The 56,340-nt window shown below is 61.1% G+C and carries 52 protein-coding genes, 5 tRNA genes and 1 riboswitch (2 of these 58 cut by a window edge); of the genes, 29 read left to right on the forward strand and 28 right to left on the reverse strand.

The window, feature by feature from the left end; genetic code table 11:
* From I6L34_RS07815 to I6L34_RS07825, 3 genes are all read left to right on the forward strand, one after another.
* Positions 1–55, forward strand: partial view of a metal/formaldehyde-sensitive transcriptional repressor gene (locus tag I6L34_RS07815; RefSeq protein WP_216956424.1) — the final stretch only. It extends 221 nt beyond the left edge of the window; only the last 55 of its 276 coding nucleotides appear in the window; its start codon lies off the left edge, out of view; it ends in the stop codon at positions 53–55.
* 127 nt (positions 56–182) lie between these two features.
* Positions 183–1,379 carry an amino acid aminotransferase gene (locus I6L34_RS07820; protein WP_216956427.1) on the forward strand — a complete coding sequence of 399 codons (1,197 nt, stop codon included), beginning with the start codon at positions 183–185 and terminating at the stop codon, positions 1,377–1,379.
* A 162-nt stretch (positions 1,380–1,541) separates the two neighbouring features.
* Positions 1,542–2,474, forward strand: coding sequence for a LysR family transcriptional regulator (locus tag I6L34_RS07825; protein ID WP_139441934.1), 933 nt, complete (start codon positions 1,542–1,544; stop codon positions 2,472–2,474).
* A 63-nt stretch (positions 2,475–2,537) separates the two neighbouring features.
* Here I6L34_RS07825 and I6L34_RS07830 read toward each other — a convergent pair whose 3' ends face one another.
* The 4 genes from I6L34_RS07830 to I6L34_RS07845 form a co-directional block, all read right to left on the reverse strand.
* A complete protein-coding gene (locus tag I6L34_RS07830; protein WP_005340296.1) occupies positions 2,538–2,861 on the reverse strand; it encodes a DUF1820 family protein in 324 nt (107 codons plus the stop codon).
* 139 nt (positions 2,862–3,000) lie between these two features.
* Positions 3,001–3,888 carry a YjjW family glycine radical enzyme activase gene (locus I6L34_RS07835; RefSeq protein ID WP_216956431.1) on the reverse strand — a complete coding sequence of 296 codons (888 nt, stop codon included), beginning with the start codon at positions 3,886–3,888 and terminating at the stop codon, positions 3,001–3,003.
* A 10-nt stretch (positions 3,889–3,898) separates the two neighbouring features.
* Positions 3,899–5,425 carry a YjjI family glycine radical enzyme gene (locus tag I6L34_RS07840; protein WP_216956434.1) on the reverse strand — a complete coding sequence of 509 codons (1,527 nt, stop codon included), beginning with the start codon at positions 5,423–5,425 and terminating at the stop codon, positions 3,899–3,901.
* A gap of 164 nt (positions 5,426–5,589) precedes the next feature.
* A complete protein-coding gene (locus tag I6L34_RS07845; protein WP_031227763.1) occupies positions 5,590–6,069 on the reverse strand; it encodes a murein L,D-transpeptidase family protein in 480 nt (159 codons plus the stop codon).
* 278 nt (positions 6,070–6,347) lie between these two features.
* Here I6L34_RS07845 and I6L34_RS07850 point away from each other — a divergent pair, with 278 nt between their 5' ends.
* On the forward strand, positions 6,348–9,515 hold the full coding sequence (locus tag I6L34_RS07850; protein ID WP_216956437.1) for a S41 family peptidase: 3,168 nt from the start codon (positions 6,348–6,350) through the stop codon (positions 9,513–9,515).
* 15 nt (positions 9,516–9,530) lie between these two features.
* On the opposite strand, the gene I6L34_RS07855 is transcribed toward I6L34_RS07850, so the two are convergent.
* Positions 9,531–10,829, reverse strand: a complete 1,299-nt coding sequence (locus tag I6L34_RS07855) for a ferric reductase-like transmembrane domain-containing protein (protein WP_058058588.1) — start codon at positions 10,827–10,829, stop codon at positions 9,531–9,533.
* A gap of 307 nt (positions 10,830–11,136) precedes the next feature.
* On the opposite strand from I6L34_RS07855, the gene I6L34_RS07860 reads away from it, so the two are divergent.
* The gene (locus tag I6L34_RS07860) at positions 11,137–11,373 is read left to right on the forward strand and encodes a hypothetical protein (RefSeq protein ID WP_058058587.1); all 237 of its coding nucleotides are present in this window, start codon (positions 11,137–11,139) and stop codon (positions 11,371–11,373) included.
* A 79-nt stretch (positions 11,374–11,452) separates the two neighbouring features.
* On the opposite strand, the gene I6L34_RS07865 is transcribed toward I6L34_RS07860, so the two are convergent.
* A complete protein-coding gene (locus I6L34_RS07865; RefSeq protein ID WP_216956440.1) occupies positions 11,453–13,318 on the reverse strand; it encodes a M3 family metallopeptidase in 1,866 nt (621 codons plus the stop codon).
* Positions 13,319–13,594: 276 nt separating this feature from the next.
* On the opposite strand from I6L34_RS07865, the gene I6L34_RS07870 reads away from it, so the two are divergent.
* Both I6L34_RS07870 and gbpA read left to right on the forward strand, forming a co-directional pair.
* Positions 13,595–15,277, forward strand: coding sequence for a methyl-accepting chemotaxis protein (locus I6L34_RS07870; protein ID WP_216956443.1), 1,683 nt, complete (start codon positions 13,595–13,597; stop codon positions 15,275–15,277).
* A 264-nt stretch (positions 15,278–15,541) separates the two neighbouring features.
* Positions 15,542–15,627, forward strand: a riboswitch (cyclic di-GMP riboswitch).
* Positions 15,628–15,692: 65 nt separating this feature from the next.
* A complete protein-coding gene (gbpA, locus tag I6L34_RS07875) occupies positions 15,693–17,114 on the forward strand; it encodes an N-acetylglucosamine-binding protein GbpA (RefSeq protein WP_216956446.1) in 1,422 nt (473 codons plus the stop codon).
* A 150-nt stretch (positions 17,115–17,264) separates the two neighbouring features.
* Here gbpA and I6L34_RS07880 read toward each other — a convergent pair whose 3' ends face one another.
* From I6L34_RS07880 to I6L34_RS07930, 11 genes are all read right to left on the reverse strand, one after another.
* The gene (locus I6L34_RS07880) at positions 17,265–18,101 is read right to left on the reverse strand and encodes a transporter substrate-binding domain-containing protein (protein WP_216956449.1); all 837 of its coding nucleotides are present in this window, start codon (positions 18,099–18,101) and stop codon (positions 17,265–17,267) included.
* Positions 18,098–18,859: an amino acid ABC transporter ATP-binding protein gene (locus I6L34_RS07885; RefSeq protein WP_058056492.1), complete on the reverse strand. Its 762-nt coding sequence runs from the start codon at positions 18,857–18,859 to the stop codon at positions 18,098–18,100. Before I6L34_RS07885 ends, I6L34_RS07880 begins: the two co-directional genes overlap by 4 nt.
* The gene (locus I6L34_RS07890; protein WP_216956452.1) at positions 18,856–19,518 is read right to left on the reverse strand and encodes an amino acid ABC transporter permease; all 663 of its coding nucleotides are present in this window, start codon (positions 19,516–19,518) and stop codon (positions 18,856–18,858) included. The genes I6L34_RS07885 and I6L34_RS07890 overlap by 4 nt, the downstream gene beginning before the upstream one ends.
* Before the next feature lie 92 nt (positions 19,519–19,610).
* Positions 19,611–20,276, reverse strand: a complete 666-nt coding sequence (locus I6L34_RS07895; protein ID WP_216956455.1) for an amino acid ABC transporter permease — start codon at positions 20,274–20,276, stop codon at positions 19,611–19,613.
* Positions 20,273–21,484, reverse strand: coding sequence for a threonine synthase (locus I6L34_RS07900; protein WP_216956458.1), 1,212 nt, complete (start codon positions 21,482–21,484; stop codon positions 20,273–20,275). The genes I6L34_RS07895 and I6L34_RS07900 overlap by 4 nt, the downstream gene beginning before the upstream one ends.
* A gap of 194 nt (positions 21,485–21,678) precedes the next feature.
* The gene (cbl, locus tag I6L34_RS07905) at positions 21,679–22,626 is read right to left on the reverse strand and encodes an HTH-type transcriptional regulator Cbl (RefSeq protein WP_216956461.1); all 948 of its coding nucleotides are present in this window, start codon (positions 22,624–22,626) and stop codon (positions 21,679–21,681) included.
* Between the two features lie 123 nt (positions 22,627–22,749).
* Positions 22,750–23,817, reverse strand: coding sequence for a sulfate/molybdate ABC transporter ATP-binding protein (locus I6L34_RS07910; RefSeq protein ID WP_216956464.1), 1,068 nt, complete (start codon positions 23,815–23,817; stop codon positions 22,750–22,752).
* 22 nt (positions 23,818–23,839) lie between these two features.
* Complete coding sequence (gene cysW, locus I6L34_RS07915; RefSeq protein WP_216956467.1) at positions 23,840–24,730, reverse strand: sulfate ABC transporter permease subunit CysW; 891 nt, start codon at positions 24,728–24,730, stop codon at positions 23,840–23,842.
* Positions 24,727–25,542, reverse strand: coding sequence for a sulfate ABC transporter permease subunit CysT (gene cysT, locus I6L34_RS07920; RefSeq protein WP_254202965.1), 816 nt, complete (start codon positions 25,540–25,542; stop codon positions 24,727–24,729). Before cysT ends, cysW begins: the two co-directional genes overlap by 4 nt.
* Before the next feature lie 295 nt (positions 25,543–25,837).
* Positions 25,838–26,413 carry an alpha/beta hydrolase gene (locus I6L34_RS07925; RefSeq protein WP_216956469.1) on the reverse strand — a complete coding sequence of 192 codons (576 nt, stop codon included), beginning with the start codon at positions 26,411–26,413 and terminating at the stop codon, positions 25,838–25,840.
* 56 nt (positions 26,414–26,469) lie between these two features.
* Positions 26,470–27,471 (reverse strand): sulfate ABC transporter substrate-binding protein, encoded by a 1,002-nt coding sequence (locus I6L34_RS07930; protein WP_216956472.1) that lies wholly within the window; start codon positions 27,469–27,471, stop codon positions 26,470–26,472.
* A 217-nt stretch (positions 27,472–27,688) separates the two neighbouring features.
* On the opposite strand from I6L34_RS07930, the gene I6L34_RS07935 reads away from it, so the two are divergent.
* From I6L34_RS07935 to I6L34_RS07950, 4 genes are all read left to right on the forward strand, one after another.
* Positions 27,689–28,951, forward strand: a complete 1,263-nt coding sequence (locus I6L34_RS07935; RefSeq protein ID WP_005343059.1) for a DUF4010 domain-containing protein — start codon at positions 27,689–27,691, stop codon at positions 28,949–28,951.
* 86 nt (positions 28,952–29,037) lie between these two features.
* On the forward strand, positions 29,038–29,628 hold the full coding sequence (locus I6L34_RS07940; protein ID WP_216956474.1) for a sugar O-acetyltransferase: 591 nt from the start codon (positions 29,038–29,040) through the stop codon (positions 29,626–29,628).
* Positions 29,625–29,963, forward strand: coding sequence for a DUF1294 domain-containing protein (locus I6L34_RS07945; protein WP_216956477.1), 339 nt, complete (start codon positions 29,625–29,627; stop codon positions 29,961–29,963). The genes I6L34_RS07940 and I6L34_RS07945 overlap by 4 nt, the downstream gene beginning before the upstream one ends.
* Before the next feature lie 128 nt (positions 29,964–30,091).
* The gene (locus I6L34_RS07950) at positions 30,092–30,304 is read left to right on the forward strand and encodes a hypothetical protein (RefSeq protein ID WP_216956480.1); all 213 of its coding nucleotides are present in this window, start codon (positions 30,092–30,094) and stop codon (positions 30,302–30,304) included.
* Between the two features lie 85 nt (positions 30,305–30,389).
* Here the strand turns inward: I6L34_RS07950 and yrfG are convergent, their stop codons facing one another.
* On the reverse strand, positions 30,390–31,070 hold the full coding sequence (yrfG, locus tag I6L34_RS07955) for a GMP/IMP nucleotidase (RefSeq protein WP_216956482.1): 681 nt from the start codon (positions 31,068–31,070) through the stop codon (positions 30,390–30,392).
* A gap of 144 nt (positions 31,071–31,214) precedes the next feature.
* Between yrfG and nudE the strand changes: the two genes are divergently transcribed.
* The 3 genes from nudE (at position 31,215) to I6L34_RS07970 (ending at position 34,382) form a co-directional block, all read left to right on the forward strand.
* Complete coding sequence (gene nudE / locus I6L34_RS07960) at positions 31,215–31,823, forward strand: ADP compounds hydrolase NudE (RefSeq protein ID WP_216956485.1); 609 nt, start codon at positions 31,215–31,217, stop codon at positions 31,821–31,823.
* 37 nt (positions 31,824–31,860) lie between these two features.
* Positions 31,861–32,673 carry a 3'(2'),5'-bisphosphate nucleotidase CysQ gene (gene cysQ / locus I6L34_RS07965; protein WP_005357849.1) on the forward strand — a complete coding sequence of 271 codons (813 nt, stop codon included), beginning with the start codon at positions 31,861–31,863 and terminating at the stop codon, positions 32,671–32,673.
* 437 nt (positions 32,674–33,110) lie between these two features.
* Positions 33,111–34,382: an aromatic amino acid transport family protein gene (locus I6L34_RS07970; RefSeq protein WP_058058566.1), complete on the forward strand. Its 1,272-nt coding sequence runs from the start codon at positions 33,111–33,113 to the stop codon at positions 34,380–34,382.
* Positions 34,383–34,452: 70 nt separating this feature from the next.
* On the opposite strand, the gene I6L34_RS07975 is transcribed toward I6L34_RS07970, so the two are convergent.
* The 3 genes from I6L34_RS07975 to metJ all read right to left on the reverse strand — a co-directional run bounded on the left by I6L34_RS07975 (position 34,453) and on the right by metJ (position 35,963).
* Positions 34,453–34,791 carry a tRNA-binding protein gene (locus I6L34_RS07975; RefSeq protein ID WP_043850038.1) on the reverse strand — a complete coding sequence of 113 codons (339 nt, stop codon included), beginning with the start codon at positions 34,789–34,791 and terminating at the stop codon, positions 34,453–34,455.
* Positions 34,792–34,863: 72 nt separating this feature from the next.
* Positions 34,864–35,598 (reverse strand): AraC family transcriptional regulator, encoded by a 735-nt coding sequence (locus tag I6L34_RS07980; RefSeq protein ID WP_058056505.1) that lies wholly within the window; start codon positions 35,596–35,598, stop codon positions 34,864–34,866.
* A gap of 41 nt (positions 35,599–35,639) precedes the next feature.
* The gene (metJ, locus tag I6L34_RS07985) at positions 35,640–35,963 is read right to left on the reverse strand and encodes a met regulon transcriptional regulator MetJ (RefSeq protein ID WP_005340251.1); all 324 of its coding nucleotides are present in this window, start codon (positions 35,961–35,963) and stop codon (positions 35,640–35,642) included.
* Positions 35,964–36,168: 205 nt separating this feature from the next.
* Here metJ and metB point away from each other — a divergent pair, with 205 nt between their 5' ends.
* Together metB and I6L34_RS07995 are read left to right on the forward strand one after the other, a co-directional pair.
* Positions 36,169–37,341 carry a cystathionine gamma-synthase gene (gene metB / locus I6L34_RS07990; protein WP_058056506.1) on the forward strand — a complete coding sequence of 391 codons (1,173 nt, stop codon included), beginning with the start codon at positions 36,169–36,171 and terminating at the stop codon, positions 37,339–37,341.
* Complete coding sequence (locus I6L34_RS07995; RefSeq protein WP_058058565.1) at positions 37,341–39,797, forward strand: bifunctional aspartate kinase/homoserine dehydrogenase II; 2,457 nt, start codon at positions 37,341–37,343, stop codon at positions 39,795–39,797. Before metB ends, I6L34_RS07995 begins: the two co-directional genes overlap by 1 nt.
* A 93-nt stretch (positions 39,798–39,890) precedes the next feature.
* On the opposite strand, the gene I6L34_RS08000 is transcribed toward I6L34_RS07995, so the two are convergent.
* Entirely contained in the window at positions 39,891–41,156 is a 1,266-nt protein-coding gene (locus I6L34_RS08000) for an inorganic phosphate transporter (protein ID WP_005343043.1), read from the reverse strand.
* Between the two features lie 25 nt (positions 41,157–41,181).
* The gene (locus I6L34_RS08005; RefSeq protein ID WP_005340244.1) at positions 41,182–41,862 is read right to left on the reverse strand and encodes a TIGR00153 family protein; all 681 of its coding nucleotides are present in this window, start codon (positions 41,860–41,862) and stop codon (positions 41,182–41,184) included.
* A 169-nt stretch (positions 41,863–42,031) separates the two neighbouring features.
* On the opposite strand from I6L34_RS08005, the gene I6L34_RS08010 reads away from it, so the two are divergent.
* Positions 42,032–42,988 carry an inorganic triphosphatase gene (locus I6L34_RS08010; RefSeq protein WP_058058564.1) on the forward strand — a complete coding sequence of 319 codons (957 nt, stop codon included), beginning with the start codon at positions 42,032–42,034 and terminating at the stop codon, positions 42,986–42,988.
* Between the two features lie 78 nt (positions 42,989–43,066).
* On the opposite strand, the gene dapA is transcribed toward I6L34_RS08010, so the two are convergent.
* Positions 43,067–43,939 (reverse strand): 4-hydroxy-tetrahydrodipicolinate synthase, encoded by an 873-nt coding sequence (gene dapA / locus I6L34_RS08015; protein WP_058058563.1) that lies wholly within the window; start codon positions 43,937–43,939, stop codon positions 43,067–43,069.
* Positions 43,940–44,219: 280 nt separating this feature from the next.
* Here dapA and rsmC point away from each other — a divergent pair, with 280 nt between their 5' ends.
* From rsmC to I6L34_RS08060, 9 genes are all read left to right on the forward strand, one after another.
* Positions 44,220–45,248, forward strand: coding sequence for a 16S rRNA (guanine(1207)-N(2))-methyltransferase RsmC (gene rsmC, locus I6L34_RS08020; RefSeq protein ID WP_216956489.1), 1,029 nt, complete (start codon positions 44,220–44,222; stop codon positions 45,246–45,248).
* 151 nt (positions 45,249–45,399) lie between these two features.
* Complete coding sequence (gene glgC / locus I6L34_RS08025) at positions 45,400–46,617, forward strand: glucose-1-phosphate adenylyltransferase (protein ID WP_005357829.1); 1,218 nt, start codon at positions 45,400–45,402, stop codon at positions 46,615–46,617.
* Positions 46,607–48,067, forward strand: coding sequence for a glycogen synthase GlgA (gene glgA, locus I6L34_RS08030; RefSeq protein WP_167558241.1), 1,461 nt, complete (start codon positions 46,607–46,609; stop codon positions 48,065–48,067). The genes glgC and glgA overlap by 11 nt, the downstream gene beginning before the upstream one ends.
* Before the next feature lie 128 nt (positions 48,068–48,195).
* A tRNA-Leu gene (locus tag I6L34_RS08035) sits at positions 48,196–48,281 on the forward strand.
* Between the two features lie 53 nt (positions 48,282–48,334).
* A tRNA-Leu gene (locus I6L34_RS08040) sits at positions 48,335–48,420 on the forward strand.
* 44 nt (positions 48,421–48,464) lie between these two features.
* Positions 48,465–48,550 (forward strand) — tRNA-Leu (locus I6L34_RS08045).
* A gap of 46 nt (positions 48,551–48,596) precedes the next feature.
* Positions 48,597–48,682: transfer RNA gene (locus I6L34_RS08050), tRNA-Leu, on the forward strand.
* Positions 48,683–48,753: 71 nt separating this feature from the next.
* Positions 48,754–48,839 (forward strand) — tRNA-Leu (locus I6L34_RS08055).
* Between the two features lie 109 nt (positions 48,840–48,948).
* Positions 48,949–49,221, forward strand: a complete 273-nt coding sequence (locus tag I6L34_RS08060; RefSeq protein WP_005343036.1) for a late competence development ComFB family protein — start codon at positions 48,949–48,951, stop codon at positions 49,219–49,221.
* Here the strand turns inward: I6L34_RS08060 and I6L34_RS08065 are convergent.
* Complete coding sequence (locus I6L34_RS08065) at positions 49,216–49,425, reverse strand: hypothetical protein (protein WP_216956492.1); 210 nt, start codon at positions 49,423–49,425, stop codon at positions 49,216–49,218. The genes I6L34_RS08060 and I6L34_RS08065 overlap by 6 nt on opposite strands.
* 301 nt (positions 49,426–49,726) lie before the next feature.
* Between I6L34_RS08065 and nhaC the strand changes: the two genes are divergently transcribed.
* Positions 49,727–51,136, forward strand: a complete 1,410-nt coding sequence (nhaC, locus tag I6L34_RS08070) for a Na+/H+ antiporter NhaC (protein ID WP_005357819.1) — start codon at positions 49,727–49,729, stop codon at positions 51,134–51,136.
* Between the two features lie 137 nt (positions 51,137–51,273).
* On the opposite strand, the gene erpA is transcribed toward nhaC, so the two are convergent.
* From erpA to clcA, 3 genes are all read right to left on the reverse strand, one after another.
* On the reverse strand, positions 51,274–51,624 hold the full coding sequence (gene erpA, locus I6L34_RS08075; RefSeq protein ID WP_005340225.1) for an iron-sulfur cluster insertion protein ErpA: 351 nt from the start codon (positions 51,622–51,624) through the stop codon (positions 51,274–51,276).
* A gap of 87 nt (positions 51,625–51,711) precedes the next feature.
* Positions 51,712–52,407 (reverse strand): DUF6776 family protein, encoded by a 696-nt coding sequence (locus tag I6L34_RS08080; protein ID WP_058058560.1) that lies wholly within the window; start codon positions 52,405–52,407, stop codon positions 51,712–51,714.
* A gap of 91 nt (positions 52,408–52,498) precedes the next feature.
* Positions 52,499–53,887, reverse strand: coding sequence for a H(+)/Cl(-) exchange transporter ClcA (gene clcA / locus I6L34_RS08085; RefSeq protein WP_040067313.1), 1,389 nt, complete (start codon positions 53,885–53,887; stop codon positions 52,499–52,501).
* A gap of 244 nt (positions 53,888–54,131) precedes the next feature.
* Between clcA and hemL the strand changes: the two genes are divergently transcribed.
* Positions 54,132–55,418 carry a glutamate-1-semialdehyde 2,1-aminomutase gene (gene hemL / locus I6L34_RS08090; RefSeq protein ID WP_216956495.1) on the forward strand — a complete coding sequence of 429 codons (1,287 nt, stop codon included), beginning with the start codon at positions 54,132–54,134 and terminating at the stop codon, positions 55,416–55,418.
* A gap of 217 nt (positions 55,419–55,635) precedes the next feature.
* Positions 55,636–56,340 carry the 5' portion of a hypothetical protein gene (locus tag I6L34_RS08095; protein WP_216956498.1) on the forward strand. It continues 111 nt past the right edge of the window, so the window shows 705 of its 816 coding nt (coding positions 1–705); its start codon is at positions 55,636–55,638; the stop codon falls past the right edge of the window.

A 56,340-nucleotide genomic window follows, 5' to 3' on the forward strand; every position in this document is an offset into this window, starting at 1 on the left:
GCGGCTGGAGGATCTGGATCAGGTAGTCAGCGTCCTGCGATCCTATTTGAAGTGAGCAGGATAGCGGCTCCATCCCTTCAGGCTCGACCAGTGTCGGGCTTGAGCCACCGCCAGCTTTGCGCCATGATGTCCAGCCCGGCTGACCGCCGGTTTTACTGGACAGTCAATTTCAAGGATCCCCCATGTTTGAACACGTCGATGCCTATGCTGGCGACCCCATCCTGACGCTAGTCGAGACCTTCCACAAAGACACCCGCGAGCAGAAGGTGAACCTGGGGATCGGCCTCTATTACGACGAGCAGGGGCGCATTCCGCTGCTGCCGTCGGTGCAGCAAGCCGAAGCCCAGCGCGCCGCCGCCTCGGCCCCGCGCCCCTACCAGCCGATGGAAGGCGCCGCCAACTACCGCACCGCGGTGCAGCACCTGCTGTTTGGTGCCGACCATGAAGCGGTCAAGGCGGGACGTATCGCCACCATCCAGACCATCGGTGGCTCCGGCGCGCTGAAGATCGGGGCCGATCTGCTCAAGCGCTACTTCCCGACCTCCGAGGTGTGGGTCAGCAACCCAACCTGGGACAACCACAAGGCGATGTTCGAGGGAGCCGGCATCAAGGTGCACGACTACCCCTACTACGATGCGGCCACTGGCGGCGTGCAGTTCGATGCCATGATCGACTGCCTGAGCAGCCTGCCGGCCAAGAGCATCGTGCTGCTGCACCCCTGCTGCCACAACCCGACCGGGGTGGATCTCTCCCGCGCCCAGTGGGATCGGGTGATCGCGCTGGTGGTCGAGAAGAACCTGATCCCCTTTATGGATATCGCCTATCAGGGCTTCGGTGACGGGCTGGAAGAGGATGCCTACGCCATCCGCGCCATGGTGGCCGCCGGCGTCAGCTTCTTCGTCAGCAACTCGTTTTCCAAGAACCTCTCCTTCTACGGCGAGCGCTGTGGCGGTCTGTCGGTCATCTGCAAGGATGCCGAAGAGGCGAGCCGGGTGCTCGGCCAGATGAAGGCCACCGTGCGCCGCAACTACTCCAGCCCCCCCACCCACGGCGGTCAGATCACCGCGGCAGTGATGAGCCAGCCCGAACTGCACGCCATGTGGGTCGGTGAGGTGACCGAGATGCGCACCCGCATCAAGGGGATGCGCCAGAAGCTCTACGAGGTGTTGAGCGCCAAGGTGCCGGGCCGCGACTTCAGCTACTTCATCAACCAGCGCGGCATGTTCAGCTATACCGGCTTCACCCCGGAGCAGGTTGACAGACTGCGCGAAGAGTTCGCCGTCTATCTGGTGCGCTCCGGCCGCATGTGTGTGGCGGGCCTCAACAGCCGCAACGTCGACTATGTGGCCGACGCCATGGCGGCGGTGCTCAAGGGCTAATCCGTATCAGCCCCGCTTTGGCGGGGCTTTTTGTCTGTTGCGTTCGCGGTCACCTCTTGATGGGTCTGCTCACCCTCCCCCTGCTGTGAGAGAATGCCAGCAGGTCACGTTGAATCTTTCTGATTCCAAGCCTGTTTATCTTCATCAATTTCAGGAGCCACTATGGATCTGATCGCTCTCTCTCGGCTGGGAGGTCGCCATCTGGTCACCCTGCACCTGTTGCTCGACAACCAGAGCGTCACCCGCACCGCCGAGCGACTCTGCACCACCCCTTCCACCGTCAGCAAAACCCTCAACCAACTGCGGGATCTGCTGGGGGATCAACTGCTCTACCGCCAGGGCAACCAGCTGCTGCTCACCCCCATGGCCGAGCGACTGGCTCCCACCCTGCATCGACTACTGGGGGAGCTGAACGGCCTCACTCGCCAGAACACCTTCAACCCCCAACAGTGGCAGGGCAGCTTGCGGCTGGGATTGCGCGAGAGCGTGATGACCTGGCCGGTGGGCCCCATTCTGGGTCAGCTGATGCAGGAGGTACCGGGCATGGTGCCGGAGATCTGGAACAAGGATGAGCAGGGACTGGAGGCGCTGGCAGCGGGTAAACTCGACTTCGTGATCCTGCCCCATGACCAGAGCCAGCCATTGCCACGCCAGCCCGGGCTGGTGTGGGAGACCCTGCGGGAAGAAAAACTGGTCTGCCTGCTGCGCAAAGACCATCCCGCGCTGGCCAAGCCCTGGGATCTCGATGCCTACCTGAGCTGGCGCCATATCGCCATCCGGGATCAGGAGCTGGCCAACCCCTTCTTCGAGCAGAGCCTGGCCCAGCAGCAGGTGCGTCGCCAGATTGGCGCCACCCTGCCCGATTTTGCCAGCGCGGCGGCCCTGCTGCCCCAGACTGATCTGATCCTCACCGCCATCGGTGGCTGGGCGGCCTGCATGGCCAGTCAGCCGGATCTGATGATGCGTCCGGCACCGTTCGATTACGGCAAGGTGAGTCACAGTCTGGTCTGGTATGGTCCGGCCGGTGATGGCTCGGCCCGTCACTGGTTCCGCCAGCGGATCCTGCAACTGGGTCGCGAATTGATTGAGCCCTGAGCCGGACGACAGCGAGAAGAGATGGATGTTTCGCCACGGCGAAACATCCACGGCAATGAGGGATCAGGGACGCTTGGTATAAATGGGACTGGGGAAGGAGGCGACATTGCTGCCCAGATCCGTGATGCGGGCAGCCCCCTGCTTTTTCACCTGATCGATGCGCAGCACCTGATGCATGGGAATAAGAGTCTGGCGCACATCGGCAAATTCGCTCTTGAGCTTCTCGTGACTGGGATCGACGATAAGCGCCGTGTGGTTGTCCCAGACAAAGTCGGCAATTTCGATGAAACCGAACAGCTGGCCCTGATTGACTTCGCGCACATACACTTCGTAGCGCTCGCTGTGGCAAATAAACTGAACCCGATATAACGCCTTGCTTTCACTCATGATTATCTGTCACTGAGGGGTTAAGAAGATGGCCATTATTCTAGCCGCCGTTCTCGCCCCCACCAATAGACAGAAATCACAGTTGCGGCCTTTCCATGCCGCACCTCACACCATGACGGTCACCGGATGACGCAACCACTCAGCCCATCAAGGCAGGCAGTGAGACCGCCCCCAATCCCGCTGCACGCAAACGGCTGGCCAGCTGTTCCAGCTCGGTTTGGTGAGCCTCTGGCCATTGCGCCGCCTCTCCCCGTACCCCATGGTGGCGAAAGCCGTTGAGGCGAATGGGCACAGGCCCAAGCTGCTGCAAGAAGGCGGCAAGATCCTCGTCCAGCTCACCACTCGCATCCAGAAAATCGCTCTTGCCCGGCACATGGAGCAGCCGCAGTTCGGCCAGCTTGCCGTGGCGTGCCAGCAGTTGCAGCGATGCCAGCACCCGCTCGCGACCATAACCGGTCAGAGTGTGATGCACCGAGTCACGCCACCCCTTGAGATCGAGCATGGCGCCGTCGAGCACCGGCAGCAGCCGCTGCCAGCCAGTTTCGGCCAGAGAACCGTTGCTGTCGAGCAGGCAAGTGAGATGGGTCAGATCCGGCGCGCCCTTGATGGCGGCAAACAGCGCAACCACAAAGGGGAGCTGGGTGGTCGCCTCGCCGCCGGAGACGGTAATCCCGCTCAGCAGTGGGCCGTAGCGGCGCAACAGGGCCAGCACGTCGTCCACCGTCATGGTTGTGGTCTTGGGATTGGCACTACGGGGGCAGACATCCAGACAGGCATCGCAATCGGTACAGAGCGCCTCCTGCCAATGAACCTTGCCCTCGCTCATGGTGAGGGCGCCGCTCGGGCAGACCGCAAGGCAGTCACCGCAATCGTCGCACAGCCCTATGGTGTGCGGGTTGTGGCAGCCGGGGCAGCGAAAGTTGCAACCCTGCAGAAACAGCACCAGCCGGTTACCCGGCCCGTCGACACAGGAGAACGGCAGCACCCTGCTTACCAAGGCGCTGCGTGTTGGCAATACATCAGCCATCGGTGCGAACTCAATACTCGCCGATGGTCGATTCGTGGGCGACCACTCGCGGCGCCCTCTGACGAATGGCGGTCACTTCACTCGCCTCGGCACCGAGACAGGTGGTCTGCAAGCGCGACCCCTCCTCTGCGAAGCGGGCCACGTCGCTCTTGCGGATCATATAGCCGGTCACCCGCACCAGATCGCTGTCGGCCACGTTGGCGGTGAACTCGCGCATACCGATAGCGAGCGCCCCTTTGCAGAGCTGCAGCAGTGCCTGCGGGTTCTGACGGATGGTGGGATCCAGCGTCAGGATCTCGCTGATCCCCGAATGGTAATAAGTGTGGTGCGGCGCCAGCGCCAGCACATGGCGGGTCGGATCCGGCTCATGCCCGTAGGGAATGCGCACCCCGGGGGTAACAGCCACATCGATGCTGAGGCCACCTTGCGAATGCAACAAAGCGCGGCCACCCCAGGCATGGGTCTGCGGGGTCGTGGTCACATAGGCGGAGAGCTGGGCCGAGATGCGATAGCCAAGCTGGTTCGCCTCCTCGCCATGGCCGTAGCGATCCGGCAGATTCTCTTTATCCATCAGGATATTGACCGCTTCCGCCATGCCGTAGATGCCAAACATGGGAACGAAACGATCCTCATCCAGCAGCCCCTCCTTGACCAGGAAGCTGTCGAAGAAGCCGGACTCCTTATGCAAGAAAGCAGCCCGCGCTTCGATCAGCTGAGAAGCCAGACGGCAGTAGTGGGGCAGCAGGCAGCCGAGGAAGTCATCGATCCCCTGACACTGCTCGGCGACCCGCTTGAGGGAGATGCGCACCAGGGTATTGGCGCCACCGGCCTGCGGCAGGGCGTTGTAGCAGCTGACGATACCAAAACCACGAGTGTCGAAGGTGTCGCGGTGGATCGGGTAGTTGGCGATGTGCGGCTTGCTGCACTCGGCGATGTTCTTCACCGCCTGCAGCAGCAGGCTGTCCGGGGTCTGCTCCGGATCGTGGAAGAAGGTAAGGTTCGGCGCCACCTGCTTGAGGTCGTTGTCGATGCGCAGGATCAGGCGGCAGATACGGTTGTCATCCGGCCCGATGTTGACGTGCATGAAGGCGTCCGGCAGCACCCGATCCAGATAGACCCAGAACCCCTTCAGCTTGCGATAGAGGGTCTCGTCATCCAGTTCGCCGACAAACGGCAGCAGCAGATGGTCGAGCCGACCCAGCCAGACCGGCATGCCGGTGACGGAGGGGACATGGTGATAGAGGATGCGCAGTGCGTTGAGCGCCTCGTCGAAATCCTGCGGCGCCGCCAGCTCCAGCCAGGCAGAGCCCTGAGTCAGGAATTTTTCATAGTCCGGCAGCACATAACGCGGCTTGTAGGGGGCGTGCCCTTCGAACATGTCGCAGATAAATCCCTGCTCCATCGCCTCGGCGACTGCGGCAGGCAGGTCGGGGTAGGGCAACGCATTCTCGGCGGCCAGCGCCAGCGCGTGGCTCTTCTGGGCGGCGGAGAGATGGGGATCGCGCACGATGCGCTGACAGGCTTCGATCAAAGACATGGGACACTCCTTCACGGACAGAGCCCATATCCTCACCATTTGCAGGCTTTTTTTGAAGTGACATTCACAACAATACGAATGTCTCAAAAAGACATCCGTGAGAGAGGATCACACCCCAAACAGAACGGGGGCCTTGTCTGCCGACAAGACCCCCGTTGTGCGGATCAGGGCTCGATGACGATGGGCGTACCCGGGTCAACGGCGTCCCACACCTCATCCAGCTCGTGGTTGAGCATGGCGATGCAGCCGTTGGTCCAGTTGGAGGGCTGAACCCTGCGGTTGCCAATGCTGTTGCGCTGGCCGTGGATCATGATCATGCCACCCGGACGAACACCCAGCTCATTGGCGCGCTTGATGTCATCCAGGTTCGGATAGTTGATATGGATGGCTTTGTAGTAGCCGGAATTGGTCTTCTTGTAGTCGAGGGTGTAGCGCCCTTCCGGCGTACGCTGATCCCCTTCCTGCTGCTTGTGCCCCTTGGGCGCCGGGCCCAGAGCAATCCAGTAGCGCTTCAGTTCTTTGCCATCCTTCATCAGGGTCAGGCTATAGGTCGACTTCTTGACCACCACCAAATCGGCTTTTTCGGTCAAGGCAAAACTCAATGCGGGCCAAAGCCCCAACAAACACAGTAATACGGCTCTCATTCCATCCCTCGACAAGCCTCTGGTGCGGGCTTTTCTTGTTACCAGATCATCTGAACGATGCCCGCCGAGCGGCGAGCGAGCGCCATGATATTGGATCGCCATCAATACTCAATATGCTCGGCAAAACATATCTTGCCGCAGCCAGGCCATCTTCCTTGAACGCCGTCATTTGGCATTGGTAATTAACAGTTAAAACAACAAGATACAAAAATTATCGCGCTGGCACCCGGGGCAATGATCGGCGAAGATAACACTCCACTCCCCGACAGGATCATGCCATGCGCTCTTCGTGCCGCCTCGCCACCCTGCTGTTCTCGCCACTTCTGCTCTGGCTGCCCGCCAGTGTCGCCGCCGATGCACTCTGGCTGCGCGAGCCCGCCCTCTCCCCCGATGGCAAGCAGCTTGCTTTCACCTGGCAGGGGCGCATTTTTGTCGCCAGTGCCGAGGGTGGCCCCGCTACGGCGCTCACCGGCAGCGACTACCTGAGCCAGCGGCCAATCTGGTCACCGGATGGCAAAAAGATCGCCTTTGCCGCCAATCTCTACGGCAACGAGGATGTGTTCGTGGTACCCGCCAACGGCGGCGAGATGGTGCGCCTCACTCGCGATTCGCGCACCGATCTGCCGCAAGCCTTCAGCGCCGATGGCAAACGGCTGCTGCTGAGCAGCCAGCGCTTGGGGGCGCCCGATGCCGATCATTTTGTCGCGGAAGGCTACCAATGGGGCGAGCTCTACTGGACCCCGATCACCGGCGGCACCTTGCAGGCCGATCTGCCGCTGCCTGCAACTCTCGCCCGCCCCCACGGGGAGCGGCTCGTCTACCAGATGCCCGCGGCGGATCAACCCTTTCGCAAGCATCAGCACTCGTTCGCGGTGCCCCGTCTCTGGCTGTTTGATGGCAAGCAGCACAAGCAGCTGACCGAAGATCGGGTGGCGGCCACCGATCCGGTCTGGAGCGACAAGGGAGATACCCTCTTTTACCTGAGCGAGCGCAGCGGCGATTTCAACGTCTGGCGCCGGGATCTCGCCAGCGGCAAGGAGCAACAGCTAACCCACTATCAGGGCCATCCGGTGAGGGGGCTCAGCGCCTCTCGCAATGGTGATCTGGTCTGGTCATGGCTGGGTGAACTCTATCGCCTTGATGCCGGTAGCAGCGAGCCACGCAAGCTGACCCTCACCCCACAAGTGGCGAGCGCGCCGGATGAGGCGAGCGAGGCCCTGACCCTGGCCGACGAAGCGCTGGTCAGCGAAGAGGCGGACGAGCTGATCCTGGTGAGCGAGGGCAACCTGTTTGCCGTCGACCCCGAGCGGGAGCGGGTGCGCCAGCTGACCCGAGATCCGAGCGAGCAGTCCAGCCCCCTCTTCGCCGAGCAGGGCCGTGCCCTCATCTATCTGTCGGAGCAGCAGGGGCACGCTGCCCTCTATCGCCTGCGCAAGGGGGATCCGGATCTGCTGTTCAGCGATCCCGGCACTCTGACCGAGAGTCTGCTGCTGGCCATTCCCGACAAGGGGATCAGCCGTCCGGTGCTCTCCCCCGATGGCAAGCAGCTCGCCTTCGTGGTGGATGGCCAGGCCATCCACCTGCTCGATCTGGCGAGCAACAAGCAGCGGGAGCTGGTGCCTGCCAGCTTCAACCCGTCGCGCCACGAGGTACATCTCGACTTTGCCCCCGACTCACGCCATCTGGCGCTCACTTTCCGCCCCGATGCGGCAGAGCAGGAGATCGCGGTGATCGACACGGCCAACCTCAAGGCCAAACCGGTCAATGTCAGCCTCAACGGCTATCAGGATGGGCAACCGGGCTGGAGTCAGGATGGCGCCATCCTCTACTGGCAATCGACCCGGTTTGGCGCACTGGGGCCCGATGGCGAGCCCCTCGTCACCAACCTGCTCGGCATTTACAGCAGCCGCGCCGCCAGAGCCGATGCGATTGCCGAACTGGAGCCGCCGAAAGGGGGATACGGCTTTGAGAGCGATCGTCTCAACCATCGAGAAGCGCTGCTGCTGCAACCCACCGGCACCCTGCTCGCCAGCCGCATCATCGGCGACCAAGTGATCTATCTGGTGGAAGAGATGGGGGTCAACAGCGAGAGCGAGATCAAGGGCTACAGCCAGGATCTGCGCAAAGGCAAAACCAGCGAACTGTTTGGCGATCAGCCCGGCCCAGCGCTGGCAAGCCTCAACCAGCAGGGCACCCTGGCTACCCTGGTGCGGGATGGGGAAATAACCCGGATCCACCTCGACTCCGGCGAAGCCACCAGCGCCCCCTTCGCCTTGCAGCCCACCAGCCTCTGGCAGGAACGCATGACCGCCGCCTTCGATCAGATCGCCCGGCTCACCCGGGACGAGTTCTATCTGGACGATATGAACGGGGTGAACTGGGATAGCTATGTCGCCGCTTACCGCCGCCTGCTGCCGGGCATCGGCAACCCGCGGGACTTTGGCAACCTGCTGGCGGAGCTGGCTGGCGAGCTCAATGTCTCCCACACCTGGGGCAGCGGCCCCGCCCCCTTCCCGCGCATGGCGGACGAGACCGCCAGCCTTGGCGGCTACTGGCAGGATAGCGAACAAGGGGTGATGCTCACCGCCCTGCTCTATGGCGGCCCGCTGGATCAGGAGAGCGATATCGCCCCGGGCGCCCGCCTGCTCGCCATCAACGGCGTCCCGATTGCCAATCTGGCCGAGCTGGATCGAGCCCTTAACCATCAGGCCGGTGCCCGGCTTGCCCTCACCTTCCAGCAGGAGGGCAACAAGCAAACTGACGAGGTGGTGCTCACCGCCATCGACAAGCAGCAGGAGTACCAGCTGCAACAGGATCGCTGGATTGAGAAACGGCGGGAGCTGGTGGCCAGCCTGAGCGGAGGACGGGTCGGCTATGTCTATCTGCCGGCAATGAATAGCGAGGTCTACGATGCGGTGGTGGCGGATGCCCTCGGCAGACAGCGCAATCGCGATGCGCTGATCGTCGATGTCCGCTTCAACAGCGGCGGCTATCTCGCCAATACCCTGGTGGAGTTTTTGACCGGCAGCGGCAGCACCAAGGGGATGGCCAGCAGTTGGCCCCGTCAGGGCAAGGGTGAAACCGATGCCGCCACTCGCCAGTGGACCAAGCCCTCGGTGGTGCTGGTCAACGCTGGCAGCTACTCGGAAGGCTCCGCCTTCCCCGAGTATTACCGCGCCCTCAAGGTCGGCCCCATCGTCGGCGATCCGGTGCCCGGCACCGGCACCATGGTCTACAGCCACGACTCCCGGCTGATCCCGGGGCTCTCCTACGGCATTCCAACCCTGGGGCTGCGCAAACCGGACGGCACCTTCTACGAGAATCAGGAGCTGATCCCGGATCTGCAGGTGCCCCTCACTCCCGCCGACATGGTGGCCGGGCGCGACCCGCAACTGGAAGCCGCAGTACAAGCCGCCCTCAAGCAGTTGCCAGCCAGCGCCAAATAACGGCGCCCATCGAGCTCAACGAAAGCGAAACAGCTCGCGATGCAGATGCCCGTCCGGCAACAGCCGGGTCAGGGCATCTGCCATCCCCTCCGGCCCGCAAAACCACACATGCTCGGGTGCATCCTGCGCGATGCGGGCCAGATCCAGCCGCCCGGCCGCCTTGTCCAAATGCAGCTGATAGCACACACCGGTGCGATGACAGAGCTCGGCTAACCGCTGGTGGTAGACGGCGCCCGCCAGATCCGGCGCACACTGGATCAGAGTGATCCCCTCGCCGCGCTCGCCACGGGCAGCCATCCCCTCCAGCCAGGCCACAAACGGCGTGATACCGATCCCGGCCCCCAGCCAGAGGGCTCGCCCTCCCCCTTGCGGGGCGATAAAAGCGCCATAGGGGCCGGTCACCACCACCTCATCCCCGATGCGCGCTTCTGCCACCAGCTGACGGGTATGATCCCCGAGCGCCCGTACCGCGATCACCAGCTGGCGCCGATCCGCCGACACCCGTACCAGAGTAAAGGGGTGCGGCCCCTCTTTGGCGTCAAATTCGAAGAAGGCAAACTGACCCGGGCGGTAATGGGCGAGCGGCCGCTCCAGCTGCATGGTCAGCTCGCAGGTGTGATCCGCCAGCGTCCGCACCGCAACGACCCGGCCCGGATGGCGATCCCGTGCTCCCACTTGTCCCAACAGAGAGTAGAGGGCCCCGATAGCTCCCAGCCCACCGATCAACCAGATCGATACCCCCACCGGGGTCATGGCCCCAATCTGAGGCAGCAGGCAGAGACCGTGCCCCCACCCCGCCAGATAGATGAGCGGCGCCAGCCGGTGGATCAGCCGAAAACGGCCATAACTCACCAGCGCCAGCAAGCTCACTACCACCAACGCGATCAGTAGATAGAAACTCCACTCACCCAGGGTATTGCCAAGGTCATGGAGCGAGATGTCATTACCTGCGCTAGCACCCACTCCGGCACCGCTGGCCCCACGCCGGGCGGGACGACTCAGCAAACCTGCCGAGACCGCCCACTTGGGCGCTTCTACCAACAGCCAGTGGGCGGTCAGCGCCAATGCACCGCCGATGGCCATCTGGCGGTGCAATCGCAACATCCGGTCCAGACCGCCACACCACACCTCCAGCTGCGGCAGACGCAATGCCAGCAACAGCGAAATGGCCATATAGGTCATCCCCAGCAGGCCGGTCAGTAACAACATCTCATGGCGCCAGGGCCACACCCCGTTGGCATCCCCCGCATAACCCAGCCACCAGACTCCGACCGCCAACAGTGGCAACAGCCACCACATCCATTTGTTCGTCATAACATGCTCCCTGGTTCCATCGCTGCAGGACCTCATCTCCCTGCTGATGGCACCATTACACACCCGTCCGGTCACAAGACTTTGCCAGAGGGGGAAGCTTGTGTGGCAATGTGTGACAAACGGAAACAAAAGAGGGCCAAGTGGCCCCTCGCGATCTCGCTTGTTGGCTTGCCTCTCTTCATAGGAGATGGCGCACAATCAACCTCCGCTGTGATTGACGACCCGCCAGAAAAAGGAATCAAATGGGGACGTTGCATATCTGAGGCGGAAAACCTGCTGCCCACTCTTCCGGACAAGGAGATCCCCCTTGCTTTCATCCACCGAACAACGCTACTGCCCGAGTTGTCAGCGCGAGACCAACCATGTCGTGGTGCTGGTTGACAAATCCTATGGAAAAGAGGTGAAACCAGAACAAAATCGCACTGCATTTATCAAAGACTTCATTACCGGCTGGGCCGCCGGCCCCTTTCTGGCCAACATGGATCGCTTTGAACGCCACACCATCTGTGAAAATTGCGGAAATAAAGTCATTGATGAATCGTGAATAATGAAAAAAGAATGGCAGGAAGGTCGCCCCTCCTGCCAATTGCCTATTCATAACAAGCCTGCCTTCATCACATCACTTACTGCACGCAGCTCAGCTCCTCTCTGACATCTCCAGCAAAGTAGCGCCGGGTAATCCACGCCTCGAAGTCGGCCAGCATGCGGGTTTCCGACTCGCTGTTGTCGGCGATAAGCTCGGCGCCGTGTACCACGCGGATATGGGCATCGAGCGGGGACCCCTCACCCGTAGCCGGACGCTGCTGGGCGGCAGCCATGCAGACCTGAGCCTGTTGCCAAGCTTCGACGGAGCTCAGGTTGCATGCCTCGGCCAGCGGCACGGCACTGAATCCCTCGCCAGTCAGGCTGCGCAGGGTCTCATCGTGACTCATGCCGTTGCCAGGCCCCCAGTAGTGGGCGGCCAGATCCGGCCCGATACGCGGGTTGTCGGTGAGGTAGCCATCACGCTTGAGGAAATAGGCGCGGGTCTGCTCCACCGCCATCAGCGCCAGCAGGTAGCCGTGATAGGCGCAGGCCGACTCCTGATTAAGGAGGTGCGGAATGGCCAGCAGCGGGCGCGGGCTCTCCACTCCGACAATCTTGCGCTCCCACTGACGGGCCAGCGCCAGCACCGCCTCGGGGCTACGTTCGGCCTCATCCATGGCGTAGAGATCCCGCTCGAAGTAGGCCACCAGCGCGATCTGGCGTTCATTAAACGCGCGAAACGGCTGACGCGCTTCAATCATCTCCTTGATAAGAGCGTCGGGAACAGCCTCTCCCGCCGCATTTCTGGCGTAGCGCTTGAGCCAGTCGGCATCGTCCAGCAGGCTGTCGCAGAACATCGACTGGGTCTCGGCATAGGCCATTGAGGTGGGCGGGAACTCCTGTGAGAAGCAGGGGGCGTTGCCGGTGACATTGGCAAAATGCGCGGCGTGGCCACCCTCGTGGAACAGGGTGTTGAGGCCACTCCAGCCGCTGCCCACCTGCGCCGGATCGGCCAGGCTGGTGAAGTTGACCACCGCCGGCACCCACTCCCCCTGTTGGAAGAAGCTCGGCACTGGGCCGTGGCAGAAGCCGTTCTCGTATTTCCCCTCCCGGGTCAGCAAATCCAGCGTCAGGGTAGCCCCGCGATACTGGATGCCGAGCCGGCGGAAGCTCTCGACCCAATCTCGCAGCGCCCGCGAGAAGGGCACGTAAGGATCTAGCTGGCGGGTCACATCGCCGCTCACGCTGTAACGCAGGTTGTGAGGCAGCAGTGCCGCCTCCCCCTGGGCAACCTTCAGCTCTTCCAGACTCTGCTGCAACCGGGCGTCGGTGCGGGCGATAAAGTCGTCGAGGATGGCAAACAGCTGATCCGGGCTCATCTGCTCATTCTTGCGCACCTTGTAGTCGAAGTAGTCGCGATAGCCCATGGCGCGGGCAAAGCGGTTGCGGATCGCCACCACTTCGAGAAAACCGTTGCCGACCACCCAGTGCTCCAGGGTGTGGAACATGGCGAGCGCGCTCTGGCGCACCGCCTCGTTCGGGCTTGCGGCAAGGGAGGTGCTGGCGGCGGGCAGGCTGCCTGCGACCTGCTGACCCTGCTCATCCAGCAGGGTCAGTTTCAGCCCCTTGCGGCGGGCGAACAGCGCAGCCTCGGCAGCCACCAGCTCATCCATCAGGGCGGCCGCAGCGGGATCTTCAATCACATTGCACTCGAAGAAGGCGATCCAGCCTTGCAGACCGCGTTTGAGATCATCCTCGTCGGCCTGCGCCAATATCTCCCGCAATTCGGGCAGACGGGCCGGATTGGTACAAAAGGCCTTATAGGCCTGCTCGGCCGCGGTGAAACCGGCCTGATCGTCGCTGGTGCCCATATAGGTGGACCAGAAGAGATCCTCCTTGCGCCTGTGAACCTGCAGGTAGTCGGCGTTGAGCTGGTTGAAGTAATTCCTGGCAATGGAACTCATAAATTCCCTCTTGTTATGGGGTCACCCGCAGCGGGGCCCACTCCTTTTTTTAGTGAAATGCCAAATGATTCACACTCTTTGGCAAAAATTGCGCAGGGATGCGCCTGAACACGCTACCAAAAAGTGGGGGTTGCTGTCTGCTGACTATACTGATGTTAAAACGCTCATTTGAGAAAGCTCGGCAAGAGACTGAAAGTAAATGAGTTGTTAACTCTTACGAACTGGCTGCCGCAGTACAGAGCCACATAAAATCAACAGGGAAATGAGGGTTTAGTCATGTTCAAGCTCGGTGATATTACCGTGAGCCGCAAATTGATTTTGCTGCTCGCACTGGCGTTTGTCGGTTTTGTCTCGCTGCTGCTTATCTCGGCCAACGCGCTCCAGCGCAATCTGATGAGTGAGCGAGAGGCGCGGCTCAATGCGGTACTGGAGCAGGCCATGAGCCAGATCCAGTTTCTGGCCAGCACCCTGCCAGCAGAGCAGGCCCAGCAGGAGGCGCGCAAGCTGCTGACCAACACCCGCTTTGATGGCAACAACTACCTGTTCGTCATCGACGAGAACCGCACCATGGTGGTTCACCCCATCCGTCCCGAACTGGTCGGCCAGAAGATGGGTGAAGGGGGCGCCGCCACCGCAGGGCAGTTCTGGTATCAGATGGTGGATATCGCCAAAGGGGGCAAACAGGGCACCCTGCAATATGTCTGGACAGGCCCATCGGGGGAAACCGCTGACAAGCTATCCATGGTCTCTGGCTATCAACCCTGGGGCTGGATCCTCGGCACCGGTATGCTGCTGCAGGACATCCACCAGACCATCTGGGCCCAATACATGAAGATGGGCAGCGCCACCGCCATCGTCATTGTGCTGATGGGACTGCTGGGCTGGCGCATCACCCACTCCATCGTCTCCCCGCTCAACCAGATCAACCACGCCATGCAGCGGGTCGCCAGGGGCGATCTGGTAGTCACTATTCCGGTGCAGGGCAAGGATGAGCTGGGCATGGTGGCACGCTGTACCAACCAGAGTCTCGATGCCATCCGCCACGCGCTGCTGGAGGCAAGTCAGGGGGCCCGCAACGTGGCCGATGCCGCCCTGCGCATCGCCGCCTCCGCCGAGCAGACCAATCAGGCGGTCACCAGCCAGCGGGATCAGCTGGCCCAACTCGCTACCGCCATGAACGAGATGAGTACCACCATCTCTGACGTCGCGGGTCATGCCGAGAACACTGCGCGCGACACCCAGGAGGCGACCGGCGAGGCTGGCCTCGGCAACCGGGATGTGCACGCCAGCGTGAACGGCATCAAGGCGCTGGCCACCGAGGTGGAGCAGGCCACCCAGCAGGTCAACCAGCTTAAAGAGGGAGTGATGCAGATCAGCGAAGTGACCGCCGTCATCAGCGCCATTTCGGAGCAGACCAACCTGCTGGCCCTCAACGCCGCCATCGAGGCAGCCCGTGCCGGTGAGCAGGGCCGCGGCTTTGCCGTGGTGGCCGACGAGGTGCGCCAGCTGGCCAGCCGCACTCGCCAATCCACCGAAGAGATCCAGAGTACCATTGCCCAACTGCAGCAACGGGCCGTCACCGCCGCCAACGCCATGGATACCAGCCGCAAACTGGCAGAGAGCAGCGTCAACCAGTCCCAGCAGGCGGGGCAGGATCTCACCCTGATCGTCAACCACATCCAGCATGTAAGCGACATGGCCACCCAGATCGCCACCGCCGCCGAGCAGCAGAGCATGGTGGCCGAGGATATGAACCGCAACGTCAGCGGCATCAACGACTCGGCGCTGGAGATGTCACAGTCCGCCTCGCAACTGGCGCAGGAGAGCGAGCTGCTGGCCGGTCTCTCCCGCAGCCTGGATGAGCGACTTGCGGTGTTCAAACTGGGCAAGGAGTCCGCCCCGGCGCCGATGATGGCGCCCCTGTCTCTCCCCTCCGGCGAACAGCGCGCCCGTCATTGATGGCGTCAACCTGTGTCGCCTTGTCACCCGACCTGCCAGCCAAGCTGGCAGGTTTTTTTACGCCGCCAACACGCAATCAGCATGCATCTTATCGGCATATTCAACGGCATTCGACGCCATGCACAGATAAGAGAACAATTTAAAAACAGTCAGTTAGAATGAGCAATGTGCCGTTGAACGGTGCATTTAAACATTTAACTTCAAATAATTAATCAATGCAGTGCACAATGCTGATGGCCGAACATTTGGCCCATCACTAACCATCTAGTCATTTGGCAAACTGACCGAAAGGTCGGGACGCAAAGCCTCCGGTCTACAGACGTTTTGTCCAGGATAGCGGGGTTGCCACACGCAAGTGTGCATCGGGGAACTCCCCGGCCAACTGACTGCCCACATCTATCGAACAGAGGAATGTATGGCAGCAAAAATCCAACTCAATCACATCGCAACGGTACTGGCCCTGCTGGCCAGCGGTAGCGCCCTGGCTCATGGCTACATCAGCCAGCCCGAGAGCCGCAACTACCTGTGCAAAACCGGTGGCAACAGCCAGTGTGGCGGCGTGCAGTGGGAGCCCCAGAGCGTGGAGGGCCCATCAGGCTTCCCGCAGAGCGGCCCGCAGGATGGTCAAATCGCCTCGGCGGGCAGCCCGCGCTGGAGCGAGCTGAACATCCAGACCAGCGACCGCTGGACCAAGCGTGAAGTACAGCCCGGCCCCTTCGCCATCAGCTGGACCTTCACTGCCAACCACGTCACCCGCAACTGGCGCTACTACCTCACCAAGCAGGACTGGAACCCCAACCAGCCGCTCACCCGCGCCTCGTTCGACCTGACCCCCTTCTGCGTCATCGACGGCAACATGGTGCAGCCGCCCAAGCAGGTGACCCACAACTGTGTCCTGCCGGAGCGCACCGGTTATCAGGTGATCCTCGGCGTGTGGGAAGTGGGCGACACCAGCAACAGCTTCTACAACATCATCGATGCCAAGTTCAAAGATGGTAGCCAACCACCGCTGGAGTGGAGCCAGGCAGGCACCATCTACCCCTCCATCGACCTCGCGGCAGGTGACAAGGCGATGACTCGGGTATTCGATGCCAACGGCGAGCGCCCCGATCTGCAGACCGTGCTGACCATCACCACCGCCGAGCAGGGCCAGAAGAACAGCTGGGCTCATGCCCTCGCCAGCAAGATCAACGCCGAGCAGAGCCTGATCCGCGCCGGTCAGCAAGGAGCCGATGGCCAGTTCAATCCGGTCTATGGCATGAACCCCATTTATCTGAAGCGAAACAGCAAACTGGAGCGAGTCGAGATTGACCTGCAACAGCTGCAGCCACCGGTAGTGGACAGCATCAGCGTCAGCGGTCTGGCCAGCGACTATGTGCTGGACAACGGCAAGGCAACCCTCGATTTCACCGTCACCGCACAGGGCGATCTGGCCGTCACCAACACCCTCTATGACCACGGCGGCGTCGCCAAGGGTGAAAGCAGTGCCGACATCAAGGACAGCAGCCACACCTTCACCATGGCGCTGGAAGGTCTCAAGGCTGGTCACCACCAGCTGGTGATCAAGGCCACCCCGAAAGCGGGCGGCGAGACCATCCAGCAGACCATGGATCTGATGTTCAAGGAGCAGAGCAGCGGCGAATACGACTTCGTCTTCCCGAACTCGCTCAAATCCTATGCCGCCGGCACCAAGGTGCAGCAGCCGAAAAATGGCAAGGTCTATCAGTGCAAGCCCTTCCCCTACAGCGGCTACTGCCAGCAGTGGACCACCACCGCCACCCAGTACGAACCGGGCATCGGCTCCCACTGGCAGATGGCCTGGGATGAAGTGCACTAACCCACGCTTGGGCACATAAAAAAGGGCGTCCTCTCTAGCAGGGGACGCCCGGAAAAATCAAACCTTGCGGTTTGCATACCAACGGAACCAAGACCTCACTCTTCACTTACTTCACACACTCAACACACTCTTCAAAACAGGGTTTGTCCATTAACCCTGCCATTTTCCTCCTTCGACGATCACATCATTCGGATCGGTATCAGGGCTCAGCTTGTCACGCACATACTGGTCATAGAGTTTCAGCAGGTACTTCTCCTCACCCAGCTTGGCGAGACGGTCATTGACCCAGTCACGCAGCTCGATATTGCCCTTCTTCACCGCCGGGGCAATGGGATCTTCCGAGCCCAGTTTTTCGGGCAATACCCGATAGCCCGGATTCTCCTTGGCCCAGCTGAACAGTACCAGGTTGTCCTGGGCGTAGGCATCACCACGGCCCTGCGCCAGCGCCTGCAAAGATTCGGTGTTCTTCTCGAACTTGAGCACCTTCCACTCCGGGTGGTTGCGGGTCAGCCAGATGTCGGCCGTGGTGCCGGTGGTCACGATCAGGGTCTTGCTGGCCAGATCGTCGAGCTTCTTGGCTGGGCTCCCCTCCGGCACCAGCACCTGTACCGCCACTCGCAGGTTCGGGTTGGTGAAATCCACCACCTCGCGCCGCTCCGGGGTCACCGTCATATTGGCGAGGATCAGATCCACCTTGTCGCTCTGCAGGAAGGGGATGCGGCTGGCAGGCTCCACCGCCACGAACTCGATCTTGTTCTCGTCCCCCAGCAGATCCTTGGCGAAGCGGCGGCCGAGGTCGGTATCAAAACCGACGTAGTTGCCCTTCTCGTCCACGTAGCCAAACGGCGGCTTGTCGGTGAATACGCCGATGATGAGCTTGTCCCGCGCCTTGATCTTGTCGAGGGAACCGTCCGCCGCATGGACAGCGCCGCTGGCGATACCCAGTCCCAATAAGGCACTAAGCAGAACCGAGGTGATTTTTTTCATGCTGACTCCTTTCGTTTGATGACATTTGTATAAGAAAACTTGGCGAGGAACTGGCGCGCACGCTGGCTCCTGGGATTGTCGAAAAATTGGTGGGGTGCGGCCTGTTCCAGAATGTGGCCGCCATCCATGAAGACGATGCGATCCGCCACCGCCCGGGCGAAGGCCAGCTCGTGGGTGACGATAAGCAGGGTCATGCCGCTGCCGGCGAGATCGCGAATCACCTCCAGCACCTCCTGCACCATCTCGGGATCCAGCGCAGCGGTCACCTCGTCAAACAGCATCACCTGCGGGTTCATGCACAGCGCCCGCACGATGGCGATGCGCTGCTGCTGGCCGCCGGAGAGCTGGCGCGGATAGTCATGGCGCCGCTCCCACAGGCCGATGCGGGTCAGCAGCTGCTCGGCTTGCAGCAGCGCCTCTGCCCGCTCCCGCTTTTGCACCTGCAGGGGGCCGAGCAGCACGTTCTCCAGCACCGTCAGGTTGGGGAAGAGGTGATAGCTCTGGAACACCATGCCGATCCGCTGGCGCACCCGCTGCCAGTCGGTAGAGCCGTCCAGCAACACACCATCGAAGCGGATCTCGCCCCCCTGAATGGGCTCGAGCCCGTTGAGAGTGCGCAGCAAGGTGCTCTTGCCACAACCACTTGGCCCCAGGATGACGATCACCTCCCCGGCGCGCACGCTGAGGCTGATCCGATCCAGCACCAGATTCGGGCCGAACTGTTTACTGACAGAACCGAGTTCAAGCAGAGGTGTCATACCGCATTACCCCATTGTTGCTCCAGCCGGCGCGAGGCGAGCGAGAGCGGATAGCAGGCCAGAAAAAAGAACAGAAACAGCAGACCGTAAATAAGCAGCGAGCCATAGGTGCGCTCGATGATCTGCTGGCCCACCTTGATCACCTCCACCACCCCGATCAGCACCGCCAGCGAACTGGTCTTGATGATGCGGGTGTAGATGTTGATGGTCGGCGGTGTCAGCCGCTGCAACGCCTGCGGCAGCAACACATGGCGATAGAGCTGCCAGGTCGAGAGCCCGAGCGCCAACCCGGCCTCCTGCTGACCACGGGCGAGGGAGTTGAGGCCACCGCGCACCACCTCTCCCACCTCGCTGGCGCCCCAGAGGGCGAGTACCAGCACGGCGCACCAGAAGGCCGGAATATCGAGGCCGAAAAAGATCGGCAACCCGAAGAAAAAGAGATAGAGCCACACCAGCACCGGCACTACCCGAAACAGCTCGAGATAAAGCCGCAGCAGACCCCGCACCAACCGGCCGCCCTGTTGTGCCAACACGCCGTAAGCGACACCGCCGAGGGTGGCAAACAGGATGGCCAGCAACGAGATAGCGAGGGTCTGACCCGCGCCCACCGCCAGCAGTGGCAGCGCCTGCGTCAGCTGCTCAGAGATCGAACTGGCCATATTGAGCCCTCCTTTCCTGCGTCTCGGTGGCGAGAGACGGTGGCAGCTGGAAGATAAGTGCCCACATCGGGATCCTCGCCTGCATCAGCGATTCAGTGACCGAACTGACCATGTTGCAGCCTCCTTTCAACGACGCGCAGAGCGAGGGAGAGCGGCAGGAAGATCAGCACGCACATCAAGGTCAGCACCGCCAGCATCTCGTAGGTCTTGTAGTAGAGGGCGATGTAATTCTTGGTGGTGTAGAGCAACTCTGGCACCGCCACCGCCGAGGCCACCGTCGTCTCCTTGAGCAGGAAGATGAAGTTGGCAAACAGCGCGGGCAGGCTGGCGAGCCAGGCCTGGGGCAAGTGCACGTGGCGCAGCAGTTGCCAGCGAGAAAGCCCGATAGCCCTGCCAGCCTCCAGCTGACTGGCGGGCACCGCCTGAATGCCCGCCCGCAGCGCCTCGGTCAGATAACCACCGCCGAGGAAGGTCATGGCAATCACCGCGGTAGTAAACCCGGAGAGCGACAAGCCGAGCGCAGGCAGCCCGAAATAGAGGAAGAAGAGCTGGATCAGCAGCGGCGTGTTGCGGGCCAGCTCGACATATCCGCGGATCAGGGCGCTGAGCGGCCGCTTGTGCAGGCTCAGCAGGGCGACGTTGAGCAGGGCAACCGCCAGCGAAGTGAGGATCACTATGGTTCCCAGCTGCAAGGTGACCCAGACCGCCTTGCCGAAGGCGGGCAGCGTTGTGACGATAAAGGGCAGATCCAGATTCATGCCGGGATCCTCCCGTCACGCTGCAGACGCTGGGGCAGCACAGTGATCGCATCCGGGTACTTGATGCCGGTACCGGTATTGAGCACCACGACCTGCTCTCCCCCACGGATCCAGCCAGCCTCGCGCAGTTGACGAGCAGCAGCAAACGCAGCGGCCCCCTCAGGGCAGACAAAACTGCCCTCGCGAGAGGCAAGCTGGCGGATCTCGCTCTGGATGGCCTTGTCATCCACCGCGATGGCGCAACCCTCGGTGCGATAAAGGGCGTCCAGCACCAGAAAATCCCCCAGCGCCTTGGGTACATTGATGCCGAACGCCAGCGTTTGGGAGTCGGGCCAGAAGCTCGATTCGGTGGCTCTCTGTTGCCACGCCTCTACTATGGGCGCGCAGCCACTCGCCTGTACCGCGACCAGTCTGGGCAACGCGCCCTTGACCCAGCCCAGATCCTGCAGCTCGCGCAGCGCCTTGTAGATACCGATGAGGCCGACACCGCCACCGGTCGGATAGATGATCACATCCGGCAGGGTCCAGCCCAGCTGTTCGGCAATCTCCAGCCCCATGGTCTTCTTGCCCTCAATCCGGTAGGGCTCCTTCAGGGTTGAGGCATCAAATAGGGCGTGCTCCGCCACCGCCTGCGCCACCTGACGACCGGCATCGCTGATCAGGCCATCCACCAGATAGAGACGGGAACCGGCGAGGGAGGTCTCCAGTCGGGTGATGGCGGGGGCGGCCTGCGGCATAACGATGGTACTGCGCAGTCCGGCGCGGGCACCGTAGAGCGCCCATGCAGCCCCTGCGTTGCCGTTGGTCGGCATGGCGAAGTGAGTGACGCCGAGTTCACGCGCGCGGGAGATACCCACCGCCGCGCCACGAGCCTTGAAGGAGCCGGTGGGGATGACGCTCTCGTCCTTCATCCAGAGATCCGGAATACCGATCTGCTTGCCCAGCGTGGGCAGCCGTAGCAACGGGGTAAGCCCCTCACCCAACGTCACAACGTGGGCGGGATCCCGCACCGGCAGCAACTCGTGATAACGCCACAGGCTGGCCGGGCGACCCGACAATGCCGCCGGGTGCCAGGCTCGCTTCAACGCATCGAGATCGTAGCTGGCCAGCAGTGGTGCACCTGCCCGGCTCAGTTGCCAGGGCTGGTCGGCATCATGGATCTCGCCACTCTTGCTGCAACGCAGATGTGATAGGTAGCTATACGGCATGCTTTATCCTGAATGGATCGACTTTGGTCAGTCACTTATTCCATCCTGCAACCCAACTACCGGATAACAAACAAAATTAACTGGCAAACCTAAGTGAAAAAATTCATATGAAGCCGTCTGTTTTCGCTGGCAATCTCATCTGCCAGCAATAAGGAAGGGGAGCCATTGGCTCCCCTTCTGTCATCTCTTCCGATTCAAATCTGGAAGTCGATGGCAGGCTCGCTGCCCATGGCGCGGGCCTGAATATCCGCCAGCGCCAACTCGGGGTTGCAGAGCTGGATAAACTGCCAGGCAAAGTTGTGCTGGAACTGCCCCTGCTTGAGGCCAATCCAGGCGATGTGGGGGGCAAACAGATGGCTGCCATCGAGCTGCACCAGCCCCTGATCACGCTGGGCGTCGAACGCCATGTCGGCCAGTATGCCGACCCCCATCTCCAGCTCGACATAGGTCTTGATGACATCGGAGTCCTGCGCCGTCAGCAGGATCTGCGGCTCGATACCAGCCGCAGCAAAGGCTTCATCCACCCGCACCCGCCCGGTCAACCCGGCTTGATAGGTGACGATGGGCCAGTTGGCCAGCGCCGCCAGCGTCAGATCCCGCTCGCCAGCCAGCGGATGTTGCTCAGGCACCACGATATTGTGGTGCCAGCGGTAGTAGGGGAATGCCACCACTCCTTCGCTCTTGTCGAGCTGCTCGCTGCTGATGCCGATATCCACCTCGCCGGTCTGCACCAGCCGCACTATCTCCTCCGGGCTGCCCTGACGCAGCTCCAGCTGCACCAGCGGAAACTGCTCGCGAAACGCCTTCACCACCCGCGGCAGGGCATAGCGCGCCTGGGTATGGGTGGTCGCCACCAGCAAACGGCCCGAGTCGCGGTTGGCAAAGGTGCTGGCCAGTTTGCGGATGTTGTTGGCGTCATTGAGAATGCGCTCGGCAATCACCAGCAGCTCCTTGCCCGGCTCGGTCATGCCGAGCAGCCGCTTGCCGTAGCGGATGAACAACTCGATCCCCAGCTCCTCTTCCAGCTCGCGGATATGGCGACTCACCCCGGATTGCGAGGTAAAAAGGGCGTTGGCCACCTCGGTCAGGTTGTAATCCCGCCGCGCTGCCTCCCGGATAATTCGTAACTGCTGAAAATTCACCTTGTCGCCTCCTGCGAAGAGTGGGCGACACAATCTGCTCGCCCCTCTCATTTTTGTTATTTGGCCGGATCATGCCCCGGCAGAGCGCCTGAACCGGGCGGCCACACCGCCTGCAACACAGCATCAAATCTGATAATCGGGATAGAACTGCGCCTGTCTGGCCACCAGCTTCACCCCCTGACCCGGGACAAACAGCTTGGCCGCCTCCTTGCTAAGCTCCGCCTCATAGTGGGCCCCTTTGGTTTCACCATCGCCACGCAGCTCCACCCGAATGCGTGGCCCCATGGGCAGCAGACGGGTGATGGTGGCGCGGATCCCGCCCGTCGCATCGGCTGGCAGAATCTCCAGCTCATGGGGACGGACATAGGCGATGGCGGCACTGCCGTGGGCCAGATGAGAAGCCGACGGCCCGCCGAGCAGCTGCTCACCGACACCGAATCCCTGCTCCGCCACCCGACCGCGGAACTGGTTCACACTGCCGAGGAAGCTGTGGACGAAGGAGCTGGCAGGCTGGTCGTAGACCTCGGCCGGGGTGCCGATCTGCTCGACCCGTCCGGCATTCATCAGCACCACCCGATCCGCGACCTCCAACGCCTCCTCCTGATCGTGGGTGACGAACAGGCTGGTGACGTGCAGCTCGTCGTGCAGCTCGCGCAGCCAGCGACGCAGCTCCTTGCGCACCTGCGCATCGAGGGCACCGAAGGGCTCATCCAAGAGCAGTACCTTGGGCTGCACCGCCAGCGCGCGAGCCAGCGCGACCCGCTGACGCTGACCGCCGGAGAGCTGGGTCGGATAGCGCTCGGCCACATGGCTGAGCTGCACCAGATCCAGCAGCTCCTTGACCCGGGCGCGAATGGCCGCCTCGGCCGGGCGCTCACTGCGCGGTTTGACTCTAAGGCCAAACGCCACGTTCTCGAAGACTGTCATATGGCGAAACAGGGCGTAGTGCTGGAACACGAAACCGACATTGCGCTCGCGCACATGGAGATCCGAGGCATCCTCGCCACGGATGATGACGCTGCCACTGTCGGCCTGCTCCAGCCCGGCGATGATCCGCAGCAGGGTGGTCTTGCCGCAACCGGAGGGGCCGAGCAGAGCCACCAGCTCACCGTCGTGAAAGTCGAGGTTGATGTCTGCCAGCGCCGCGTATTGATTGAAATGCTTGTTGAGTTGTTGAACCTGAATGCTCATGGCTGCCTCTTTAAAACAGTGATCAGTGAGATTTGGTGGGCTGGGCACGCAGCCGGGCCAACAGGGTTTCCCCCAGCAGGGTGAAGATCCCGAACAGAGCCAAGAGGCTTGCCACTGCGAAGGCGGCACCAGTCTGGTACTCGTTGTAGAGGAGCTCGATATGCAGCGGCAGGGTATTGGTCTGGCCGCGAATATGGCCGGAAACCACCGACACCGCGCCAAACTCCCCGACCGCGCGGGCGGTACAGAGCAGCAGGCCGTACATCAGGCTCCAGCGAATGCCGGGCAGGGTGACGCGCCAGAACATCTGCAGGCCGCTCGCCCCCAGCATGATGGCCGCCTCCTCCTCTTCCGGGCCGCGCGCCTCCATCTGGGGCAGCAGCTCGCGCACCACGAAGGGTACGGTAATGAAGGTGGTGGCCAGGATAATCCCCGGGGTGGCGAAGATGATCTTGATGTCGTGTTCGCTCAGCCAGTCACCGAACCAGCCGCGGCTGCCGAACATCAACACCAGCATCAGACCGGCGATCACCGGCGACACCGAGAAGGGCAGATCGATGATGGTGATGAGCAGCTGCCGACCGGGGAAGCGGAAACGGGCGATGGCCCAGGCCGCAGCAATCCCGAACAGCAGATTGAGGGGAACGGCGCAGAGCGTCACCAGTGCTGTCAGACCGAGGGCGCTCAGGGCATCCGGCTCGCTGATGGCGTGCCAGAAAAAAGCCAGCCCCGGCGTTAACGCCTGAATAAAGACGGTGGCCAACGGCAGCAGCAACAGGGCGGCAAACCAGCCCAAACCAACCGTGATGAGCAGCCACTTGACCCACTGGGGCTCGCGGATCACGACCGGCGCCTTGCGAGCGGGGGTTGCCTCCACAGAGGCCGCCTCAATGGCGATAGCAGATGAACTCATATCCGGCTCCCTCCGATGCGAGACCAGCTCCAGGCCTGCAACTTGTTGATTAGCAGTAACAAAATGAACGAAATCAGCAGCATCACTACGGCGATGGCGGAGGCACCTGCGTAGTCATACTCCTCCAGGTGGCTCATGATCATCAGCGGCGCGATTTCGGAGACCATCGGCAGGTTGCCGGCGATAAAGATGACGGAGCCGTACTCCCCCACCCCGCGGGCAAACGCCAGCGCAAAGCCGGTGAGCAGGGCAGGCACCAGGGTGGGCCAGAGCACTCGCAGAAAGGTCTGCCAGCGATCGGCGCCGAGGCTGGCGGCCGCCTCCTCTTGCTCGGTTTCAGCCTCTCGCAGCACCGGCTGCAGGGTGCGTACCACAAAAGGCAGCCCGATAAAGGTGAGGGCGATAACGACGCCGATGGGGTTATAGGCGAGCTGGATGCCTAGCGGCGCCAGCAACTGGCCGATCCAGCCGTTGGGGGCGAAGATGGCGCACAGGGCGATGCCGGAGACGGCGGTCGGCATGGCAAATGGCAGGTCGATCAGCGCATCCACCAGACGACGACCGGGGAAGGTGTAGCGCACCAGGATCCAGGCCAGGATCAGGCCAAACAGGCTGTTGAGCAGCGCCGCGACAAAGGCCGCACCGAAGCTCAGGCGAAAGGAGGCAAGCACCCGGGGTGAACCGATCACCTGCCAGAACTCGGTTGCGGTCAGGTTGTTGATCGCAAACAGTACCAGGGCCGAGAGCGGCAACAGCACCAGCAGGCCCAGATAGAGCAGGCTGAACCCCAGGGTGGGGCCAAAACCGGGCAGGACAGAATAAGAACCAAATCACATAACACATCCATCTGTTATGAAGAATTTTCGATATGGTGATTCTGCGCACTCCCCTCATCGGCAACAAACATCAATTGCGACTTTGCTAATCACTTTTTTGTCTAACCGCAGAGTCACAAGGCTCTTGGCGCACTCCAAATAAAAAAAGGTCTTTTATATAAATAAAAGACCTAAGAAATGGAGCAATACGGAGCGGAGCATTCAAAGAACGGGGGCATGGAGTAGCCAGCGAACAGCGCGCTCGCCAACCCTCCAACCACTTCACAGATACCTAGCGAAAGCCCAATACGACCGGCTGGGGCGATGCGATCTTGACCGGTGCCACTACCAGCTCACCACGGCGGTAGAGTGCCCCCAGCAAATGCAGCCCCTGATGCCAGTCCCCATGACCTGACTGGGCATTGATATGGCCCGCCTCACCGGCATCGAACAGCGGCACCTGCCACTGACGGCTCCAGTATTCGGCCCGTTCAAAGTTCATCCAGGGATCATTGCGGCTGGCCACCAGCTGGGCCGATACCTGCAGCGGCCCGGCCAAGGCCTCATCCGCAATGCCAAAACGGGCGGGATCGGCGGGCGCCACCAGAAAGATCGAGGCCACCTTCTCCGGCTGCAAGCGGGCCGCCGCGATGGCGGTCAGGGCGCCGAAAGAGTGGGCCACCAGATGGACCCTGCTGCGGCGACGTTTCAGCTTGCTCGCCAGTTTGGCACTCCAGACCCTGAGGTCCGGCTTGTCCCACGGTAGCCCGGTCATCCGCTGCCATTGGGGAAAATGATCGTGCCAGCGGCTCTGCCAGTGATCCGGCCCACTGTTGTGCAGACCGGGAACCAGGAGGATCTTGTTCATCTTGGTGCTCCTATCGGCTGGCACAGGGGCCAGTTCAGTGATGGATAACGAAGCTATCAACGACCCGGCTGATAGATCTGGTCAAACAAACCGCCCTGGGCGAAGTGTTTCTTCTGGGCTTTCTCCCAATCCCCTTCCAGATCCTTGACGGTAAAGAAGGCAAGCTGCGGGAACTGGACTGCCGTCTCCTTCAGGATCGCCGGGTTGCTGGGGCGATAGTGATGTTTGGCGACAATATGCTGCCCCTCGTCAGAGTAGAGATAATCGAGATAGGCCTTGGCCACCGCTTCGGTACCGTGCTTCTTGGCCACCTTGTCCACCACCGCGACCGGCGGCTCCGCCAGAATGGAGACCGAAGGCACCACCAGCTCGAACTTGTCGCTGGCACCCGCCTGACCAAGCACCAGCAAGGCTTCGTTCTCCCACGCCAGCAGCACGTCACCGAGACCGCGCTCGGTAAAGCTGGTGGTGGCACCGCGGGCGCCTGAGTCCAGCACCTTCACGTTCTTGAATAGATCGCCAACAAACTGCTTGGCCCCCTCTTCACTGCCGCTCTTCTTCAGGGCATAGCCCCAGGCGGCCAGATAGTTCCAGCGTGCCCCGCCGGAGGTCTTGGGGTTGGGAGTCACGATGGCGACATCCTTACGCACCAGATCATCCCAATCCTTGATCTGCTTGGGATTGCCCTTGCGCACCAGGAAGACAATGGTGGAGGTATAGGGCGAGGCGTTGTTGCCGAGACGACTCTGCCAGTCGGCAGCGGTCAGCCCCTCCTTGGCGATAGCGTTGACATCGTAGGCCAGCGCCAGCGATACCACGTCGGCCTCCAGTCCATCCACCACGGCGCGGGCCTGCTTGCCGGAGCCACCGTGAGACTGGCTCACCACCACGTCGTCGCCGGTTTTGGCCTTCCACTCCTTGGCAAAGGCGGCGTTGTACTCCTGAAACAGCTCGCGGGTCGGATCGTAAGAGACGTTGAGCAGACGGATCTCGGCGGCATTGGCCTGGCCAAGTGCCAGCAGAGGGAGCAGGGTCAGGGCGGTCATTCGCAGTTTCATGGTGATACTCCATATCTTGTTGGGTTGAGAACAGCATGCCGTGGAGTTGTTATGCCCAGAAGAAAGAAATAACTCTTTGCTTATCTCTTTTGCTCATATCAACTCAGCCACCCGCACCGGGAGCCGGACGCAGACTCTGTGAGCCATGCCCCTCTGGCCCCTTGCTCTCTGTGCCATCATGGGAACAAGGCAGGCAGATGACGAAAAGGAAGTCGTTATGTGGATCAATGCAGAACCGGTCAACGGAGCCCTGGTCTCGCTCGCCATCGGCCTTATCATCGGGCTGGAGCGGGGCTGGCAGGTGCGCCAGCTGGGGGATAACCAGCGCATCGCCGGAATGCGGACCTACGGCCTCATCGGCCTGCTCGGCGGGGTATGCGGTTTGCTGCTGCCCACTCTGGGCCCCTGGCTGCCGCTGCTCGGCCTGCTGGCGGTGGTGATCGGCTGCGGCCTCTCGGTCTGGCTGGCCCAGCGCTGGCAGGGGGAGTTCGGCCTCACCAGCTCGGTGGCCATGCTGCTCACCTATCTGCTGGGGCTGATGTCGGTACTGCTGAGCCCGAGCGAGGCGGTGGCCTGCGCCGTGCTGGCCGCCCTGCTGATGGGGCTCAAGGGCAAGATCCAGCAGGGGATGCTGTTTCTCAGCGAAACCGAATTCCACGCCACCCTGCGCTTTCTGCTTATCTCGCTGGTGCTGCTGCCGGTGCTGCCCAACGAGGAGATGGGCCCCCTCGACGCCTTCAACCCCTTCAAGATCTGGCTGATGGTGGTGGTGATCGCCGGCATCTCGTTTTGTGGCCACTTCGCGGTGCGGCTGCTCGGTACTCGCGCCGGACTGGTGCTCACCAGCATACTGGCGGGATTGGCCTCCTCCACCGCTCTCACCCTGCAGTTCGCCCGCCTCAACAAGGAGCAGGGCGGGCTGGAGCGACTGCTGGCTACCGGCATCCTGCTGGCAGGGGCCACCATGTGGCTGCGGCTGCTGGTACTGGTACTGCTGATTCACAGCGAGCTGGCGATGCGCCTCGCCGCCCCGCTCGTGTTGCTGGCGACCACGGTGTACGGCTTTGCCTTCTGGTTCTGGCGCCAGCGCGAGGAGCTGACAGACGGCCCGGTACAGCCGGAAACCAGCAACCCGCTCGATCTGGCCACCGCCATCAAGTTCGGCCTGCTGCTGGCGTTGATCGGCTTTATGGCAACACTGCTGCAAGACAAGGTAGGCAACTCGGGGGTCTATCTGCTGTCGCTGGTGTCGGGGATCACCGATGTGGACGCCATCACCTTGTCGCTCTCCCAGCTCTCCCACAAGGAGCTGGCGCTGGAGGTGGCAGCCCGCGGCATCCTGCTCGCCGGTTTGATCAACTCGCTGGTGAAGGGGTTGCTGGCCCTCGGCATCGGCGGTCGCAGTCTGGGGCTGCGGGTGCTGCTCCCCTACTTCGTCTCGGCCCTGCTGATCCTCCCCCTCGTCTGGCCAGCAGGATGACGGGGATCACCTGCCAGAAGTGACAGACTGACGCCTCTCGCGCTTGTCACGTATACTGCCCCCTCTTGCAGCATGAGGAGGTAGCAATGGCGAGCGACTGGGACAAGGTACTGGCTGGCGGGGCACTGGATAGCCAGAGCGAGGAGATTGCGAACGACCGGATCCGCGGTCAGGCGCTGCTGGCCCGGCTCAATGGTTCATCGGCGGGCGATGGCCCTCTACGCCAGCAAATTTGCCGCGAGCTGTTCGGCCACTACCCCGACTCCTGCTGGATCAGCACGCCGTTTACCTGCGAATTTGGCCGCAACATTCATATCGGCGAGAAGACCTTCTTCAACTTCAACGTCACCATTCTCGACGTGGGCGAGGTACACATCGGCAACCATGTGCTGCTGGCCCCCAACGTGCAGATCTACACCGCCACCCACACCATGAACTATCTGGAACGACGCAACTGGACCGCCTACAACAAGCCGGTGCGGATCGGCGATGACTGCTGGATCGGCGGCGGCGCCATCATCTGCCCCGGCGTCACCATAGGGCCGCGCTCCATCATAGGTGCCGGCGCCGTGGTCACCCGCGACATCCCGGCTGACTCGGTGGCGGTGGGCAATCCGGCCAAGGTGATCCGCACCCTCAAGCAGGACGAGGAGCGCTGCTGGGAGTTGGCCCAATGATGGCGCTGGCGCTGCTGCCACTGGGCTGGACCCTCTGGCTCGGCCTCGACAGCCAGCAGTGGTGGCCGCTGGTCGCACTGCTGACCATGAGTCTGCTGACAGTGGCAGCCTACGCCTGGGACAAGCGGCAGGCGGTGCGGGGCGAGTGGCGCATTCCCGAATCGAGGCTCCATCTGCTGGAGCTGTGCGGCGGCTGGCCGGGGGCGCTGGTTGCCCGCCAGTGGCTGCGCCACAAGACCCAGAAGCGCAGCTACCGGCTGGTCTTCTGGTTTATCGTGCTGCTGCACCTCACCCTGTGGGCCCTCTGGCTTGGCCGCCCTCTCTGGCAGCAATAGCTGCCTGCGTCACAAAGGGACAATGGGCCCCATTGCGGCCGCCCGGCGGCTGTGAGAAAACAGAGCAGATCTCATCAGCGTTTTCGCCGTTTATGACGACCATATTGATATCGACAAGGAGTCGTGACATGACCATGTGGACAGGCATAGTCCTGATCGTATTTATCAGCCTATTGTTCGGATATCTCGGCAAGCGGGCCCGCTATCAGATGGGGGATGCTCGCATCACCGACCGCCTCGGCAAGCAGGATCTGGTCATCTGGGAGCTACAGGAGCGGATCGCCAATCTGGAGGCGATCGTCATCGAAGAGGAGAAGCGGCGCCCGTTTCGGGAGCTGTGATTTTTCGCCATCAGGCGTCAGATAACCAAAATTCAAATCAAAGAAAGAGGGCTGCATGATGCAGCCCTCTCTTGTTTGAACTGCTTCAGATTGCCAACGGCAGCAACTCGGCATAGTCGCGGATCGCCGGAAAAGCGGTGATGCTCTGCTCCGGCTTGCAGCTATCCGGATTCTGGATCGCCAGCTGATAGCCGATGCCATAGTCGGCGGCAGCCCGCAGGATCCGCTCGCTGTCATCCACAAACAGGGTACGGGCCGGATCGAACGCCAGCCGCTCGGCCAGTGCCTGCCAGCAGTGCTGGCTCTCCTTCGACCAGCCCAGCTCGTGGGTACTCACCATCAGATCCAGATGCTCGGCAAGACCGAGCTGCGCATCCTTCACCGACAGGCTGGCGGGGTGGGCATTGGTGAAAAGCACCAGCTGCTTGCCCGCGGCGCGCAGCGCGGCCAGAAAGGGGATGGCGTGGGGACGCCACTGGATCTTCGCCAGCAGCTCCTGCTTGAGGGCACGAATATCGAGCCCCAGGGTCTCGCTCCAGTAATCCACGCAGTACCAGTTGAGGGTGCCGTTGACGGCGTGATAATGGACATCGATCTGCGCTTTGGCTTCATCCAGTGGCAGCCCGAGCCGCTCGGCGTAACGCTCCGGCACCAGCTGCTGCCAGAGGTGGTTGTCAAAATGCAGATCGATCAGGGTGCCATCCATATCGAGCAAGACGGTGTCTATCTGGTGCCAGGGCAAGGTGGTGGAGCAGGAGTGTGGCATCGGGCCTCTTGATCGCGGATCTCGGAAAACGGGGCGGCAGTATAACGGATTTTTCCTCCCCCTTTCCCCTCCCTGGCCCGTGGTGTTCGGTGTGAGAGTCGTTTACTCTTGAAGCACGATTTTTTAACGAGCAGCCAGCGTCCGATGAGCGACCCCCACAAGAGCAAACCCGAGCACATCTCAGCCGACCAACTGGATCACCCCAAGAGCAGGCCGGAGATCCTCAAGGCCGATATCGTCGCCGAGAGCCGACTGTTCAAGGTGGAGTCCCTGCACCTCAAATTCTCCAATGGCGAAGAGCGGGTCTACGAGCGGATGTGCGGCGGCAACCGGGGCGCCGTCATGGTGGTGCCGCTGTTCGATGCCCACACCCTGCTGCTGGTGCGCGAGTATGCCGCGGGCACCCACTCCTATGAGCTGGGCTTTCCCAAGGGGCTGATCGACCCGGGCGAAGATGCCTTCGAGGCGGGCAACCGAGAGCTGATGGAGGAGGCGGGCTTTGGCGCCAACAGCCTGACCCTGCTCAAGCAGGTGTCGCTGGCGCCCGGTTACTTCTCCAGCCGGATGGACATTTTACTGGCCCGGGATCTCTTCCCCGAGCAGCGGATCGGCGACGAACCCGAACCGCTGGAGGTGATCCCCTGGCCACTCAACCGGATCGACGAATTGCTGGCGCGACCCGACTTCACCGAGTCGCGCAGCATCAGTGCCCTGCTCTTGGCCCAAAAGTGGCTGGCGGAGCAGGCAGAATAGCCCGCAGACGGGCAGTTAACAGACAGAGGATAACGAGATGCAGGAGTTGTTGGCCTGGGTGCCGGGGGTCAAGGAGATTGCCCGCGAAGCCGGAAGGATCCTTCACGACATCTATCATGGCGGTCAGTTCGAGCGTCAGCTGAAGGAGGATGCGACCCCGGTCACCAGTGCCGATCTTGCTGCCGATGCCTACCTCAAACAGGCACTGTCGGCGCTCACTCCCCACGTTCCCGTGCTGACCGAAGAGGCGGCCGACATCCCCTTCAGCCAGCGATCCAACTGGCGGCAGTACTGGCTGGTGGATCCTCTCGACGGTACAGGTGAGTTCATCGCGGGTAGCGGCGACTTCGCCACCCTGATCGCCCTGGTGCGGGACAATGTGCCGGTGCTCGGGGTCATCTACGCCCCCGAGTCCAACGTGCTCTACTGGGCGGTACGCGGCTACGGCGCCTTCAAGGAGGTGAATGGCGAGGTACTGCCCATCAGCGCCATGCATCACGAGCATGACCAGCCCGACTCGCTGGTGGTGGCCATCAGCCGCCGCCAGAAGCTGGAGAACCTCACCCGCCGCCTCAACCCGGCCATAAACTACGAGCTGATCCCGCTCGGCTCCAGCTCCCTCAAATCCTGTCTGGTGGCGGAAGGGGCGGCCGATTGCTACGTACGGCTCGGCCCCACCGGCGAGTGGGACACCGCCGCCGCCCAGTGCATCGTCGAGGCGGCCGGTGGCCGTATCCTCAGCCTGGCGTTGCAGCCACTCAGTTACAACGAAACCGAGTCGCTGGAGAACCCTGACTTTATCGTGATGGGGGATCCGGATCTCGCCTGGGGCAACATTCTGGCCCACTAGACGGATAGCAATGTCATCACACCAGACAAGCAGGCGGCCCGATGGCCGCCTGCTTTTTCAGGGAAATTGCCCCGGGTGATGGCCGGTGTTATCCGCTGGCCAAGGCGCTCTTGAACAGCGTGATACGCTGGCAAAGCGGCAAAATGATAGTGAAACATCACAATCGGTCGGCGAGAAATGGTGCGATTTTTCACGTAATTCTGAAAACACCTAATTAGCCGAAATAAAAAAATGACAGCAGATCAAATTTTGGTTTTATATTTCACAAAAATAGCCAATGTTAGTTTTGTTGCATTCTGTGGCCCAGATTCCATTCCCAATCTCGCTGGCTAAACCCCGCAATGGCAGTGATATGTTTCAGTCTCGCTTTTTGAGAATTAAATCCCGATAAACCACAATAAACTCAGATTAAAACACTAACAAAAAGTGAATTAGTAATGAGTTTATCTGTAGAGGTTACCAAGGAGCTATCCGGTTCCTGCTCCACCACGGCCAGCACCACCCGCTGGCGCCGTCACGACACCCACTGGGTCATCAGCCTGTTTGGCACCGCCGTTGGCGCCGGCATCCTGTTCCTGCCCATCAATCTGGGTCTGGGCGGGATCTGGCCCCTCGTCATCGTCGCGGTACTGGCAGGCCCCATGACCTTCCTGGCCCACCGGGGGCTGGCGCGCTTCGTGCTCTCCTCTTCACGTCCCCACGCCGACTTCACCGAAGTGGCGGAGGAGCATTTCGGCAAGATGGCCGGTCGCCTCATCTCGGCGCTCTACTTCCTCTCCATCTTCCCGATCCTGCTCATCTACGGGGTCGGACTGACCAACACGGTGGAGAGCTTTATGGTCAACCAGCTCGGCATGGCGACCCCGGATCGAGTGATGCTCTCCGGCGTGCTGGTGTTCGCCATGATCGCCGTGATGCTGGCGGGTGAGAAAGCGATGCTGCGCGCCTTCGCCTTTATGGTCTATCCGCTGGCGGCCATTCTGGCGGCGCTCTCCTGCTACCTCATTCCCCAGTGGCAATGGCCGGAAGTGACCGCGTTTGAGGGGGTCAGCTTCCTCAACACCGTCTGGCTGGCGCTGCCGGTCACCGTGTTCGCCTTCAGCCACGCCGCCGCCATCTCCGGCTTTGCCAACGTGCAGCGCCGTGAATATGGCGAGCAGGCCGAAGCCAAGAGCGGCCTGATCCTGCGCAACACAACTGTAATGCTGGTAGGCTTCGTGCTGTTTTTCGTCTTCTCCTGCGTGCTGAGCCTCTCGCCAGCCCAACTGGCCGAAGCCAAGGCCCAGAACGTCTCTGTGCTCTCCTATCTCGCCAACATCACCGACAACCCGGTGATCGTGACCCTGGGGCCGCTCATCGCCTTTATCGCCATCAGCTCCTCCTTCCTCGGTCACTTCCTCGGTGCCCGCGAAAGCCTCAAAAGCCTGATCGCCAAGCCCACCGGCCTGCCGCTGGCCAAGGCAGACAAGGTCGGCATCGCTCTGATGTTCTTCGCCATCTGGGGCGCCGCCGTCATCAACCCGGGCATTCTGGGACTGATGGAGACCCTCTCCGGCCCGGTCATCGCCATGATCCTGTTCATCATGCCGGTGATTGCCATCTACAAGGTGGAGGCGCTGGCCCGCTTCCGTCACGGCTGGACCAACGGCTTTATCCTGCTGACCGGCTCGCTGGCGGTGTCGGCGCTGATCTTCAGCCTGTTGAAGTAACGACTCGCAACAGAAAACAAAAAGAGAGGCGACCTTGGGTCGCCTCTCTTGTCTCTGTTCGGGTGTGAACTCAGCCCAGCTTAGCGCCGTTCTCCACCGCCTGCTCGGGGATAGCCATCACTACGGCGCCATCCGGCCGGTAGAAACCGGTCAGTAGAAACTCCGACTGAAACGGGCCGATCTGCTTGGCCGGGAAGTTGACTACGGCGATGATCTGGCGGCCCACCAGCTGCTCTGGCTGGTAGAGCGCGGTGATCTGGGCGCTGCTCTTGCGTATCCCCAGTTCGGGGCCAAAATCCGCCCACACCTTGTAGGCCGGTTTGCGCGCCTCGGGGAACGGCTCGACCCGCACCAGGGTGCCCACCCTCAGCTCCACCATTTCGAAATCCTGCCAGCTAATCGTCTCCATTTCTGCTCCTGTTTATCGTGCACCTTGCATGACCCGCAGCATGGCCCAAAGAGAGAAACCTGTCTTCGGCGATCAGCCGTTTCGTTGCGGCAGGCGGCCGTTTTGCTGGCGCCAGAGGGACGGAGTGAGCCCGGTCTCGGTCAGGAAGCGCTCGCCGAAGGCCCCCTGATTCTGGTAACCGCAGCGGCTGGCAATCTCGCCAACGGGCAGTTGCGTACCGGCAAGCAGAGTACGCGCCAGAGCCATGCGCCGACTGCGAATGTAGTGGGAGACGCTCACCCCCAACTGCTGGCGAAAGGCGAGCTTGAACTGGCTCTGGCCAAGGCAGGCGATGGCGGCGAGTTGCTGATTGGTCAGCGGGGCGGCGAGGTTGGCATCGATATGGCGTTGCACCTTGAGGATGCGGGCGGCAAGGCGTGGAATGGCTGCGCTCTTCATCCCCTGCCCTTCCGCCAGAAGGGAGAGCCACACCTGCTCCATGCCCGCCACCTGCCGCCCCTCGGCCACCATGCGGTGCAGAAAAGCGAGGTAGTGGCGCTGGGGCTCATCCAGCTCGATAAAGGGGCGGGCCGCCAAATCGCCGGGCAGCCAGTCGCCCTCCTGCACCAGAAACGAAAGCGCCGGATCGGCGGCATAATCGTGCCGCTCGCCGGGGGCGATGATGCAGGCAGAACCGGGGACAAGCCTGTGCCCCCGGCCCTGCACCTCGATCTCGAGGGGGCCGTCGAGGGGGATCACCAGTTGGGCAAAGTCGTGGCTATGACTGCAGACGTGGTGGTGATAGTGGCGCAGGCTGAAGCGGGACATGGCTGATAGCAATGACGCGGCCAGGGCCGCGTCATTGGGGGTTATTCCTTGTCGAAATCTTCGATCTCTTTGCCCAGCGCTTCCATGATGGCGCGCGCTTCGGCCGGGACACTGTCCGGTTGATCCTTGCGCAAGTCTTCGTCGCAAGGGAGCGGCTGGCCGGTGAAAGCGTGCAGGAAGGCTTCACAGAGCAGCTCGCTGTTGGTCGCATGACGCAGGTTGTTCACCTGACGGCGGGTGCGCTCATCGGTCAACACTTTCAACACCTTGAGCGGGATCGAGACGGTAATCTTCTTGACCTGTTCGCTCTTCTTACCGTGTTCCGCGTAGGGGCTGACGTAGTCGCCGTTCCACTCTGTTCCCATGACTCACCTGTTCTCATTTAGCCGTGAGCGCGGATTTTAACCCTTAAGGAAATTAATGGCAATCCAACAGCAAAGCCATTTAGACGTCTGGAAGTGTTGACGGCTTTTTTAAGCTGGCGTAGTGTGGTTGACCATGAGCCCGCAGTGGCGGGATGGCGCGTGGCAGCAAGATGCCGGCGTGTAAAGAGACATCAAGGAGAGTGATATGACCCACAAGGCCACCCTGGCGGTTCGCACCGGGATTGAGACAGACCAGCAACACGGTGCCGTGGTGCCACCCATCTACCTCTCCAGCAACTACACCTTTGCCGACTTTGGCGAGCCCCGTCAATACGATTATGCCCGCTCCGGCAATCCGACCCGCACCAATCTGGCGGACGCGCTGGCGGCGCTGGAAGGGGGCGCAGGCGCCGTGGTTACCGGCACCGGCATGGGCGCTATCCATCTGGTCACCACAGCACTGCTCAAGGCGGGGGATCTGCTGATCGCCCCCCACGACTGCTACGGCGGCACCTGGCGCCTGTTCGAGTATCTGGCGGCCAAGGGCAACTACCGGGTGCAGTTTGTCGATCAGGGTGACGAGGCCGCTCTGGCCGCCGCGCTGGCGCAAAAGCCTGCGCTGGTATGGGTCGAGACCCCCTCCAACCCGTTGCTGCGGGTGGTGGATATCAGCGCCATTGCCAGCGCCGCCCACGAGGTGGGTGCGCAGGTGGTGGTGGACAACACCTTCCTCTCCCCCTTGCTGCAACAACCGCTCGCACTTGGTGCCGACGTGGTGGTGCACTCCACCACCAAGTACATCAACGGTCACTCAGACGTGGTGGGCGGAGTGGCGATTGCCAAGGAGGCAGCACTGGCCGAGTCGCTGGTGTGGTGGGCCAACTGTCTGGGGCTCACTTCCGGGGCGTTCGACTCCTACCTCACCCTGCGCGGCCTGCGCACTCTGGCCCCCAGATTGCGCACCCATCAGGAGAACACCGATCGCATCCTCGCCTTCCTGCAACAGCAGCCACTGGTGAAACGCATCTATCACCCCAGCCTGCCGAGCCATCCGGGCCACGATATTGCGCGCCGTCAACAGTCTGGCTTCGGCGCCATGCTAAGTTTTGAACTCGATTGCAGTGAGGCAGGCATTCGCGCCTTCCTCGCGGCCCTCACCCTCTTCTCGGTGGCCGAGTCCCTCGGCGGGGTAGAGAGTCTGGTGGCCCATCCGGCCAGCATGACCCACAGGGCCATGACCCCGGCGGCGCAGCAGGCAGCAGGCATCAGCGCCCAACTGCTGCGGTTGTCGGTCGGTATTGAACACGGTGAAGACCTGGTGGCCGATCTGGCTCAGGCTTTTGAACAGGCGCAGCAGGCAGAACAGGTAGCGAAGTAATGGAACAGCAGCAACAAGGAGAGATCGCGGTGGCAGCAGAAGCAGGATTGAAGCGGCGTCACGTCCACAAATTTGGTGGCAGCAGTCTGGCGGATCCGGTCTGTTATCGCCGGGTCGCCAGTATCGTTGAACAACAGGTGGGCGGGGATGAACTGATCGTGGTCTCCGCCGCCGGCAAGACCACCAACAGGCTGATCCAGCTGGTGGAGCTGGCCGAAGCGGGGGACGAAGCCGCCGGTGAAGCCATCTCGGCCCTGCATGCCTATCAGCAGAGCCTGATCGACGGCCTGCTGGAGGGTGAACTGCAGCTCGATCTGAGCAAGCAGCTGGCCGACGACATGCAACTGATAGCCAAAACGCTGGAGGGGCAGTTTGATCGCTTCGCCCGCAACGGCCTGCTCGCCTTTGGCGAAGTGTGGTCGGCGCGCCTGCTGGCTGCCCTGCTTACCAGTCGCGGCGACAAGGCTATCTGGCTCGATGCCCGCAGCTTCCTGCGCGCCGAGGATGGCGCTCTGGTCAAGGTGGATACCGCCCTCTCCAGCGAGCTGCTCAAGGCGCGGCTGGCCGAACATGCCGGTCGCATCGTGGTCACCGGCTTTATCGCCGCCGACATGGAGGGGCGCTCCCTGCTGCTCGGTCGCAACGGTTCCGACTACAGCGCCAGCCTGTTGGCACTGCTGGCGGACGGCGAATCCACCACCATCTGGAGCGACGTGGCCGGGGTCTACAGCGCCGATCCGCGCCGGGTGAAGGAAGCGCGCCTGCTGGAGCGCCTGAGCCTCGCGGAAGCCAACGAGCTGGCCCGTCTTGGCTCCTCGGTGCTACACTCGCGCACCCTGCAACCGGTGGCCGACAGCCGCCAGCGCCTCACTTTGCGCTGCAGCTACAACCCGGACGAGGGCTGCACCCATATCCTGCGCCGCGCCCCCCGCTCCGGTGGCGCCCGCATCGTCTCCTCGGTGGATCAGATCGCCCTCATCGAGCTGAAGGTGCTGCCGCAGACCAACTATGAGCAGACGGTGGCCACCATCGAGGCCCATCTGGCCCGTCACCGCCTCAACCCGCTCACCCTGCAGCGCCAGCCGGATCGCCGGATCCTGCGCCTCGCCTACACCCTTGAGGTAGCACAGGGCGCCTTCGAGCTGCTGCGCGACTTCCAGCTGCAAGGGAGCTTCACCGGCCTCATCCAGAAAGAGGGGTACAGTCTGGTGGCGCTGGTCGGTGCCGGGGTCACCGACAACGCGGAGCAGTGTCACCGCTTCTATCAGCTGCTGGCAGATCAACCGCTGGAGTTCGTCCAGGTGGCCCGAGATGGCCTGAGTCTGGTGGCCGTGCTGCGTCAGGTAGTGCTGGAGCCGCTGCTCATCGCCCTGCACAGCGCCCTCTTCAGCCGCCCGACCCGGGTCGGACTGGTGGTGTTCGGCAAGGGCAATATCGGCGGCCACTGGCTCAGCCTCTACGCCCGTGAAAAGGCACGGCTGGAACATGAGCTCAATCTGGCGCTCACCCTCTACGGCGTGTTCAGCTCGGAAGGGGGCCTGCTGGATGAAGAGGGGCTCAACCCCCTCAAGGTACAGGACAACTTCAACCCCAAGCCGCTGATCTGGCCGGAGTTGCTCTCCCAGCTTGAGCAGCACGGCTTCGATGCGCTGATTGCGCTGGACATGACCGCCAGCGAAACGGTGAGCCGCTACTATCCTGATTTTGCCCAGCTCGGCATTCACATCATCGCCGCCAACAAGTTTGCCGGCGCCGCCGACAGCGAGTTCTACCAGCGCATCAAACAGACCTGCCGTGACCATCAGGTACAGTGGCGCTACAACGCCACCGTGGGTGCCGGGTTGCCAATCCAGTCCAGTATCCAGATGCTGCGCCAGAGCGGCGACCGCATTCAGGGGGTCTCCGGCATCTTCTCCGGCACCCTCTCCTGGCTGTTCCAGCAGTATGATGGCACCCGCCCCTTCTCCGAGTTGGTGGACGAGGCGTGGCAGCACGGCCTGACCGAACCGGATCCCCGCGAAGATCTCTCAGGTCAGGATGTGCGGCGCAAGCTGCTCATTCTGGCGCGGGAGGCGGGCTTCGAGCTCGACTCCGCCGATATCGAGCTGGAGAATCTGGTGCCCGTCACGCTGCGCAAGGTGACCGCCGATCAGTTCATGGACAGACTGAAAGAGCTGGATGGCCCGATCCAGACCGCCTTCGAAGGGGCCAAGCGCCTCGGCAAGGTGCTGCGCTACGTCGCTCGCTTCGAGCATGATGGCAAGGCGCGGGTCGGACTGGAGGCGCTGGAGCCCCATCACCCGTTTGCGAACCTCTTGCCGTGCGACAACATCTTCGCCATCGAAAGCGACAGCTACCGCACCAACCCACTGGTGATCCAGGGGCCGGGGGCAGGCCGGGAAGTGACCGCCGCCGCTATCCAGTACGATCTGTGGCAGATCTGCGCCAGCCTCTAAGGGAAATATGCAAAGGGAGCAACACCTCAGCTCCCGCGCACAATAAAAAAGCCCGAGTCGATGACTCGGGCTTTTTGCTGAATGCCGCTTCGATTAGGAGAAGCAGGCCTGCAGCACGTAGAAGATGGCGATAGCCAGAATGGCACCGGCAGGCAGGGTGATGATCCAGGAGACCACAATGTTGCGCAGAACACCCAGATTCAACGCCGCAATGCCGCGCGCCAGACCGACACCCATCACAGCACCGACCAGGGTCTGGGTGGTGGAGATGGGCAGACCGGTACCGGAGGCAATCACCACGGTCGCGGCAGTCGCCAGCTGGGCTGCGAAGCCACGGCTCGGGGTCAGGTGAGTGATGCCGGTACCGACCGTCGCCATCACCTTCTCGCCCATGGTCGCCAGACCGATCACGATACCGATACCGCCCAGCGGCAGGATCCACCAGGCAATGGCAGCCTGACTGGAAATCTCGCCACCGGAAGCCACGATAGAGGCCACCGCAGAGAGCGGGCCGATGGCGTTGGCAACGTCGTTGGAGCCGTGGGCAAAGGCCATGGCACAGGCGGTGATCACCATCAGGATGCCGAACACCTTCTCCACGTTGGCGAAGTGCATCTTGCTGTCATCCTGCGGGTTGTACTTCTGGCCGCGAATGTAGATCCAGCCGGCAAACGCCACTGCGATGGAGATGGCGATGGAGAGCAGAATGCCCTCGCCATCGCTCAGGTGAAGACCGACGTGGGTCAGCCCCTTCTTGATGGTCACCAGACAGATCACCAGCGCAGTCAGGAACATGTAGAACGGCACATAGCGCTTGGCGTTGTTCAGGGGATCATCAGTGTTGAAGATAAGCTTCTGCACGCTGATGAACATGAAGTAGGCGATGACACCTGAGATGGCCGGGGTGATGACCCAGGAGCCGACGATGCCGCCAAACTTGCTCCACTGCACCGCTTCCGGGCCAATGCTCACCACCGCAAAACCGACGATGGCGCCGATGATGGAGTGAGTGGTGGAAACAGGCCAGCCGAAGTAGGAGGCGAGGATCAACCAGGCGCCCGCCGCCAGCAGGGAGGCGATCATGCCGAGCACCAACAGATCCGGGCTATCGACAAACGCATTGCTGTCGATGATACCGTTACGGATGGTGGCCGTCACTTCGCCACCGGCCAGATAGGCACCGGCAAATTCGAAGATCATGGCAATGATGATCGCCTGACGGATGGTCAGGGATTTGGTGCCGACCGATGTTCCCATAGCGTTGGCCACGTCATTCGCGCCAATGCCCCAAGCCATCAAAAAGCCGAACAAGGCCGCCACGAGCACCAGAGTAGTGCCGTAATTCGCGATAATGTCCATTAGTAGTGTTTACCCAGTCAGTCGATTACGAACGAGCCAGCATCAGTTCCAGACGGGCGCCTACGCGCTCGGCCTGATCTGCCAGGTCACCTACCCATTCGAGGATCTTGTAAAGGAACATCACATCGATCGGATTGTAATTGTGCTCAACCGCTTGCAGCTGTTGGCGCAGTCCGATCTGCATGGTGTCTGTATCGTCCTCGATCAGATCCAGCTGGTGGATCATCTCGGCAACCATTTCCACTTCCCGTCCTTTGAAGCCGGTCTCGAGCAGCTCGTCGAGCTCCCCGATCGCTTTCTCGGCCTGAGCGGTCGCATCAATACAACGTTTGAGGTAAGCCATGAAATCCGTCCGCATTTCGGCGGGGAACTCCATGCGACGACCAAGCATGCGGCCGGAGATATCCTTGGCACGGTTGGCAATCTTGTCTTGCTGGGTCAACAGCTCCAGCAGGTCGGTACGTGCAACCGGCAGGAACAGGCCGCGAGGCAGTTTCAGACGGATTTCACGCTTGAGGGTATCTGCCTCTTTTTCCAGCTGGGCGATCTGCTGCCGGATCTTCTCGGCATCTTCCCAACGGTCTTCGGCAACGGCGTCAAAGAAAGGAACCAACTGCTGGGAGCACTGGTGAACCTTGACGATATGCTTCTGCAGCGGCTTGATGGGGGACTTGGCAAAAAGCCCCAAAATAGTATTTACTGGCATGGCCAAACCTGTGTCGGTGAAAAAACACTCGATACGATTTTATGAGGCGCGCATGGTAACCGAACTGCGCCCTCAATTAAACCGCGAATTAATCTAGTCGTCTCGCGGGCATTATATCCCCGCGACCCGAATCCTGCCCCCCAAAGTTGTCTGCCAGCCCGGAATGACTATGCAAACTGAGATCGAGATAAAGTTTTTTGTCGCCAGCGACATTCAACCCGAGTTATCCAACCTGCTGAATTCTCTTGAGATTAAAGAATCGTCACAACAGCAGCTCGGCAACGTCTATTTCGATACGCCGACCCTGGCTCTGCGCCAGCTGGAGATGGGACTGCGGATCCGCCGCTGCGATGCCTTCGCCGAGCAGACCATCAAATGCCGTGGCCAGGTGGTGGGCGGCCTGCATGCCAGACCCGAGTACAACGCCCCAGTCAGCGGCGATCTGCCGACCCTCTCGGCCTTTCCCGATGAGATTTGGCCGACTCTGACCGAGCGTGACCACATTCAGCAGCAGCTGGTCGCCCAGTTTCGCACCGACTTCCTGCGCCGCCACTGGCTGATCGCCTTCGAGGGGACCGAGATTGAACTGGCCTGGGATCAGGGAGAGATAGTCGGCAGTCAGGGCAGCACCACCATCAACGAGCTGGAACTGGAGCTCAAATCCGGCGCGACCGCGGCGCTGTTTGCACTGGCCCGGCGCCTCGCCAGGATCGGCGGGCTGCGCCTTGGCGCCCAATCCAAGGCCCAGCGCGGCTATCGACTGGCTGGTCTTGGCAAACCGCTGGCCCTGCAGGCGCTGGTCGAACATGAAGGTATGGATGGCATAACGGGGGTAAGCGAAGGGCTGCGCCACTGGCAGCATCACGAGCAGCTCTGGCTGGAGCATCCTCAGGATAAAGGCATTCAACAGCAGGCACTCGCAGCCCTGTGCCAGGGGATCGATCTGGTCGCCCGCAGTGCGGCCACGCTGCCACAACCAGCGCCCTGGCTGCCCGCCCTGACCAACCTGCAAGCCCAATCGGACGAGCAAAACGAGTGGCCTGCCGAACTGGCCGATCTCTTCCTCTATCCGGCATATGTCGAGTTGCAGCTGGACATCGCCGCCTGGCTGCATCACGCAGCCTGAGTGGAGCGATGTCGTAAATAAAGGACAGAAACAAAAGCCAAAAACAAAACGGGTGAGCCTTGGCTCACCCGTTTTGCATTACAGCAGGTTGAGCTGCTGCATGGCGCTGCGAATGCGCTGGCGGGTCGCTTCCGACAGCGGCATCACCGGCAGTCGGCACTCCTCGCTACAGAAACCGAGCAGGGAAGCGGCATATTTGGCACCGGCCGGGCTTGGCTCGGCAAACATCGCCTGATGGAGCGGAATGAGCTTGTCTTGCAGCTCACGCGCTTCTTGCCACTTGCCGGCCAGCGTGAGGTTCTGCACCTCGGCCACCAGCTTGGGGGCCACGTTGGCGGTCACCGAGATACAGCCCTGACCCCCGCCGATATTGTAGGCCACAGCCGTGGAATCTTCACCGGAGAGCCAGGCGAAAGGCTTTTTGATCAGCTGGCGCTCGGTCCAGGGGCGCGCCAAGTCGCCGGTGGCATCTTTCACCCCGGCAATGCGCGGCAGCTCGGCCAGACGGGCCAGGGTCGCCGGTTGCACGTCAACGATGGCGCGCGGCGGGATGTTGTAGACAATGATCGGCTTGGCAGTGGCGTCGTGGACAGCCTTGAAGTGGTGGTAGAGTCCCTCCTGATTGGGACGGTTGTAGTAACCGGCCACATGCAGGGTGGCATCGGCGCCCACCCGCTCTGCATGGAGGGTGTACTCGATGGCTTCGACCGGATTGTTGGAACCCGCCCCGGCGATCACCGGAATACGGCCAGCGACCTGTTTGACCACCAGCTCCACCACCCGGCAGTGCTCGTCATGGGTCAGGGTCGGGCTTTCCCCCGTGGTGCCCACCGGCACAATGCCGTGAGTGCCCTGCTCGATATGCCACTCCACCAGACGCAGCAGCGCCTCTTCATCCAGCTGTCCCTGTCGAAACGGGGTGATCAACGCAACGATTGAACCTTGAAACATGGGATCTCCTTCTCCTAAATGACGCGCATATGGCAATAAAAAACCCCGGTACGATGTGCGCAACCGGGGTTTGAAGCTTCTCAGGGATGAGAGGTTACGCGCGAACGTCGGCAGGCCCGAATTTCAGGCTTTTTTTGTGCTTTCGTTTCAACCCGTTGAACCGCATTTCGTCATCTCTGGTCAAAAAATGGTGTCTGGGCATATTTCGGGAACACGGCATAAATGTCAAGGCGAAAGGGGCTATGTATAATGGCCGCCCAAAATTGCGTGGAGAGACCCGATGAGCAGCCCAATCAGTGCCGTCAGCCAGATGCTGGAACGAAACCAAGCCCTCTTTGTCGGCAAGCGGCTACTTGTCTGCGGCGCGCTGGAGGATGACTACCCCCGCCAGCTGGCGAGCCTGGCCCAGACCCTGACCGTCTTTACCACCGATTACTGCTACTACCGCAGCCAGCAGGCGGCCCTCGGCGAGGCCATTCTGTTCGACCACCAGCTAGGCGGAACGCCCCGCTTCGATGCCCTGTTACTGCTGATGCCCAAGGCGAAAGCCGAGGCACAATATCTGCTGGCCATGATGACCCCCTTGCTGGAAGCGGGTGCCGACCTGTTCCTCGCCGGTGAAAACCGCGGCGGCATCAATGGCGCCGACAAGCTGCTGGCCCCCTATGGCGAAAAGCCGATCAAGCGCGATTCGGCCCGCCGCTGCTCGCTCTATCACGGTGAGCTGAGCAAACCGGTCGCCCCGTTCGATCTGGATAGCTGGTTTGGCCGCTATCAGTGCAAGGCCGGTGATACTGAGCTGACCGTGCTGGCTCTGCCCGGCGTCTTCAGCGCCGCCGAGCTGGATCTCGGCACCCAGATGCTGCTGGCCGCGGTGCCGCCGATGAAGGGCGAGCTGCTCGATTTCGGCTGCGGCGCCGGGGTAATTGGGTCCGTGCTGGCCAAGCGCAATCCGGATCTGCAGGTGAACATGGTGGATATCAGCGCGCTGGCGCTCGAATCGAGCCGGCGTACCCTGGCGATCAACGGTCTGCAGGGCAAGGTCACCGCTTCCGATGTCTATTCGGATGTCTCCACCCGTTTCCAGCACATCGTCTCCAACCCGCCATTCCATGCGGGTCTCAAAACCTTCTATGCGGCAACCGAGCAGTTCCTGGCCAAGGCGCCGGAATTTTTGCTGCCAAATGGTTCGCTGACCATTGTTGCCAACGCCTTCTTGCGCTACCAGCCTATACTGGAGACACACTTCAAACGGACTGAAGTGATCAGCAGTGATGCCAAATTCAAGGTCTATCTGAGCAAAATGTAAATAAGTGTAAGCCGCACAATAAAACAGCTAGAGAGCGCCATCCGGCATCTGATAAGGTATTAAGCACACGATAAAAACCACCCCTTTAGGGGTGTTTTTATACCGAACATTGAAAACCTTTTCATGTTGTTCATTCAGGGAGAGAAATACGATGGCAGGCATTTTGACCATGATCCTGGCTGGTGGCGAAGGTACTCGCCTGCAGCCTCTGACCACTACCCGCAGCAAGCCTTCCGTCCCCTTCGGTGGCAGCTACCGGCTGATCGACTTTGTCCTCAACAACTTCGTCAACGCCGACTTTCTGCGCATCTATGTACTGACCCAATTCAAATCACAGTCCCTCTACCTGCACATGAAGAAGGGGTGGAATATCGTCGGCATCACCGACCGCTTTATCGACCCTATCCCGGCCCAGATGCGGATGGGCAAACGCTGGTATGACGGCACCGCCGACGCCATTTACCAGAACCTCGGCTTTATCGAGCGGGCCGAACCGGATCATGTCTGCATCTTCGGCTCCGACCACATCTACAAGATGGATGTGAGCCAGATGGTCACCTTCCACAAGCAGAAGAACGCCGCCATGACGGTCGCGGCCCTTCGCATGCCCATCGAAGAGGCGAGCGCCTTCGGGGTGATAGAGGTGGATACCGAAGGGCGGATGATCGGCTTTCAGGAAAAGCCGAAGCAGCCCAAGCACATTCCCGGCGATCCGACCCAGGCGCTGGTCTCCATGGGCAACTACATCTTCGAGACCGAAGCACTCTGCCGCGAGTTAAAACGGGATGCCGCGGAGGAGAACTCCAGCCACGACTTTGGCAAGGATGTGATCCCGAGCCTCTACCCACGTGCCCCCGTCTATGTCTATGACTACAGCACCAACGTCATCCCCGGCGAGAAACCGCACGTCTACTGGCGGGATGTGGGCACCCTCGACTCTTATTGGCAAGCGCACATGGACCTGGTGGCCGACAATCCCCCCTTCTCCCTCTATAACCGCAAGTGGCCCCTGCACACCCACTATCCGGCGCTGCCGCCTGCTACCTTCATCGACAGCGACGAGTGCAAGGTGAAGATCGCCAACTCGCTGATCTCCGCCGGTTGTTTCATTCAGGGCAGCCAGATCCAGCGATCCATCCTTGGTTTCCGCTGCAATATCGGCGCGTGCAGCCATATCAGTGAATCCGTGCTGCTGGGGGATGTAAAGATTGGTGAGGGGTGCTCCATCCGGCGCGCGATTATAGATAAAAATGTTGAAATTGCGCCCGGCACCGTTATCGGTGAAAATCTGGACCACGATAGAGAGCGATTTACCGTATCCGAAGGCGGTATCGTGGTGGTACCTAAGGGAGCAAGAGTTGGCTATTAACCCACTGAAAATCCTGTTTGTTGCCTCGGAAGTTGAGGGGCTGGTCAAGACCGGGGGCCTGGCCGATGTCGCCAGAGCCCTGCCGATGTACCTGGCCCAGAAGGGGCATGATGTCAGGATCATGCTCCCCTTCTACAAGACGATAAAGCGACGGGATGAGGCCAGACTGGTGGCGTCACGCTGGTTGCCAACCCACCCCGGGCTGCCGGATATCGGTTATCGCATCTACCAGATGGAGCTGGATGACGTCTGCGTCTATCTGCTCGATTGCCCGCAATATTTCGATCGCCCCCAGCTCTACGCCGAGAACAATCAGGCCTATCCGGATAATGGCGAGCGCTTTGCCTTCTTCTCGGCCGCAGCCCTCCATGCCTGCGAGCAGCTCGGCTTCGCCCCTGATATCGCCCACTGCAATGACTGGCACACCGGCCTGCTGCCACTGCTGCTGAAAACCCGTCACGCCCACAACCCCTTCTTCCAGCAAACCCGCAGCGTGATCAGCATTCACAACGCGGCGTTTCAGGGGGTGTTTGGCCGCGAGCAGTTCTGGGCCATGCCCGAGATCGCCGACTACGAACGCCGCATCAACTACGACTACGGCCACGTCAATCTGCTCAAATGCGGGGTGCTCTACGCCGACAAGATCAATGCGGTCAGTCCCAACTATGCCCAGGAGCTGCTGACTCACCTCGGCGCCCACGGCATGGCGCATATCTTCCAGCAGCGGGCGGCGGATCTCTGCGGCATACTCAACGGCTGCGACTACAAGGACTGGGATCCGGAGTTCGACGAATTCCTGCCTGCGACCTACAGCATCGACAACATGGCTGGCAAACAGATCTGCAAAGAGAGCCTGCAACAGGAAGCGGGGCTGGCCGTGGCGGACTTGCCCATCTACGGCATGGTTTGCCGCCTGACCGAGCAGAAGGGCGTTCCCCTGCTGCTCCCTGCGCTGGAGAAATTCCTCCACCATCAGGTACAAGTGGTGATCGTCGGCTCTGGCGATCCTGCGCTCGCCACGCAACTGCAAACCATGGCCCGGGATTATCCGGGCAAGCTCGCCTTCATCAACACCTATGACGATCGACTGGCTCATCTGGTCGAAGCCGGTGCCGACTTCTTCCTGATGCCCTCTCTGTTCGAGCCTTGCGGCCTCAACCAGATGTACAGTCTCGCCTATGGCACCCTGCCACTGGTGCGCGCCGTGGGTGGTCTGAAAGATACCGTGGTGGATTGGGATGCAGATCCCGAGCATGCCACCGGCTTCTGTTTTAACGATCCGACTGCCGCCATCCTGCTCGATACCATGCGCCGCAGCCTGCTCTATTTCCTGCAGGACAAAGAGCGTTTTGCCAAGGTGCAGCGCAATGCCATGAGTACCCGCTTCAACTGGCCTGACTCGGTCACCCAGTATGAACGGATGTATCAGAACGCATTGGGCCGTTACTGAATGCCAGACGTCAGCTAATTGCTGAAGTTTTGTACCCTTGGCGCAACTTTGGGCGTCAACAGCGAAAAAAGTCCCCTTTGGCTGTTGACGCTCCCCCAAAACTCTATAGAATCCCCCTCCGCAGTGATGCGAAGGTGGCGGAATTGGTAGACGCGCTAGCTTCAGGTGTTAGTGTCCCACGGATGTGAGGGTTCGAGTCCCTCTCTTCGCACCAATACTGCCATGCTGATTCAGCAGCATGTAAATCCAACTAGAAAACCCGAATGTGCGAAGGTGGCGGAATTGGTAGACGCGCTAGCTTCAGGTGTTAGTGCCCCCCGGGTGTGAGGGTTCGAGTCCCTCTCTTCGCACCATGCTTCTCCAGACAGCATGTAAATCAAAACTGGTAACACAATGTGCGAAGGTGGCGGAATTGGTAGACGCGCTAGCTTCAGGTGTTAGTGTCCCACGGATGTGAGGGTTCGAGTCCCTCTCTTCGCACCATGCTTTATCCAGACAGCATGTAAATCCAGACTGGAAACCCGAATGTGCGAAGGTGGCGGAATTGGTAGACGCGCTAGCTTCAGGTGTTAGTGCCCCCCGGGTGTGAGGGTTCGAGTCCCTCTCTTCGCACCATGCTTCTGACATGTAAAAACAGAGCAATGCGCTCCAACCGCATTTAAAAACCAGCTGGAGAAAATCAGTGTGCGAAGGTGGCGGAATTGGTAGACGCGCTAGCTTCAGGTGTTAGTGTCCCACGGATGTGAGGGTTCGAGTCCCTCTCTTCGCACCATTCATTACGCAAAAGGCCCATCACGAAAGTGATGGGCCTTTTGTTTTTACTCCTTGTTATGGCTATGCTTTTGACGACTCCCCGCTCATCGTCATGCCAAGGAACGCATATGATACTGGATACCGACATTCACAACTTTTACGAACATCTGGTGCTCAAGGAGATTGAGAAACAGGGGCTGCAGCAAAAGCTCAACAGCGATCAGATGGCCGACCTCTGCTGCCTCACCCTCAACCAGCTCCCCGCCCACTATATTCGCCACAATGTCGACATGATCTACTTCCTGACCGACGCCAAGCGCACCGAAATGGAGAAACTGGTGGTCGAATCGCTCAAGGTGGCACAGCAGAAGATCAAGCAGGCTCCCGTCAAAAGCTCATAACCAGGGCTGCTGCCAGAGCAGGGTAACGATACCGGTCAACTCGGCCACTGGCAGCAAGATCAAGGCGGGCCGCAATCCAGGCTCCAGCATCACCCAGGCAGCCAGCAGAAAACCTACACTCCAGGTGCCGTACTCTTTATCCTGACCCCATGCGAGTACGGCCACCGCCACCAGCAACATCATACCCCGCAATATCCAGCGCATTGTTTTCTCCCCAACCAACAATTGATAATAATTATCATCTTCATCTGCTGGGGATGCAAGTGGCGTCACAGACAAGCTTCGTATGTGACCCTTTGTGTCAACAGGCCGCTCAAAAACGGGTTATGAGATCAACTAATTTGTGATTTTTTCAATCAAATGTGCATTTTTGCCAATTTGATGGGGCTTTAACCCGCCGGGTTTGTGGTAGATTGCGGCCTCTTTTTGGGTTGCCTCCTCGGGATCGATGTATCCACAGGACGAGAGGGAGTGACCTTGGCGAGCAAGAGTTTAGGAAGTATCTATGCAAAACCAACAAAACCACATCCGACTACCGGGCATGGCACAGGTGTTTGCCTGTCTGGCCATTTTCCTGGCCCTGGCATTCTCGTTCACCAGCGTGCTCGATCTGCCGATCCAGCTGGCGTTGTTCATCGCCTGGTTCGTCATCATGGGGCTTGGCATCAAACTCGGCCACGATTACAAATCCCTGGAACAGGCAGCCGTTGACGGCGTTGCCAAGGGAATGGGGGCCATCCTGATCCTGGTCTCCGTCGGTGCTCTGGTCGGCACCTGGATTGCCGGTGGCATAGTCCCCAGCATCATCTACTTCGGCCTCAAGGTGATTCACCCGTCCATCTTCCTGCTGGCAACCTTGATCATCTGCTCCCTGACCTCGCTGGCCACCGGCACTTCCTGGGGCTCTGCTGCCACGGCCGGCATCGCCATGATGGGGATCGGCCACAGCCTCGGCGTGCCTGCGCCGCTGGTAGCCGGTGCCGTGCTCTCCGGCGTCTACTTCGGTGACAAGCTCTCTCCGCTCTCCGACTCAGTAGTGCTGGCTTCGACCATGTCCAACGTCGACGTGGTGGAACATATCAAGGGGATGCTGCCCATCAGCCTGCTCTCCTATGTCATCACTGCCGTGCTATTCACCGTAGTGGGCATGCAGTATTCGGGCAACGTCAGCCTAGAGCAGGTCAATCTGGTGATGGAGGCGCTCGACAACCAGTTCAACATTACCCCACTGGCCATAGTACCGGTGGTGCTGGTACTGGGCCTGTTGGCCAATCGCAAGCCCGCCTTCCCGGTGATCAGCTTCGGCGCCCTGCTTGGCCTGATCTGGGCCATCGCCTTCCAGGGCATGGATCCGGTCAAAGCAATGCACTCGGCTTATAGTCCGTTTGCCATCACCTCCGGCATCGATTTTATCGACAACATTCTCGGGCGCGGCGGCATGGAGTCCATGCTGGGCTCGGTCGCGGTCATCATCTTCGGTCTCGGGTTTGGCGGCCTGCTGGAGAAGGTCGGCATTCTGGAAGTGATCGCCAGCGCCTTCGAGAAGCGCATCAACAGCGTCGGCAGCCTGACCAGCCACACCATCGGTACTGCGTTTCTGGCCAACGTGTTTGGCTCGGCCATGTATGTGTCACTGATCCTGACCCCCAAGATCATGGCCAAAAACTACGACCGACTGGGACTGGCGCGCAAGAACCTCTCTCGCAACGCCGAGTTTGGCGGCACCCTCACCTGCGGCATGGTGCCCTGGAGCGACAACGGCATCTTCATGGCCGGGGTTCTGGGGGTAGCAACCCTCGACTACCTGCCCTACATGTGGCTGAGCTTCACCTGCATCATTGTGACCATCACCCTCGCCTACATGGGCAAGGCAGTGAACCGGATCCCGCTGGTCGCGGCGGCAAGCTCCCGCTAAGCCATTCTGCAAACAACAAAGGCGCCATCGAGGCGCCTTTGTTGTTTCAGAGAAATGCTGTTTGATGGAGGCACTGAGCACCACAAACAAAAACAGCCCTCGTTGCCGAGAGCCGTTTCATCAGACCGATATGCCGATCAGATGGAGAAGCTGGAGCCACAGCCACAGGTCGTGGTGGCATTGGGGTTGGTCACGGTAAAGCGTGAACCCTCCAGGCCCTCGGTGTAATCCACGCTGCCGCCTACCAGATATTGCAGGCTCATGGGATCGATCACCATGGTGACGCCATTCTTCTCGACTACGGTGTCCCCGTCGTTGATCTTCTCATCAAAGGTAAAGCCATACTGGAAACCGGAGCAGCCCCCACCCGTGATGTATACCCGCAGCTTCAGCTCGGGATTCTCTTCCTCGGTGATCAGGTTCTTCACCTTGTTGGCCGCCGCATCCGTCATCTGGATGGGCAGCGGGGCTTCTGCTACTGCACTCATTACTGACCTCACAACCATTAGATCCACAAACATGGAAACCGCGAAATTATCCAATACCCGACCATTCAGTTCAAGTATTCACCACGTTTAACCGGCAGCGGGAACCGGAGCAGGCGGTGCGGCGACCAGCGGCTTGATCACCTCGCCCCACTCAACCAGCAGCTCTTGCGCCGGTTGCCTGCCATCCTTGTTGATGGTGACATGGATCCGATCCGGCACAAAGCCTTCCGGCAACTGCCAATTCCCTTCCAGCAGCTGGAAATAACGCAGGGCATAACGCCACTCGCTCACCTTCATTCCGAGATCGCGACCGGTCAGCGTCTTCGGCTTGTCGGCCAGGCTCCCCTCGACCCGGATCTGCACCTGACCACGGAACAGCTCCCGCTTTTTGGCGGGCTGGGTCAGGGCTAGACGGTAGTGGTAACGACCGGGAATGCTGGTCTCCTGCAGGGTCAGGTTGTCGATCACCACCCCCACCTGTTCGCCGGTGGGGCGCATGATCCGCTCGAAAAAGGCCAGCTGGCGCTTGAGCTCCTGCACCTGCGCCTCCTGACTCTTCAGGGTGATCTGCAACTGCTCGAAGGCCGCTTTCTGGGTCGCCAGCTGGGTATCTTTCACCCCCAATTCGGTCTTGAGCTGGCCGATGGCCTTGCCCTGACGATCCAGCGTCTCCTGCTGTACCACCAACAGACTGCTCTGGGCCAGCTCCTGACGGTTACCGACAAAGTAACCAATGAGCCCGCCAATGGCTAACACGACCAATAACTTCAATAGATTGGACATAGCCCCTCATCCCGTTATCACGCCATTTACGGCAGCGCCTCTCCCTTCACTATACCGCCCTGACCGGGGTCACAGGCGATAAAGGGAAAAATTAACTGGCCGTGGCGCTGCCATCACCCCGCTTTTGACGCGCGGCGAGCCGTAAAGTTCGCTCCAGGATCTGAGAATAGATGGGTCGGCCACCCAGCCACTGGGCAACCAGAGTCGCACCGACCGTGGTGATCATCATCGGCAGGATCAGCTGATAGTTGTCGGTCATCTCGGTGACCAGCACGATGCCCGTGATGGGAGCACGCACTGTGGCAGCAAACAGCGCCCCCATCCCTGCAATGGCAAAAGCGCCGGGCTCGATGCCAAGCTCCGGAAACGCCGCATGAAACAGATGGCCAAACACCACGCCAAACAGGGTGCCCAACGCCAGGGTCGGTGCAAATACCCCGCCCGGGGCACCGGAGCAGAAGCAGATGAGGGTCGCAACCAGCCGCACCGAGAAAATGAGGAACAGGGTCGCCATCGCATACTCATCCCCCATCAGATGAGGAATAAGCTCTGTGCCGCCGCCGGTCACCGAGGGGGCAAACAGCGACAGCACGCCAAACGTTCCGGCGACCAGCATGCCGATGGCCACGAAACGGTGGCGCTTGTTCTGATGCAACGCCAGATAGCCATCCTGACAGGCCAGCACCAGCTTGTTGAAGACAAAACCGAGCACCCCGAAGGTGGCCCCCATAAAGAGGAACAGCCAGAGCGCCTTGAGGGCGGGCGCATCGTAATGGGGCAAGGTGATCACCGCCCCCTGCCCTTTCATGTTCTGCAGCATCAGGGTCGCCATGATGGCGGAGATCCCCACCGCCTTGATGGCCAGAAAGGAGTAGCGAAACTGCGGCCGCATCTCCTCCATCACGAACAGGATGCCCGCCAGCGGCGCATTGAAGGCTGCCGCCAGACCGCCCGCCGCACCGGCGGCCAACAGGGCATGACCATGCTCCTTGGGCAACCGGAAGATATCCGCCACCATCTTGCCGAGGTTGCCGCCGATCTGTACCGAAGGCCCCTCCCGCCCCAGCACCATGCCGGAACTCAGGGTGCAGATGCCGCCGAAGAACTTGACCGGCAACACCCGCCACCACCGAACCGGGCGCAGATCGTCCATCGCCCCCTCGATCTCGGGAATGCCGGAACCACCCGCTTCCGGGGCAAAGGTATGAGTGAGGAAGTAACCGACAAATCCCAGCAAGGCGCTGAAGCCAAAGCCGAGCAGACCGAGCTGCCACCAGGGACGGTCTGCCAGCAAGGCGATGCGTTGTTCTGCCAGCCAGTGGACTCCTGATTCGAACAGGCCGCACACCAGTCCGGCCAGGGTGCCGACCAGCGCCGCCAGCAGCAGCACCAGCAAGGGCATCTTGTCTTGCCGGATAATGCGGGAAAGCGGCCCCCGCGAAGAGGTATCGGCTTCAGAGGAGAGAGCTTGTTGCGCCATCTTGTTACACCAACTTGGAAAAACCATATCGTCAGCTAGCTGAGATCAGGATCACCCGGCGCGTTGCTCGGCTGCCCAGGGCTGGGGCTTTCTGCTATAGTCGGCCCGTTAAATTTTTGTCACGGGAGCAGACCGAGAGTCCGGGTGGCGAGAGCGCAAAGCATACTCCTGATGCTCCGGCCTGCCGAGTCTCAATCGGCTGCAATCCCTTGTGTGACGACCAAAATCCCATTAAGGATGATCCATGTCAAAATCAGATCAGCTGTTTGAACAGGCCCGCCAGACCATTCCGGGCGGCGTCAACTCACCGGTCCGCGCCTTCAATGGGGTCGGCGGCACACCCCGCTTCATCGATCACGCCGATGGCGCCTACCTCTATGACGTGGACGGCCAGGCCTACGTTGATTACATCGGTTCCTGGGGCCCCATGCTGCTGGGTCACAACCACCCGGCCATCAAGGCTGCCGTCATCAAGGCTGTCGAGAAAGGGCTGAGCTACGGCGCCCCCACCGAGATCGAAGTACTGATGGCCGAAAAGGTACGCCAGATCGTCCCCTCCATGGAGCAGGTGCGGATGGTCAACTCCGGCACCGAGGCGACCATGAGCGCCATCCGGCTGGCCCGCGGCTACACCGGCCGCGACAAGATCGTCAAATTCGAAGGCTGCTACCACGGCCACGCCGACTCCCTGCTGGTCAAGGCCGGCTCCGGCGCCCTTACCCTGGGTCAACCCAACAGCCCGGGCGTGCCGGCCGACTTTGCCAAGCACACCCTCACCTGCGTGTTCAACGATCTGGACTCGGTGCGCGAGGCCTTCAGCCAGTACGGCAGCGAGATCGCCTGCATCATCGTCGAGCCGGTGGCCGGCAACATGAACTGCATCCCGCCGGTGCCCGGTTTCCTGGAAGGGCTGCGCACCATCTGTGACGAATTCGGCGCCCTGCTGATCCTGGACGAGGTGATGACGGGTTTTCGCGTCTCCCTGCGCGGCGCCCAAGGCCACTACAACATCGATCCGGATCTCACCACCCTCGGCAAGATCATCGGTGCCGGCATGCCGGTCGGCGCCTTCGGCGGCAAGAAGAAGGTGATGCAGCACATCGCCCCGACCGGCCCGGTCTATCAGGCCGGCACTCTCTCCGGCAACCCGGTGGCCATGGCCGCCGGCCTCACCATGCTGGATCTGCTGCTGGAGCCGGGCCTCTATGAACAGCTGAGCGACAAGACCGCCCGGGTTGCCGAAGGGTTCAAAGCCGCCGCCGCCAAACACGGTATCCCGCTCGCCATCAACTACGTGGGCGGCATGTTCGGCTTCTTCTTTACCGACGAGACCGAGATCACCCGCTATGAGCAGGTGACCCGCTGCGACATGGAGCGCTTCAAGCGCTTCTATCACCTGATGCTGGAAGAGGGCGTCTATCTGGCGCCGAGCGCCTACGAGGCGGGCTTCCTGTCGCTGGCTCACGGCGACAAGGAGATCGAACATACCCTGGCTGCCGCTGAGCGCAGCTTCGCCAAGCTGGCTGGCTAAATCGCCGCTGGTTGTCGCAAAGGGCCCGTCACGGGCCCTTTTCTATTGCAGTGCCTTCATCACCAGACAGGGCATCGATACGCCCAGTTCTGGTGCACTACCCCCTCGTCATCCGTCGTTTTGTCATCCTCTGGTGCAACTTGCCCCGCCATCTCTGTCATAAAGCAGGCCCACTATTTGCACATTCACCAAAAGATCCCACGTCACCGAGGTCCATATGGCAGAGATGAGCCCCATCGATGTGCTGCGGCGCTATCAGGAGTATCAGGAGGAGTTGACCCCGCTACTGCAGGGGCTGCTCAGCGCCCCCCTTGTCTCGCTCAAGGGGTATCCCTTTGTGGTCAGCATTGACCATTATCAGGGGCCGATGTGCATCCAGCCTGCGGCACCGGCCGCCCATAACCGGTTGCACCTTATCGTGCAGGGGCAAGGACGGGAGATCACCGTCTGTCTGAATCAGCTGATTGGCTGGTTGATGGGGGACAGGGAGCGCCGCCGCGCCATGCCCTGGTTCAAGGCGGTCTATGTGGTGCTCAGCATGGCGCTGTTTTTGATCGTCGCTACCCTGATCTGGCACGGGCTGGAGCAGCTCTACCAGCTGTTGTGCGGCGAGCAGCAGAACCAGCTCGGCGCCTTTAGCGCCATCATCTTTCTGACGCTGGCACTGGCGGTGTTCGATCTGGGCAAGACCATTCTGGAAGAGGAGGTATTGCTGCATAAGGATATCTTCCGCCACAGCGCCATTCGCCGTACCATCACCCGCTTTATCGCCGCCATTCTGATCGCGGTCTCCATCGAGGGGCTGTTACTGCTGTTCAAGGGTTCGCTCGGCCAGAGCGAGCTGCTCTGGCCAGCGGTCGGAGTGATGGGGTGTGCGGTGGGTTTGCTGCTGGCGCTTGGCCTCTATGTTTTTCTGGGGGCC

Source organism: Aeromonas sp. FDAARGOS 1404 (assembly GCF_019047085.1).
GTDB lineage: Bacteria > Pseudomonadota > Gammaproteobacteria > Enterobacterales > Aeromonadaceae > Aeromonas > Aeromonas veronii.

Coding starts and splice junctions, on each gene's coding strand:
- I6L34_RS07995 (WP_058058565.1), top strand. CDS start 37,341: ATGGAACAGCAGCAACAAGGAGAGATCGCGGTGGCAGCAGAAGCAGGA.
- I6L34_RS07895 (WP_216956455.1), bottom strand. CDS start 20,276: ATGAATCTGGATCTGCCCTTTATCGTCACAACGCTGCCCGCCTTCGGC.
- I6L34_RS08060 (WP_005343036.1), top strand. CDS start 48,949: ATGATACTGGATACCGACATTCACAACTTTTACGAACATCTGGTGCTC.
- rsmC (WP_216956489.1), top strand. CDS start 44,220: ATGAGCAGCCCAATCAGTGCCGTCAGCCAGATGCTGGAACGAAACCAA.
- I6L34_RS07840 (WP_216956434.1), bottom strand. CDS start 5,425: ATGTCTTTGATCGAAGCCTGTCAGCGCATCGTGCGCGATCCCCATCTC.
- I6L34_RS07845 (WP_031227763.1), bottom strand. CDS start 6,069: ATGAGAGCCGTATTACTGTGTTTGTTGGGGCTTTGGCCCGCATTGAGT.
- I6L34_RS07970 (WP_058058566.1), top strand. CDS start 33,111: ATGAGTTTATCTGTAGAGGTTACCAAGGAGCTATCCGGTTCCTGCTCC.
- I6L34_RS07855 (WP_058058588.1), bottom strand. CDS start 10,829: ATGACGAACAAATGGATGTGGTGGCTGTTGCCACTGTTGGCGGTCGGA.
- I6L34_RS07835 (WP_216956431.1), bottom strand. CDS start 3,888: ATGGCTGATGTATTGCCAACACGCAGCGCCTTGGTAAGCAGGGTGCTG.
- I6L34_RS07870 (WP_216956443.1), top strand. CDS start 13,595: ATGTTCAAGCTCGGTGATATTACCGTGAGCCGCAAATTGATTTTGCTG.
- I6L34_RS07850 (WP_216956437.1), top strand. CDS start 6,348: ATGCGCTCTTCGTGCCGCCTCGCCACCCTGCTGTTCTCGCCACTTCTG.
- gbpA (WP_216956446.1), top strand. CDS start 15,693: ATGGCAGCAAAAATCCAACTCAATCACATCGCAACGGTACTGGCCCTG.
- I6L34_RS07900 (WP_216956458.1), bottom strand. CDS start 21,484: ATGCCGTATAGCTACCTATCACATCTGCGTTGCAGCAAGAGTGGCGAG.
- I6L34_RS07865 (WP_216956440.1), bottom strand. CDS start 13,318: ATGAGTTCCATTGCCAGGAATTACTTCAACCAGCTCAACGCCGACTAC.
- yrfG (WP_216956482.1), bottom strand. CDS start 31,070: ATGCCACACTCCTGCTCCACCACCTTGCCCTGGCACCAGATAGACACC.
- I6L34_RS08080 (WP_058058560.1), bottom strand. CDS start 52,407: ATGTCCAATCTATTGAAGTTATTGGTCGTGTTAGCCATTGGCGGGCTC.
- I6L34_RS07820 (WP_216956427.1), top strand. CDS start 183: ATGTTTGAACACGTCGATGCCTATGCTGGCGACCCCATCCTGACGCTA.
- I6L34_RS07825 (WP_139441934.1), top strand. CDS start 1,542: ATGGATCTGATCGCTCTCTCTCGGCTGGGAGGTCGCCATCTGGTCACC.
- I6L34_RS07830 (WP_005340296.1), bottom strand. CDS start 2,861: ATGAGTGAAAGCAAGGCGTTATATCGGGTTCAGTTTATTTGCCACAGC.
- hemL (WP_216956495.1), top strand. CDS start 54,132: ATGTCAAAATCAGATCAGCTGTTTGAACAGGCCCGCCAGACCATTCCG.
- I6L34_RS07930 (WP_216956472.1), bottom strand. CDS start 27,471: ATGAAACTGCGAATGACCGCCCTGACCCTGCTCCCTCTGCTGGCACTT.
- I6L34_RS07940 (WP_216956474.1), top strand. CDS start 29,038: ATGGCGAGCGACTGGGACAAGGTACTGGCTGGCGGGGCACTGGATAGC.
- metB (WP_058056506.1), top strand. CDS start 36,169: ATGACCCACAAGGCCACCCTGGCGGTTCGCACCGGGATTGAGACAGAC.
- metJ (WP_005340251.1), bottom strand. CDS start 35,963: ATGGGAACAGAGTGGAACGGCGACTACGTCAGCCCCTACGCGGAACAC.
- I6L34_RS07885 (WP_058056492.1), bottom strand. CDS start 18,859: ATGACACCTCTGCTTGAACTCGGTTCTGTCAGTAAACAGTTCGGCCCG.
- I6L34_RS07975 (WP_043850038.1), bottom strand. CDS start 34,791: ATGGAGACGATTAGCTGGCAGGATTTCGAAATGGTGGAGCTGAGGGTG.
- nudE (WP_216956485.1), top strand. CDS start 31,215: ATGAGCGACCCCCACAAGAGCAAACCCGAGCACATCTCAGCCGACCAA.
- I6L34_RS07980 (WP_058056505.1), bottom strand. CDS start 35,598: ATGTCCCGCTTCAGCCTGCGCCACTATCACCACCACGTCTGCAGTCAT.
- I6L34_RS07950 (WP_216956480.1), top strand. CDS start 30,092: ATGACCATGTGGACAGGCATAGTCCTGATCGTATTTATCAGCCTATTG.
- dapA (WP_058058563.1), bottom strand. CDS start 43,939: ATGTTTCAAGGTTCAATCGTTGCGTTGATCACCCCGTTTCGACAGGGA.
- cysW (WP_216956467.1), bottom strand. CDS start 24,730: ATGAGTTCATCTGCTATCGCCATTGAGGCGGCCTCTGTGGAGGCAACC.
- I6L34_RS07880 (WP_216956449.1), bottom strand. CDS start 18,101: ATGAAAAAAATCACCTCGGTTCTGCTTAGTGCCTTATTGGGACTGGGT.
- erpA (WP_005340225.1), bottom strand. CDS start 51,624: ATGAGTGCAGTAGCAGAAGCCCCGCTGCCCATCCAGATGACGGATGCG.
- I6L34_RS07910 (WP_216956464.1), bottom strand. CDS start 23,817: ATGAGCATTCAGGTTCAACAACTCAACAAGCATTTCAATCAATACGCG.
- nhaC (WP_005357819.1), top strand. CDS start 49,727: ATGCAAAACCAACAAAACCACATCCGACTACCGGGCATGGCACAGGTG.
- I6L34_RS08065 (WP_216956492.1), bottom strand. CDS start 49,425: ATGCGCTGGATATTGCGGGGTATGATGTTGCTGGTGGCGGTGGCCGTA.
- I6L34_RS08005 (WP_005340244.1), bottom strand. CDS start 41,862: ATGCCAGTAAATACTATTTTGGGGCTTTTTGCCAAGTCCCCCATCAAG.
- I6L34_RS07945 (WP_216956477.1), top strand. CDS start 29,625: ATGATGGCGCTGGCGCTGCTGCCACTGGGCTGGACCCTCTGGCTCGGC.
- glgC (WP_005357829.1), top strand. CDS start 45,400: ATGGCAGGCATTTTGACCATGATCCTGGCTGGTGGCGAAGGTACTCGC.
- I6L34_RS07925 (WP_216956469.1), bottom strand. CDS start 26,413: ATGAACAAGATCCTCCTGGTTCCCGGTCTGCACAACAGTGGGCCGGAT.
- I6L34_RS07935 (WP_005343059.1), top strand. CDS start 27,689: ATGTGGATCAATGCAGAACCGGTCAACGGAGCCCTGGTCTCGCTCGCC.
- I6L34_RS08000 (WP_005343043.1), bottom strand. CDS start 41,156: ATGGACATTATCGCGAATTACGGCACTACTCTGGTGCTCGTGGCGGCC.
- clcA (WP_040067313.1), bottom strand. CDS start 53,887: ATGGCGCAACAAGCTCTCTCCTCTGAAGCCGATACCTCTTCGCGGGGG.
- cysQ (WP_005357849.1), top strand. CDS start 31,861: ATGCAGGAGTTGTTGGCCTGGGTGCCGGGGGTCAAGGAGATTGCCCGC.
- I6L34_RS08010 (WP_058058564.1), top strand. CDS start 42,032: ATGCAAACTGAGATCGAGATAAAGTTTTTTGTCGCCAGCGACATTCAA.
- I6L34_RS07890 (WP_216956452.1), bottom strand. CDS start 19,518: ATGGCCAGTTCGATCTCTGAGCAGCTGACGCAGGCGCTGCCACTGCTG.